The organism is Nocardia sp. CA-107356 (assembly GCF_050946365.1).
In the GTDB taxonomy this organism is placed as follows: domain Bacteria; phylum Actinomycetota; class Actinomycetes; order Mycobacteriales; family Mycobacteriaceae; genus Nocardia.
Genome location: NZ_CP191992.1, coordinates 8,832,551 through 8,890,221, shown reverse-complemented (window position 1 = coordinate 8,890,221; position 57,671 = coordinate 8,832,551). Strand labels below are relative to the sequence as shown.

At 64.4% G+C, this 57,671-nt stretch carries 48 protein-coding genes, 2 tRNA genes and 3 rRNA genes; 37 read left to right on the top strand and 16 right to left on the bottom strand.

The window, feature by feature from the left end; genetic code table 11:
• Positions 1 to 12 precede the first annotated feature (12 nt).
• The gene (locus ACQP1G_RS40190; RefSeq protein ID WP_433195026.1) at positions 13 to 414 is read left to right on the top strand and encodes a Dabb family protein; all 402 of its coding nucleotides are present in this window, start codon (positions 13 to 15) and stop codon (positions 412 to 414) included.
• 14 nt (positions 415 to 428) lie between these two features.
• On the opposite strand, the gene icmF is transcribed toward ACQP1G_RS40190, so the two are convergent.
• Positions 429 to 3,647, bottom strand: coding sequence for a fused isobutyryl-CoA mutase/GTPase IcmF (icmF, locus tag ACQP1G_RS40185; RefSeq protein WP_433195024.1), 3,219 nt, complete (start codon positions 3,645 to 3,647; stop codon positions 429 to 431).
• A gap of 108 nt (positions 3,648 to 3,755) precedes the next feature.
• On the opposite strand from icmF, the gene ACQP1G_RS40180 reads away from it, so the two are divergent.
• From ACQP1G_RS40180 to ACQP1G_RS40155, 6 genes are all read left to right on the top strand, one after another.
• Positions 3,756 to 4,034, top strand: a complete 279-nt coding sequence (locus ACQP1G_RS40180) for a hypothetical protein (protein WP_433195022.1) — start codon at positions 3,756 to 3,758, stop codon at positions 4,032 to 4,034.
• 229 nt (positions 4,035 to 4,263) lie between these two features.
• Complete coding sequence (locus tag ACQP1G_RS40175; protein ID WP_433195020.1) at positions 4,264 to 5,763, top strand: CoA-acylating methylmalonate-semialdehyde dehydrogenase; 1,500 nt, start codon at positions 4,264 to 4,266, stop codon at positions 5,761 to 5,763.
• Positions 5,764 to 5,792: 29 nt separating this feature from the next.
• Positions 5,793 to 6,932: an acyl-CoA dehydrogenase family protein gene (locus ACQP1G_RS40170; RefSeq protein ID WP_433195018.1), complete on the top strand. Its 1,140-nt coding sequence runs from the start codon at positions 5,793 to 5,795 to the stop codon at positions 6,930 to 6,932.
• On the top strand, positions 6,929 to 8,005 hold the full coding sequence (locus tag ACQP1G_RS40165) for an enoyl-CoA hydratase/isomerase family protein (protein WP_433195016.1): 1,077 nt from the start codon (positions 6,929 to 6,931) through the stop codon (positions 8,003 to 8,005). Before ACQP1G_RS40170 ends, ACQP1G_RS40165 begins: the two co-directional genes overlap by 4 nt.
• Positions 8,005 to 8,898 carry a 3-hydroxyisobutyrate dehydrogenase gene (gene mmsB, locus ACQP1G_RS40160; RefSeq protein ID WP_433195014.1) on the top strand — a complete coding sequence of 298 codons (894 nt, stop codon included), beginning with the start codon at positions 8,005 to 8,007 and terminating at the stop codon, positions 8,896 to 8,898. The genes ACQP1G_RS40165 and mmsB overlap by 1 nt, the downstream gene beginning before the upstream one ends.
• 3 nt (positions 8,899 to 8,901) lie before the next feature.
• Positions 8,902 to 9,729, top strand: a complete 828-nt coding sequence (locus ACQP1G_RS40155) for an enoyl-CoA hydratase (protein ID WP_433195012.1) — start codon at positions 8,902 to 8,904, stop codon at positions 9,727 to 9,729.
• Between the two features lie 77 nt (positions 9,730 to 9,806).
• Here ACQP1G_RS40155 and ACQP1G_RS40150 read toward each other — a convergent pair whose 3' ends face one another.
• The 3 genes from ACQP1G_RS40150 to ACQP1G_RS40140 all read right to left on the bottom strand — a co-directional run bounded on the left by ACQP1G_RS40150 (position 9,807) and on the right by ACQP1G_RS40140 (position 12,471).
• On the bottom strand, positions 9,807 to 10,631 hold the full coding sequence (locus tag ACQP1G_RS40150) for a DUF6159 family protein (RefSeq protein WP_433195011.1): 825 nt from the start codon (positions 10,629 to 10,631) through the stop codon (positions 9,807 to 9,809).
• Between the two features lie 104 nt (positions 10,632 to 10,735).
• Positions 10,736 to 11,794, bottom strand: coding sequence for an Hsp70 family protein (locus ACQP1G_RS40145; RefSeq protein ID WP_433195009.1), 1,059 nt, complete (start codon positions 11,792 to 11,794; stop codon positions 10,736 to 10,738).
• A gap of 128 nt (positions 11,795 to 11,922) precedes the next feature.
• Positions 11,923 to 12,471, bottom strand: a complete 549-nt coding sequence (locus ACQP1G_RS40140; protein WP_433195007.1) for a MarR family winged helix-turn-helix transcriptional regulator — start codon at positions 12,469 to 12,471, stop codon at positions 11,923 to 11,925.
• A 134-nt stretch (positions 12,472 to 12,605) separates the two neighbouring features.
• Here ACQP1G_RS40140 and ACQP1G_RS40135 point away from each other — a divergent pair.
• Positions 12,606 to 12,680: transfer RNA gene (locus ACQP1G_RS40135), tRNA-Cys, on the top strand.
• Between the two features lie 65 nt (positions 12,681 to 12,745).
• Here ACQP1G_RS40135 and ACQP1G_RS40130 read toward each other — a convergent pair.
• The 10 genes from ACQP1G_RS40130 to ACQP1G_RS40085 form a co-directional block, all read right to left on the bottom strand.
• Positions 12,746 to 13,798, bottom strand: coding sequence for an ABC transporter ATP-binding protein (locus tag ACQP1G_RS40130; RefSeq protein WP_433195005.1), 1,053 nt, complete (start codon positions 13,796 to 13,798; stop codon positions 12,746 to 12,748).
• Positions 13,795 to 15,348: an ABC transporter permease gene (locus tag ACQP1G_RS40125; RefSeq protein WP_433195003.1), complete on the bottom strand. Its 1,554-nt coding sequence runs from the start codon at positions 15,346 to 15,348 to the stop codon at positions 13,795 to 13,797. The genes ACQP1G_RS40130 and ACQP1G_RS40125 overlap by 4 nt, the downstream gene beginning before the upstream one ends.
• 2 nt (positions 15,349 to 15,350) lie before the next feature.
• Positions 15,351 to 16,370, bottom strand: a complete 1,020-nt coding sequence (locus ACQP1G_RS40120; RefSeq protein ID WP_433195001.1) for an iron ABC transporter substrate-binding protein — start codon at positions 16,368 to 16,370, stop codon at positions 15,351 to 15,353.
• Positions 16,371 to 16,498: 128 nt separating this feature from the next.
• On the bottom strand, positions 16,499 to 17,905 hold the full coding sequence (locus ACQP1G_RS40115; protein ID WP_433195000.1) for a metallophosphoesterase: 1,407 nt from the start codon (positions 17,903 to 17,905) through the stop codon (positions 16,499 to 16,501).
• 14 nt (positions 17,906 to 17,919) lie between these two features.
• Positions 17,920 to 18,624, bottom strand: a complete 705-nt coding sequence (locus ACQP1G_RS40110) for an Rv0361 family membrane protein (protein ID WP_433194998.1) — start codon at positions 18,622 to 18,624, stop codon at positions 17,920 to 17,922.
• 87 nt (positions 18,625 to 18,711) lie between these two features.
• Positions 18,712 to 19,497, bottom strand: a complete 786-nt coding sequence (locus tag ACQP1G_RS40105; protein ID WP_433194996.1) for a glycosyltransferase — start codon at positions 19,495 to 19,497, stop codon at positions 18,712 to 18,714.
• Positions 19,494 to 20,135 (bottom strand): UTRA domain-containing protein, encoded by a 642-nt coding sequence (locus ACQP1G_RS40100; protein ID WP_433194994.1) that lies wholly within the window; start codon positions 20,133 to 20,135, stop codon positions 19,494 to 19,496. Before ACQP1G_RS40100 ends, ACQP1G_RS40105 begins: the two co-directional genes overlap by 4 nt.
• A gap of 401 nt (positions 20,136 to 20,536) precedes the next feature.
• Positions 20,537 to 20,612 (bottom strand) — tRNA-Arg (locus tag ACQP1G_RS40095).
• 125 nt (positions 20,613 to 20,737) lie between these two features.
• Complete coding sequence (locus tag ACQP1G_RS40090) at positions 20,738 to 21,469, bottom strand: DUF305 domain-containing protein (protein ID WP_433194992.1); 732 nt, start codon at positions 21,467 to 21,469, stop codon at positions 20,738 to 20,740.
• Entirely contained in the window at positions 21,470 to 22,396 is a 927-nt protein-coding gene (locus ACQP1G_RS40085) for a DUF3105 domain-containing protein (RefSeq protein WP_433194990.1), read from the bottom strand.
• 112 nt (positions 22,397 to 22,508) lie between these two features.
• On the opposite strand from ACQP1G_RS40085, the gene argS reads away from it, so the two are divergent.
• From argS to ACQP1G_RS39940, 29 genes are all read left to right on the top strand, one after another.
• The gene (gene argS, locus ACQP1G_RS40080) at positions 22,509 to 24,167 is read left to right on the top strand and encodes an arginine--tRNA ligase (RefSeq protein ID WP_433194988.1); all 1,659 of its coding nucleotides are present in this window, start codon (positions 22,509 to 22,511) and stop codon (positions 24,165 to 24,167) included.
• Complete coding sequence (gene lysA / locus ACQP1G_RS40075; RefSeq protein WP_433194986.1) at positions 24,167 to 25,585, top strand: diaminopimelate decarboxylase; 1,419 nt, start codon at positions 24,167 to 24,169, stop codon at positions 25,583 to 25,585. The genes argS and lysA overlap by 1 nt, the downstream gene beginning before the upstream one ends.
• The gene (locus tag ACQP1G_RS40070) at positions 25,582 to 26,991 is read left to right on the top strand and encodes a homoserine dehydrogenase (RefSeq protein WP_433194984.1); all 1,410 of its coding nucleotides are present in this window, start codon (positions 25,582 to 25,584) and stop codon (positions 26,989 to 26,991) included. The genes lysA and ACQP1G_RS40070 overlap by 4 nt, the downstream gene beginning before the upstream one ends.
• Before the next feature lie 80 nt (positions 26,992 to 27,071).
• Positions 27,072 to 28,133, top strand: a complete 1,062-nt coding sequence (gene thrC, locus ACQP1G_RS40065) for a threonine synthase (RefSeq protein ID WP_433209225.1) — start codon at positions 27,072 to 27,074, stop codon at positions 28,131 to 28,133.
• A gap of 25 nt (positions 28,134 to 28,158) precedes the next feature.
• The gene (gene thrB / locus ACQP1G_RS40060) at positions 28,159 to 29,115 is read left to right on the top strand and encodes a homoserine kinase (RefSeq protein WP_433194982.1); all 957 of its coding nucleotides are present in this window, start codon (positions 28,159 to 28,161) and stop codon (positions 29,113 to 29,115) included.
• Between the two features lie 344 nt (positions 29,116 to 29,459).
• Positions 29,460 to 31,541: a transcription termination factor Rho gene (rho, locus tag ACQP1G_RS40055; RefSeq protein ID WP_433194980.1), complete on the top strand. Its 2,082-nt coding sequence runs from the start codon at positions 29,460 to 29,462 to the stop codon at positions 31,539 to 31,541.
• Between the two features lie 1,249 nt (positions 31,542 to 32,790).
• Positions 32,791 to 33,027, top strand: coding sequence for a 50S ribosomal protein L31 (rpmE, locus tag ACQP1G_RS40050; protein WP_354953468.1), 237 nt, complete (start codon positions 32,791 to 32,793; stop codon positions 33,025 to 33,027).
• An 83-nt stretch (positions 33,028 to 33,110) separates the two neighbouring features.
• Positions 33,111 to 34,181 carry a peptide chain release factor 1 gene (prfA, locus tag ACQP1G_RS40045; RefSeq protein ID WP_433194978.1) on the top strand — a complete coding sequence of 357 codons (1,071 nt, stop codon included), beginning with the start codon at positions 33,111 to 33,113 and terminating at the stop codon, positions 34,179 to 34,181.
• A 96-nt stretch (positions 34,182 to 34,277) separates the two neighbouring features.
• Entirely contained in the window at positions 34,278 to 35,156 is an 879-nt protein-coding gene (gene prmC, locus ACQP1G_RS40040; protein WP_433194976.1) for a peptide chain release factor N(5)-glutamine methyltransferase, read from the top strand.
• Between the two features lie 71 nt (positions 35,157 to 35,227).
• A complete protein-coding gene (locus tag ACQP1G_RS40035; RefSeq protein ID WP_433194974.1) occupies positions 35,228 to 35,893 on the top strand; it encodes an L-threonylcarbamoyladenylate synthase in 666 nt (221 codons plus the stop codon).
• Between the two features lie 40 nt (positions 35,894 to 35,933).
• The gene (locus tag ACQP1G_RS40030; protein WP_433194972.1) at positions 35,934 to 37,076 is read left to right on the top strand and encodes a glycosyltransferase family 4 protein; all 1,143 of its coding nucleotides are present in this window, start codon (positions 35,934 to 35,936) and stop codon (positions 37,074 to 37,076) included.
• A gap of 180 nt (positions 37,077 to 37,256) precedes the next feature.
• Entirely contained in the window at positions 37,257 to 37,712 is a 456-nt protein-coding gene (locus ACQP1G_RS40025) for a hypothetical protein (RefSeq protein ID WP_433194970.1), read from the top strand.
• Positions 37,713 to 37,955: 243 nt separating this feature from the next.
• The gene (gene atpB / locus ACQP1G_RS40020) at positions 37,956 to 38,804 is read left to right on the top strand and encodes a F0F1 ATP synthase subunit A (protein ID WP_433194968.1); all 849 of its coding nucleotides are present in this window, start codon (positions 37,956 to 37,958) and stop codon (positions 38,802 to 38,804) included.
• Between the two features lie 71 nt (positions 38,805 to 38,875).
• On the top strand, positions 38,876 to 39,124 hold the full coding sequence (locus tag ACQP1G_RS40015; protein ID WP_433194966.1) for an ATP synthase F0 subunit C: 249 nt from the start codon (positions 38,876 to 38,878) through the stop codon (positions 39,122 to 39,124).
• Between the two features lie 7 nt (positions 39,125 to 39,131).
• Entirely contained in the window at positions 39,132 to 39,692 is a 561-nt protein-coding gene (locus ACQP1G_RS40010) for a F0F1 ATP synthase subunit B (protein WP_433209222.1), read from the top strand.
• Positions 39,693 to 39,711: 19 nt separating this feature from the next.
• On the top strand, positions 39,712 to 40,521 hold the full coding sequence (locus tag ACQP1G_RS40005; protein ID WP_433194964.1) for a F0F1 ATP synthase subunit delta: 810 nt from the start codon (positions 39,712 to 39,714) through the stop codon (positions 40,519 to 40,521).
• A 49-nt stretch (positions 40,522 to 40,570) separates the two neighbouring features.
• Positions 40,571 to 42,211, top strand: coding sequence for a F0F1 ATP synthase subunit alpha (gene atpA, locus ACQP1G_RS40000; RefSeq protein ID WP_433194962.1), 1,641 nt, complete (start codon positions 40,571 to 40,573; stop codon positions 42,209 to 42,211).
• Positions 42,212 to 42,266: 55 nt separating this feature from the next.
• Positions 42,267 to 43,238: a F0F1 ATP synthase subunit gamma gene (locus ACQP1G_RS39995; RefSeq protein WP_433194960.1), complete on the top strand. Its 972-nt coding sequence runs from the start codon at positions 42,267 to 42,269 to the stop codon at positions 43,236 to 43,238.
• 21 nt (positions 43,239 to 43,259) lie between these two features.
• Positions 43,260 to 44,702: a F0F1 ATP synthase subunit beta gene (atpD, locus tag ACQP1G_RS39990; protein ID WP_433194958.1), complete on the top strand. Its 1,443-nt coding sequence runs from the start codon at positions 43,260 to 43,262 to the stop codon at positions 44,700 to 44,702.
• Positions 44,703 to 44,708: 6 nt separating this feature from the next.
• Positions 44,709 to 45,086, top strand: coding sequence for a F0F1 ATP synthase subunit epsilon (locus ACQP1G_RS39985; protein WP_433194956.1), 378 nt, complete (start codon positions 44,709 to 44,711; stop codon positions 45,084 to 45,086).
• Between the two features lie 311 nt (positions 45,087 to 45,397).
• On the top strand, positions 45,398 to 45,820 hold the full coding sequence (locus ACQP1G_RS39980) for a DUF2550 domain-containing protein (RefSeq protein WP_433194954.1): 423 nt from the start codon (positions 45,398 to 45,400) through the stop codon (positions 45,818 to 45,820).
• A 39-nt stretch (positions 45,821 to 45,859) separates the two neighbouring features.
• Positions 45,860 to 46,441, top strand: coding sequence for a cob(I)yrinic acid a,c-diamide adenosyltransferase (locus tag ACQP1G_RS39975; protein WP_433194952.1), 582 nt, complete (start codon positions 45,860 to 45,862; stop codon positions 46,439 to 46,441).
• Between the two features lie 245 nt (positions 46,442 to 46,686).
• Positions 46,687 to 47,946, top strand: a complete 1,260-nt coding sequence (murA, locus tag ACQP1G_RS39970) for a UDP-N-acetylglucosamine 1-carboxyvinyltransferase (protein WP_433194950.1) — start codon at positions 46,687 to 46,689, stop codon at positions 47,944 to 47,946.
• A gap of 499 nt (positions 47,947 to 48,445) precedes the next feature.
• Positions 48,446 to 49,962, top strand: a 16S ribosomal RNA gene (locus tag ACQP1G_RS39965).
• A gap of 338 nt (positions 49,963 to 50,300) precedes the next feature.
• Positions 50,301 to 53,431: ribosomal RNA gene (locus ACQP1G_RS39960) — 23S ribosomal RNA — on the top strand.
• 133 nt (positions 53,432 to 53,564) lie between these two features.
• A 5S ribosomal RNA gene (gene rrf / locus ACQP1G_RS39955) occupies positions 53,565 to 53,681 on the top strand.
• Together the 16S, 23S and 5S rRNA genes form the textbook arrangement of a ribosomal RNA operon.
• Before the next feature lie 198 nt (positions 53,682 to 53,879).
• Complete coding sequence (locus ACQP1G_RS39950) at positions 53,880 to 54,623, top strand: rhomboid-like protein (RefSeq protein ID WP_433194948.1); 744 nt, start codon at positions 53,880 to 53,882, stop codon at positions 54,621 to 54,623.
• 59 nt (positions 54,624 to 54,682) lie between these two features.
• Complete coding sequence (gene nucS, locus ACQP1G_RS39945; RefSeq protein ID WP_433194946.1) at positions 54,683 to 55,369, top strand: endonuclease NucS; 687 nt, start codon at positions 54,683 to 54,685, stop codon at positions 55,367 to 55,369.
• 144 nt (positions 55,370 to 55,513) lie between these two features.
• Positions 55,514 to 55,822: an ATP/GTP-binding protein gene (locus ACQP1G_RS39940; protein ID WP_433194944.1), complete on the top strand. Its 309-nt coding sequence runs from the start codon at positions 55,514 to 55,516 to the stop codon at positions 55,820 to 55,822.
• A 268-nt stretch (positions 55,823 to 56,090) separates the two neighbouring features.
• On the opposite strand, the gene ACQP1G_RS39935 is transcribed toward ACQP1G_RS39940, so the two are convergent.
• Both ACQP1G_RS39935 and mce read right to left on the bottom strand, forming a co-directional pair.
• The gene (locus ACQP1G_RS39935; protein ID WP_433194942.1) at positions 56,091 to 57,092 is read right to left on the bottom strand and encodes a hypothetical protein; all 1,002 of its coding nucleotides are present in this window, start codon (positions 57,090 to 57,092) and stop codon (positions 56,091 to 56,093) included.
• 86 nt (positions 57,093 to 57,178) lie between these two features.
• Positions 57,179 to 57,640 (bottom strand): methylmalonyl-CoA epimerase, encoded by a 462-nt coding sequence (gene mce, locus ACQP1G_RS39930; RefSeq protein WP_433209219.1) that lies wholly within the window; start codon positions 57,638 to 57,640, stop codon positions 57,179 to 57,181.
• Positions 57,641 to 57,671 lie beyond the last annotated feature (31 nt).

Sequence of the window (57,671 nt, the reverse complement as noted above, 5' to 3'; positions counted from 1 at the left end):
GAGGAGGCATCCATGATCGTCCATCTGCTGCGCTTCGGCTTCCGCGAAGAGACCACCGAGGAGCAGAAGGCCGAGGTGCTCGCGCTGATGAAACGCACGGCTGCGGTCGAATCGGTGTCGTTCGCGACGGTCGGCCAGAATCTGGGTGACGACAGCGAGGGGCTGACCCACGCCTACTGCGTCGGCATCGAGAATCTGGCGGCGCTGGAGCGCTATCTGCACGATCCGGTCCACCTGGCCGGTGATCCGCAGATCATCCCGCACTTCCAGAAGATCGCCATCGGACCCGACGTATCGGATGAGCCGGATCCCGAACTGCGCCAGAAGATCATGGCGTTGCACGAGGCGAAGTTGGCCGAGTATCCGGAGTGGGCGCGTCAGATGGACACGATTCCGGAGGTGCGAATCTTCTGACGGGCCAGCCTATTTCACACGTTGCGGCGGTATTGGCCGCCGACGGTGAAGAAGGTGTCGGTGATCTGTTGCAGCGTGCAGACCCGGGCGGCGTCCATCAGGACCTCGAAGATGTTGTCGTCGGTGCGGGCCACCGCGTCCAGGCGGGCGAGGGCGGCATGTGCGGCGTCGCGATGATCGTTCTGGAACTGGCCCACGCGCTTCAACTGTGACTGCTTCTCGGATTCGGTGCCGCGAGCCAATTCGATGACCCGATGCGGTTCGCCGTTCGGGTTGCGGAAGGTATTGACGCCGATGATCGGCAGCGAGCCATCGTGTTTGCGGTGCTCGTACCGCATGGATTCGTCCTGGATCTTGCCGCGCTGGTAGCCGGTCTCCATGGCGCCGAGCACCCCGCCGCGTTCGCTGATGCGATCGAATTCGGCGAGTACGGCCGCCTCGACGAGATCGGTGAGCTCATCGATGAGAAAACTGCCCTGGAGCGGGTTCTCGTTCATCGCAACGCCCCACTCGCGGTTGATGATGAGTTGGATGGCCAGGGCGCGGCGCACCGATTCCCCGGTGGGTGTGGTCACCGCCTCGTCGTAGGCGTTGGTGTGCAGGCTGTTGCAATTGTCGTAGATGGCGATGAGCGCCTGCAGGGTGGTGCGAATGTCGTTGAAGCTCATCTCCTGTGCGTGCAGCGAGCGGCCCGAGGTCTGGACGTGGTACTTCAATTTCTGCGAACGCTCGTTGGCGCCGTAGCGATCTCGCATGGCGATGGCCCAGATCCGCCGGGCGACCCGGCCGATCACCGAATACTCCGGATCCATGCCATTGGAGAAGAAGAACGACAGGTTCGGTGCGAAGTCGTCGATCTGCATTCCCCGCGCGAGATATGCCTCGACATAGGTGAATCCGTTGGCCAGGGTGAAGGCCAGCTGGCTGATCGGATTCGCACCGGCCTCGGCAATGTGATAGCCGGAGATCGAGACCGAATAGAAGTTGCGAACGCTATTGCGCACGAACCATTCCTGGATATCGGCCATCATGCGCAGGCTGAATTCGGTGGAGAAGATGCAGGTGTTCTGGCCTTGATCCTCCTTGAGGATGTCGGCCTGTACGGTGCCGCGCACCGTCGCGAGGGTCCGCGCGGTGATGTCGGCGGCCTCGTCGACGGTCGGCCCGCGGCCCTCGGCGGCCGAAAAGCGTTCCAGTGCTTGGTCGATGGCGGTATTGAGGAAGTAGGCCAGGATGGTGGGGGCTGGGCCGTTGATCGTCATCGATACCGAGGTGGTCGGCGCGGTCAGGTCGAAGCCGTCGTAGAGCGCCTTCATATCGTCGAGCGAAGCGATCGAGACACCCGAGGTGCCGACCTTGCCGTAGATGTCCGGGCGTTCGGCGGGGTCGTGGCCATAGAGCGTGACCGAATCGAAAGCAGTGGAAAGCCTGGTCGCCTCGGCATGTTCGCTGAGCACCTTGAACCGTCGATTGGTGCGGAACGGATCGCCCTCGCCCGCGAACATTCGCGCGGGATCCTCGTTATCGCGCTTGAACGGGAAGACGCCCGCGGTGAACGGGAACCGGCCGGGCAGATTCTCCGAACGCAGGAACCGCAGCAGCTCACCGTGATCGGTGAATCGGGGCAGCGCGACGCGTGGAATGGAATTGCCGGACAACGTCTCCCGACGCAGCGGAGTATGGATCTCGCGATCGCGGACCCGCACCACCTGCTCCTCGCCCCGATAAGATTCGGCAAGTTCGGGCCAGCCCGCGAGTAGCGCGGCACTATCGTCATGCAGTGCGGCGCGGGCCTTTCCGGCCAGCTCGGCCACCGCGGTGTCATCGGGTAACTCCGCGGCCACCTGGTCGAGGCGCTGCAAGCGTTGTGCGGCGACAATTTGTTCGGCCGTCTCGGCGTGGTAGTCGCGCACCGTTTCGGCGATCTCGGCGAGATAGCGCACCCGGGCGGGCGGGATGATCTGCGCGAACCTGGTGGAGGAGCGAGTATGCACCCGGGGAAGTACGCCGGGCTCCAATCGCAGACCATGTGCGCAGAGCAGGCCGGTGAGGTGCTGATACAGCGCCGTCACCCCGTCATCGTTGAAAGTGGCCGCGCTGGTGCCGAATACCGGCATGTCCTGCGGGGACTTCGTGAACTCCTCGCGATTGCGCACCAGCTGGCGCGATACGTCCCGCTGTGCGTCCTCGGCACCGCGGCGCTCGAACTTATTGATCGCCACCACGTCCGCGTAATCCAGCATGTCGATCTTCTCCAGCTGGGAGGCCGCGCCGAATTCCGGTGTCATCACATACATCGACACATCGACGTAGTCGGTGACCGCGGCGTCCCCCTGGCCGATGCCCGGGGTTTCCAGGATCACCAGGTCGTATCCCGATGCCTTGCAGGCGGTCACGATGGCATCGATATTCTGCGGCAATTCGCGTCCGCCTCGGGTGGCCAGCGAACGGAAGAAAATGTGATCGCCGTCGAGGGCGTTCATCCGAATGCGGTCGCCGAGCAGCGCGCCGCCGCCGCGGCGCCGGGTCGGGTCCACCGCGATAATCGCGACCCGCAGCTTGTCCTGCTGATCGGAACGCAGGCGACGCACCAATTCGTCGGTGAGCGAGGATTTTCCGGAGCCGCCGGTACCGGTTATGCCGAGGACCGGCACGGTGCGCCCGGCAGCGGCCGCCACCAGGGTCTGCCGGTCGGACTCGGGCAGCGTGTCCTGCTGCAGACAGGTGATCGCACGGGCCAGCGCGGCCCGCTCACCGGCGAGCACCGCGTCCAGCACCGGCGGCTCCGCGCCGAGATCGACATCGCAGGCGCGGATGAGCTGATTGATCATGCCGGGCAGGCCGAGTCGCTGGCCGTCCTCGGGGGAGAAGATGGTGACACCGGATGCGGCAAGTCGCGCGATCTCCTCGGCGACGATCACCCCGCCGCCGCCACCGAAGATCCGAACATGTTCGGCCCCGGCCTTTTTCAGTGCATCGGCCAGGTATTCGAAGTATTCGACGTGCCCGCCCTGATACGAGCTCACCGCAACGCCTTGGGCGTCCTCGGTCAGTACCGCGTCGACCACCTCACTGACCGCGCGATTGTGCCCTAGGTGGATGACCTCGGCTCCCTGTGCCTGCAGGATTCGCCGCATGATGTTGATCGCGGCATCATGCCCGTCGAACAGCGCGGCCGAGGTCACGAATCGGACGGGATGGATGGGCGTGTGGAGCGCGGTGCTATCGGCCACGGGGTCCTCCGGGGAGATCCTGTATGGCGCCCGATACTAGGACGTCAAACTAATCCTACGGTGACGACAGTCACAGCGCTAGGTGAACGCGCCTCGAGTGGATGCCAGGTGGCCGTGACCGTCGACAACGACCGCGATGAATGGGGAGTCCTGCTCACTGTCCTGGTTGGCCGTCGTGTGCTTTGTCTGCATGCGACGCGCTCGGCCGCGCTGGTAATCGGCGGTAGCGCGATGGTCGCACTGGCCGTGGGCATGGCGGTCGCGTTCTGGTTCAACGGTGAGCTGGGGGTCATGGTCGCGGTGCCGATCATCGGCGCAATCGTCCTTGTCGTCGGGCGCACTACTGCTCACCCGCTCGTCGAAGCCGATGCACGACGCCCGAAGTGATCGCTGGGGACTGGATCCGCAGACACGCCGCCGCCGCACGCCGAGTCCGAGCTCCGGAGTTTGCGCAGGGCCGAATCGTGCCGCCGGTAATGCACGCGTCATAGTTCGCCAGGCGGTTGCCGTGGGATGGATCACACTCTGCCCGCGCCTCTATATTTACTTGGACATCCAACTATAGGATGACCGCAGATCGCGTGATGCGCGGCGTCGACTACGGAACAGGACTGGCATGGTTCGCGAACTCACTCATTACATCGGCGGGCAGCATGTCGCCGGGGCCTCGGGCAATTTCGGCGATGTCTTCGATCCGAATACCGGCGAGGTGCAGGCGCGGGTACCGCTGGCGAGTAAGGCCGAGGTCGATGCCGTGATCGCGAATGCGGCCAAGGCGCAGCAGGTGTGGGCCGCATTCAACCCGCAGAAGCGGGCGCGGGTGCTGATGAAGTTCCTGACGCTGGTGCAGGACGAAATGGATTCCCTTGCGGCACTGCTGTCTTCCGAGCACGGCAAGACCATTGCCGATGCCAAGGGCGATATCCAGCGCGGCGTCGAGGTCATCGAATTCGCGGCGGGCATCCCGCATCTGCTCAAGGGTGAGTACACCGAGAGCGCGGGGACCGGAATCGATGTCTACTCCATGCGTCAGCCGCTGGGTGTCGTCGCGGGCATCACTCCGTTCAACTTCCCGGCCATGATCCCGCTGTGGAAGGCCGGTCCGGCGCTGGCATGTGGAAATGCCTTCGTGCTCAAACCATCCGAGCGCGACCCCTCGGTGCCGCTGCGGCTGGCCGAGCTATTCCTCGAGGCCGGTCTGCCCGCGGGTGTGTTCAACGTGGTCAACGGTGATAAGGAAGCGGTCGACGCGATCCTGCATTCGCCGACCGTCAAGGCCGTCGGCTTCGTCGGCTCCACCCCGATCGCCCAGTACATCTACGAGACCGCCACCGCGAACGGTAAACGCGCGCAATGCTTCGGCGGCGCCAAGAACCATGCGATCGTCATGCCCGATGCCGACCTCGACGATGTCGCCGACCAGCTCATCGGCGCGGGATACGGCTCGGCGGGCGAGCGCTGCATGGCCATCTCGGTCGCCGTCCCGGTCGGACAGGAGACCGCGGATCGTCTGCGCGAGAAGCTGATCGAGCGGATCGCCAAGCTGAACGTCGGACGCTCCGACGACGCGGGCGCCGACTTCGGCCCGCTGGTGACCAAGGACGCGCTCGGCCGAGTCGAGAACTACATCGAGATCGGTGTCGATGAGGGCGCCGAACTGATCATCGACGGCCGTGGCCTGTCGGTAGACGGCGGCGAGGGCGGTTACTTCACCGGTGCAACGCTTTTCGATCGGGTCACGCCGGAGATGCGTATCTACAAGGAGGAGATCTTCGGTCCGGTGCTGTCGATCGTGCGCGCCGAGGACTACGACGAAGCCCTCGCCCTGCCCAACGAGCACGAGTACGGCAACGGCGTCGCGATCTTCACCCGCGACGGTGACACCGCACGAGATTTCGCCGCTCGCGTGCAGGTCGGCATGGTCGGCATCAATGTGCCGATTCCGGTGCCGATCGCGTACCACACCTTCGGTGGCTGGAAGCGCTCCGGTTTCGGCGATCTGAACCAGCACGGCCCGGATTCGATTCGCTTCTACACCAAGACCAAGACGGTCACCCAGCGCTGGCCCTCCGGTCTGAAGGAAAGCAACCACTTCGTCATTCCGACGATGGACTGACCGAGCTCACCGACGGGAGGTTGACGATCGTGTTCGTACTCGATGACGACGAGCGCGCCATCGCCGAGATGGCGCGCGACTTCGCCGACGAATACCTCGCCCCGAACGCCCTGGAATGGGATGAGCAGAAGCACTTTCCGGTGGATGTGCTGCGCAAGGCGGGTTCGCTCGGTATGGGGGGCATCTATATCGGAGAGGATGTCGGCGGCTCCGGACTGCGCAGGCTCGACGCCGTGCGCATCTTCGAGCAACTGGCTACCGGCTGCCCGGCCATCGCGGCGTATATCTCCATCCACAACATGGTTTCGTGGATGATCGACAGCTACGGCAACGACGAGCAACGCAACCAGTGGCTGCCCCGGCTGACCTCGATGGAATGGCTCGGCAGCTATGCACTCACCGAGCCGGGTGTCGGATCCGACGCGGCGGCCCTGAGTACCAAGGCCGTTCGCGACGGTGACGACTATCTGCTCACCGGGGTAAAGCAATTCATCTCCGGCGCGGGCAGTACCGACGTGTACGTCATCATGGCGCGCACTGGCGACGCGGGTGCGCGCGGGATTTCGGCATTCATTGTTCCCGCCGACACCCCGGGAATTTCCTTCGGCGCCAACGAGAAGAAGATGGGCTGGAATGCGCAGCCCACGCGTCAGGTGATTCTGGAGAACGCCAGGGTGCCCGCCGCCAATATGCTCGGCGTCGAGGGCAATGGCTTCCGCATCGCGATGAACGGGCTCAACGGCGGCAGGCTCAATATTGCCGCCTGCTCGCTCGGCGGCGGCCAGTCGGCGCTGGACAAGTCGGTGGCATATCTGGCCGAGCGCAAGGCCTTCGGCGGCCGACTACTGGACAATCCGGCGCTGCAATTCCAGCTCGCGGATATGCGCACCTCGCTGGAGGCGGCACGGACCCTGCTGTGGCGGGCCGCGGCCGCACTGGATGCCGACGCCGACGACAAGGTCGAATTGTGTGCCATGGCAAAGCGATTCACGACCGACGCCGGATTCGAGGTCGCGAATAAGGCGCTGCAATTGCACGGCGGATACGGCTACCTGGCCGAATACGGTGTGGAGAAGATCGTTCGCGATCTACGGGTGCACCAGATTCTCGAGGGCACCAACGAAATCATGCGGGTGGTCGTCGCCCGCTCGGTGGTAGGAGCAGCATGAACGAGTCCGAAGTCATCATCGATAAGCGCGACGGACTCGGTCTGATCACGCTGAACCGGCCCAAGGCCATCAATGCGCTGAATCATCCGATGGCCTTGGCCATTACCGCAGCATTGCAGGCATGGGCCGATGACGACGAGGTTCGTACCATCGTCGTCACCGGTGCGGGTGAGCGCGGGCTGTGCGCGGGCGGCGATATCGTCGCTATTCACAACGATGCGAAAAGCGGTGCCACCAGTGCGGATTCGGCCACCGGAGTTTTCTGGCGTGACGAATATGTGCTCAATGCGTTGATCGGCCGCTATCCGAAGCCATATGTCGTGATCATGGACGGCATCGTCATGGGCGGCGGCGTCGGGCTTTCCGGTCACGGCAGCCACCGGATCGTCACCGAACGCTCCAAGATCGGCATGCCGGAGGTCGGAATCGGCTTCATTCCCGATGTCGGTGGCACCTACCTGCTCGCCCGCACCCCGGGTGAAATCGGCACGCATGTGGCACTGACCACTGCGCGGATGAATGCCGGTGATGCCATCGCCGCAGATTTTGCCGACTACTACGTCGCCTCGGAACATATCCCGGCACTGCTGGAAACGCTGCGAACCGAGACCGCCGAGATCGCCATTGCCAAATTCGCCACGGACGCACCGGAATCCGAGCTGGTCGCCCAGCAGGACTGGATAGACGCGTGCTACAGCGCGGATACCGTCGAGGAGATCGTCGATCGGTTGCGGTCGCACGGATCGCCGCAGGCGGCCAAGGCCGCCACCGAAGTCCTCGCCAAATCGCCTGTGGCACTGAAGGTGACGCTGCGTTCGCTGCGTGCGGCCCGTGCCGCGACAAGCCTCGAAGCGGTGCTGAACGAGGAGTACCGGGTGTCCATCGCCTCGCTGGCCTCGCACGATCTGGTCGAAGGCATTCGCGCGCAGGTGATCGATAAGGACCGCAACCCGCAGTGGTCGCCCGCGACGCTCGCCGATGTCACCGCCGCGCAGGTCGACGCGTACTTCGCCGAATTGGGCGATAAGGAATTGAGTTTGCGGGAGCAGACAACACCGGAGGAAAGCAAGTGATGAAGAAGATCGGTTTCCTCGGCCTCGGCCATATGGGCGGGCCGATGGCCGCGAACCTGGTCAAGGCCGGCTACGACGTACTCGCCTTCGACCCGGTCCCCGCCGCACAGGAGCAGGCGCGCGAAGACGGCGCCACCGTGGTTGATTCGGCCGCCGCGGCCGCCGCGGGCCGCGATGTCGTGATCACCATGCTGCCCAACGGCAAGCTGGTTCTCGACGTCTACGCCGACCTGCTGCCCGCCGCCGACCCCGGCACCCTGTTCATCGACTGCTCCACCATCGACGTCGCCGACGCCAAGGCGGCCGCTGCCCTCGCCGTCGGCGCGGGCCATCGCGCACTGGACGCCCCGGTCTCCGGCGGTGTCGCCGGTGCCGCCGCTGGCACGCTGACCTTCATGGTCGGCGGCAGCGAAGCCGCCTTCGCCGATGCGCTCGACGTGCTCCAGGTAATGGGTGGCAAGGTCGTGCACTGTGGCGACTCCGGCGTCGGCCAGGCCGCGAAGATCTGCAACAACATGCTGCTCGGCATCTCGATGATCGGGCTGTCCGAGGCCCTGGTACTCGGTGAGAAGCTGGGCCTGAGCCATCAGTCCTTCTTCGATGTGGTCTCCACCGCCTCCGGCCAGAGCTGGGCGCTGACCAGCTACTGTCCGGTCCCGGGCCCCGTGCCGACCAGCCCGGCCAACAATGACTACCAGCCCGGATTCGCCACCGCGCTGATGGCCAAGGACCTGGGCCTGGCCGCGAATGCCCTGCGCGATAACGGCATCGACGGCCAACTCGGCCTGCTCGCCTCGGAGATCTACACCCGGTTCAACCAGGCGCAGGCGGGTAAGGACTTCTCCGCTATCGTCACCGATATCCGTATCCGTTCCGACCAAGAGGGTGCTTAAAAGATGGATGCATCGCGAAGCGATTCCGTGGGAGGTGGCGGCCGGGCGACGGAAGGACCCGACTTCGAGACGATTCTGCTGGAGCGCAAGGGCCGGGTCGGCTGGATCACGCTGAACCGCCCGAAGGCGCTGAACGCGCTGAACGCGCAGGTCCTCGACGATGTCATCGCCGCGCTCGACGAACTCGAGCACGATGACGCGATCGGCGCCATCGTCATCACCGGTTCGGAGCGGGCCTTCGCGGCGGGCGCCGATATCAAGGAGATGCAGCCCAAGTCGTACATGGATATGTTCATGAACGACTACTTCGCGCGGTGGGACCGGCTGGCACAGTTCCGCAAGCCGACCATCGCCGCCGTCGCCGGATACGCCCTCGGCGGTGGCTGCGAGCTGGCCATGATCTGCGACATCCTGCTCGCCGCCGATAACGCCACATTCGGCCAGCCGGAAATCAAGCTCGGTGTCATCCCCGGCATCGGCGGCTCGCAGCGCCTGACCCGCGCGATCGGCAAGGCCAAGGCCATGGATCTGGTGCTCACCGGCCGCAATATGGACGCCGAAGAAGCCGAGCGCGCCGGACTCGTCTCCCGCATCGTCCCCGCCGCCGAACTGCTCGACACCGCACTCGAGGTCGCCGAGACCATTGCGGCGATGTCGCTCCCGGTCACCATGATCGCGAAGGAAGCGGTGAACCGCTCCTTCGAAACCACCCTGACCGAGGGTCTGCGCTTCGAACGACGAGTCTTCCACTCGCTGTTCGCGATCGAGGATCAGAAGGAAGGCATGACCGCCTTCGTGGAGAAGCGCCCGGCGAAGTTCACCAACCGCTGACGCCCTCCAGCGCTGAGATATTCGAGCAAGCACTGTGCCCGGCCGAGTGAATCTCGGCCGGGCACAGGTGTATTCGATCAGCGGCGGCCACGTCGCCGGAACGATTGCGACAGATCCGCCGTAGCGAAGGCAACCGGCGAACTGCCATCAACGGTGTACCGGTACAGCGCGGTCTGGTAGATGCCCGACAGCGCGGATACCACGATCACGGTCACAATCAGCCACGCGATGCCGAGCGCGGCCACTACCAGCCCGACTCCCGCGCTACTGACGAGCAGTGCGATTCCGAGGGCCATCGTCAGCATGCCCGGCAGCGCGAGCAGCACACCGAACAACCCGAGCCCGGCATTGCCGACCAGATTCTCCCCCCAGGTCCGCTTCAACGCTGCCGCCGAATCCTTCACCGCCGCAACAACATTACGATCCTCCAGCACGATCTTCGGCAACACCAGGTATGTGACCACTTGCCACGCCGTCCCAGCGACAGCGGCCAGAATCACTCCGAGAAACGGCACCCGATCCTGCAACCACCGCAATGCCTGCGACACCGTCGCCGAAATCGCCGCCCAGACCAGAATCTGCGGCGACCGCGCCCCCGCCGCGCGCAGCCCTTCGGCCACACTGGGATCCCCACCCTGCAACGCAACATTTGCCTGCGAGATCAACGCCGCATTGAAGAAGATCGTGATGAATGCCGAGGCCAAATACATCAGCCCGAACAGCACATAGGTCGTCGTCGACGACTTGTCCCAGGCATCAGTGGCAATGATCGGCACCACGAACGTGACGGCCACCAGAACACTCGCCACCGCCGACAACACCGGAAAAACCGCCAACTGCTTACGTGATTTCAGCACCGCAGCCGATGTCTTGAACATCTGCCACGAGGTTGCGAACGCCATCCGTACCTCCAGGATCATTTGATCGAATGCGTCCACAGTTCATCAAGCGCCCTAAGAACGGCTTGCCGAGTTCTTAAAGCGGCACCGCAATGTAGCGGGAAGGCTCAGTTGAACGGTTTTGCCGGGATTCCGGCGATTTCGACGGGGGTGGGGGCGTTGCCGCCTTCCGGGGGTTGAGCGGCGGTGTGGTCCACGGCGAGCAGACCGGCGATTGTCGCGCCCAATGCGATCGTAACCGCTACAGCGGCAATGAGTTTGCGGCGGCCGGTGGTGGTCGGCAGCAATGAGCCTGTCAGTGCTCCGCTGCGCAGTCGTGCCATTCGCACGTCGCCGGTGCGGCGTTCCGCGGCGAGCAGAACGGCGCCGCGGGCCGAGACGTACTCCGGCTCCGAGTCGTAGATGACCGGGAGTTCGATCATCTCGGCCAACTCTTCGCGGATGCTGGGGTTGCGGGTGCAGCCGCCGAGCAGGACCAGCGCCTCCGGCTGGATCCCGGTTTCCTCGATCAGTTGGCGAACGAACGAGGCCGAATGGTGGATGCCAGCGGCACACAATTCGGCGAGGTCGCTGCGGGTGACCACGGCGCGTCCGCCGGAACTGCTGTCCATGGCGGTGATCACGCGGGCGCTGCTGAGTTCTTCCCGGTGCCTGCGGCTGGTGAGCTTGTCGGTCAGCACCCCGCCGCGGGCGAGTTGCCAGCGCAGCAGCGCGTCATAGCCGTCGCCGCCGAGCACGGTGCTGCGTTTGCTGGACAGGATGGTGTCGGTGCGGCAGTCGGCGTGGGTGATGGTCAGGCCGGAACTGCCGAGGTCGTAGAGGAGCACCGAGCCGCTGGTGGGCAGGCGGCCGGTGAAACGCAGGTATCGCAGCTGGGCCAGCGGTTCGTCGACGATGGTGAGCCGGGTGCGGCCCACGGTGGTCCGGATGGCGTCGGCGTGCAGTGGGCAGCGACAGGTTACGGCGGTTCCGGTGATCAGTTCATCGCGCCGGTCCGCGGCCGTGCGCATCTGACGGATCGCCTCGACGACCGGTTCCTCGACCCCACCACCCGCCCGACGCGGCACGTCGCATCGATCAATCGGGGGGAGATGCGGCTGATCGGAATGCGTGAGCATCGCGCGAGCGCCACCAGCGCCCGCCGACACCCCCAAGACCAGCACCATGGATTCTATGGTGGACCCTTTCGGGTCCGCTGCCAAGACGACAGGGCGGGGAATTCGCTAGTTGGATGCCAGACCGTTACCGGTCGGTCGTCCGAACAGTGTAAAGACCGACCGGTCTGCGCGTTTCGTTACTCCTCGTGCGCCGACCAGCGGGCCGGTTCGCCACCGGTGTCGAAATCGCCCGCAGCATGGCGGAACTCCGCGAGCAACTGCAGCAGGGTGTGCAGCCGATCCGGCGGAAGTCCGGGCAAAGCGAAGACCTTCGCGTTGAGTTCCTCCGTCGCCTGGGCAACCAATTCTCGTCCAGCAGAAGTGATTTCGATAAGCGTTGCGCGTCGATCGCTGGGATGCGGCACCCGCTCGACGAGCTTCGCGGCCTCTAGCCGATCGACGGTATTCGTCACGCTGGTCGGGTGCACCTGCAGGCGCGCGCTGGCCTTCGCCATCGGAAGTGCACCCGTCTTACTGAAAGACAGCAACATGAGAAGTTCGTATCGCGAGAAGGTTAGACCGGTCGGTTTTAGAGCCTCGTCCACCCGAGCCATCACAATTTGCTGGGCCCGCACCAGTGAGGTCACCGCGGCCATTCCGTCGGCGACATCGCCCCAGCCGTGGTCCACCCACTGACGGTGGGCCTCCTCGATCGGATCCTGCGGGAGTGGGCGTGGCCGTGACATGGCTCCGATCATCGCATGTGTCGAGCCGGCGGGGCGCCGCCGTGACACGGTTTCGCCCATTGCTTGCCGATTCGGATCACAGTGAGTGCAACCGTGGGCAATTCGATGCGGACGACGGCATTATTCATGGCGAGGCGGGCGTGGCTGAGTGGTTGAGGCAACGGTCTGCAAAGCCGTTTACGCGGGTTCAATTCCCGCCGCTCGCTCCAATGGGGTGCGCCACCATGGGTGCCCGGCTCGGTGATACGCCACCGCCGAGCCGGGTGTCCGTGGTTCAGGCCGCCGCTTCGAAGGCCACGGCGGTGCCGAGCACATCCAATCGCACCCGCTGACCCGCGGTCGGCGCGGCGACGCTGGCACGGCGGACCCGCACCGGATCGGTGTCCCCGTCCAGTGCGATGGTGAGCATGACATCCGCGCCGCGGAACTCCACGTCGCGCACGATCCCACTGCTCGGTTCGTCATCCGAAACCACGTGCGCCACAAGCTGTTCCGGCCGGATCATGATGGTTGCCCGGCCGGACGGCGCTGATTTCTGCACCGGAATCCGGCCCAGTGCGCATTTGGCGACATCGCCGTCGACCACCGCGTCGAGCAGCACACAATCGCCGAGGAATTTGGCGGTGAACAGGTTGCAGGGCGTCGCATAGACCTCTTCCGGAGCGCCGACCTGCGTGAAGACACCCTCGCGCATGACGGCGACCTGCTCGGCGAAGCAGAGCGCTTCCTCCTGGTCGTGGGTGACCAGAATGCTGGTCATACCCGCCGCGCGCAGCGTCTCGGCCACGGCCTGCCTGGTGGTGGCGCGCAACCCGGCATCGAGTGCGCTGAACGGCTCGTCGAGCAGCATGACGTCGGGTTTGCGGGCGAGGGCGCGAGCGAGGGCGACGCGCTGCTGCTGGCCGCCGGAGAGCTGATGGGGACGCCGTTCGGCGTAGGACGGATCGAGCGAGACCATCTCCAGCAGCTCGCGCACCCGATTCTTGCCACGCCGCAGACCGCAGAATCCGCTGCGCAGGCCATACGCGATGTTCTGGCCGACGGTCAGATGCGGGAACAGCGCGCCGTCCTGCGCGACATAACCGACATTGCGCCGTTGCGGCGGCACCGAAAAGCGGTCGCGGGTCACGGTTTCCGCGCCGATGGCGACCGAACCCGCATCCGGGGCCTCGAATCCGGCGATCACCCGCAGCAGCGTGGTCTTACCGCAGCCCGACGAGCCGACCACCGCGGTCGAACTCCCATCGGGCACTTCCAGACTGATTCCGCCCAGTACTTGGTGCAGGCCGAACGTCTTCGAAACGTCGTCCACGACAAGCCGACTCATAACCCAGCCGCCTTCCTGGATTGGGTGAACAGCAGATATGTCACCGGAACCGCGGCGACGATCATGATGAGTGCGTAGGGTGCGGCCGCGGCGTAATCCAATTCGCCCGACAGCGACCAGAATCGCATCGCGAGTGTGCGAGTTCCGCTGGGTGCCAAGAGCAATGTCGCGGTCAACTCGGTCGCGACGGCCACGAAGACCAGCGCACCCGCGGCGGCCGCGGCAGGCGCGGTCAGCCGCAGCGTGACGCGCAGGAAGGTCACCGGAGCGGACTGTCCGAGCGAGCGCGACACCTCCTCGAGCCCGACCGGCACCTGCGCGAGTCCCGCGCGCACACTGACCAGCGCCCGCGGCAGGAACATCAGCACATACGCGGTGACGACCATGGTCATCGTCTGATAGAGCGGCGGCGCCCACCTAATGGTGACGGTCACCATGGCCAGCGCGATCACGATGCCGGGTAGTGAACTCGTAATGTAGTTGGCGCCCTCCACCATTCGGGCGAATGCCGAGGTGGAGCGCACCGCGATCCAGGCCACCGGAAATGCGCACAGTGTGGTGATCAGTGCGGCCAGCGCCGCCAGCGCGATGGTCTGGCCCAGCGCCGTGCCGATCTCGGTGATATCCCAGACCTGCGCACCGCCGATGCGCAGCCAGCGCACGATGGTCCACAGCGGCACGCCGATCGAGCATGCGACAACCGCTGCCAAAGCCAGGAGAACCGGAATCGTGGTCGGCCCCAACGCGACTCGGACCCCCGCACGCGGCGCACCGCTGCCGATTCTGGCGTAGCGCGCCTTACCGCGCGCCCCCGCCTCGACCGTGAGCAGCACCAGGCAGCACAGCACCAGCACGCCCGCCAGCATGCTGCCCGCCGGACCGGCGAAGCTGGATTGATACTGCTCGAAGATCGCGGTGGTGAACGTGTCGAAGCGGATCATGACGAACGCGCCGTATTCGGCGAGCAGGTGCAGCGAGATGAGCAGCCCGCCGCCGAGAATGGCCAATCGCAACTGCGGCAACACGATTCGGAGGAAGACCGCGACCGGGCCGGAACCGAGCGCGCGCGCCGATTCCTCCACCGCCGGGTCCAGGCGGCGCAGCGTCGCCGCCGCGGGCAGATACGCCAGCGGGAAGTACGACATCGTTGAGATCACCACGCCCGCCCACAGCCCGTGCATGGTCGGGAAGACACTGACCCAGCCGTAGCTGTTCACGAATGCGGGCACGGCCAGCGGCGCCGCGAAGACCGGCCCCCACCACGCCGCGCCCGGCACATTCGTCCGCTCGACCACCCAGGCCAGCCCGACGCCGAGTACCACACAGATGGGCACGGTGAGGACCACCAGCCCGACCGTATTGCGCAGCAGGTCACCGACTCTCGGGCGGAACACCAGCTGTGCGGCTTCATGCAGACCGGTGGAGAAGACGGTGGACACGATGTAGCCGAGCGGCACGAACGTCGCCGCCACCAGCAGCAGGGCGACGGTCGTGACCAGAGCCCCGGGTCTCCCGACCCGGGGTGCGGCGACAGCGGTCCGAACGGCCATGGCTAGAGCAGACCCGCGTCGGTCATCAGTGCCGTCACCTTCTTGGCGTCGAGCTTGCTCGGGTCGACGGCCGGTGCCTGCAGCGAGGCCAGCGGCGGCAGCGCCGGGTTGGCCGCGATATCACTGGCGACCGGGTACTCCATCGAGTCGCCATCGCGCAGGATCTCCTGTCCGGCCTTGCCGGTGATGAACGCCAGGAACTTCTGTGCCGACTCCTGCTTCTTGCTCGACTTCAGCACGCCACCACCGGAAACCGAGACGAAGGCGCCCGGATCCTGGTTCTTGAAGTAGTGCAGCGCGGTGTGGTTGCTGCTCTCCTTGGTGTTGGCCTGGTCGCGGTACCAGTAGTAGTGGTAGATCACACCACCGTCGGGCTGGCCGGAGTTGACCGCCTTCATGGTGGCGACATTGTTCGGGAATGCGGTGGCGTTGTCCTTCAGACCCTTGAGCCAGGCCTTGGTGGCATCCTCGCCCTTCAGGGCGAGCAGACCCGCGACGATGGCCTGGAAGTCGGCGCCCGAAACGCCGGCACCCCAGCGGCCCTTCCACTGCGGCTGCGCCAGATCCAGCAGCGAGGCGGGCAGCTGGTCGGCCGTGACCTTATCCTTGTTGTACACGAAAACCGTTGATCGGGCGGCGATTCCGGTCCACTTGCCGGTGGACGGGCGGAACTGCGCCGGCACCTTGTCCAGGGTCTGCTTGTCCACATCGGCGAAGAGTCCGGCGTTCTCCACCAGCGCCATGGCGGGGGAGTTCTCGGTGAGGAAGACATCGGCCGGCGAGGCGGCGCCCTCGGCGACCAGTTGGTTGCCCAGGTCGGTGTCGCCGCCTTGCCGCAGCGTGACCTTGATGCCGGTCTCCTTGGTGAACGCGTCCACCCATTCCTTGGTCAGGGATTCGTGCTGGGCGTTGTAGACGGTGATCTCGTTCTTGTCGTCCGAGGAATTCGAGCAGGCCGTCAGGCCGAGCGCCGCGACGGTGACGGCCAGCGCTGCGGAAACCGATTTCCATCTGATCGACATGTTGGAGAGTCCTTCCGACCTGTGCAAGGTTTCACTTCATATGATGAGGCTTACCTAAGCAAGATACCGCGTCCGACGTGGGCGGATGGTATCGGTACGGCTGCGGCCGCGATGATTTTCCGCGCAGGTCAGGTCAGGCCCGAGAAGTCCCGCAGCACAACGTGATTGCGGTCGGCGAAGGTGCCGAGCGTGTAATCCGGCAGCAGGCCGAAGTATTCGCCTCGGGTGGTCGCACTCCATCGGCGCGCGTCCGCGGTGCGGGTCTTATAGAAGTTGATCATGTACCCGCCCTCGTACAGGCGCAGCAGGCTGTAGCCGCCCGGATACTCCTTGACCGCCGCCACTTCGAGGAATTCCACCGCGCAGCCGGTATCGGGACGGGTGCGACGGTTGCGGTGGGTATGGCCGCTGTGCTGCAGAAATACTCCAGGGGCGCGTTCGTAGCGGGTCTGGAGTTCGAGGCTGTCGGGACGGTTGAGGACGAAGCCCGGTCCGGCGGTGTTGGTCAGACCGGACTCGGCGGTCACCGGGTGGTGGCCGAACACCAGCGTCGGGCGATCCGGATCTGTGCGAAGCACTTCGCCGAGCCGGTCGAATTGCGGACGGTCGATACTGCCGCCCGAACCGTCGAGTTCACTGGTGTCCAGGCCGAGCAACCGCAGACCGCCGACCTCGTGCTCGATCAACTGCTGGCGCGCATTGAATTCCTCGGCCCAGCAGTCGTGATGATCCGCGGGTGCCGGGACGCAGCCTCGATATTCCGAGCCGACGTGCGGGCGGTCGTGGTTGCCGCGCACGACCAGATAATCGCGGCCCTGCACACCCCAGGTGTCGAGGTGCGTGCGGACCGCGCGCGATTCCTCCGGCCTTGCTTCGGCGGTGAGATCGCCTGCGATGAGCAGTGTGCCGGCACCGCGGTCGGGGCGGCGCAGATCATCGAGCAGTGCGGCCAGCATCACCTCCGGATAGGGCGGCAGGCCCGGCTCCTGTCGGAAGCCCGGCGGCAGACTGTCCACGACGAGCCCGCTGACCTGTTCGCCATAGTGCACGTCGTTGGCGAGGGCGATGGTGCGCAGCGGGCGGCCCGGCGGCGGTCTCAGGGTGGTGAATTCGCCGGTGGATTCCGGACTTCCGGGGTTGCGGGTGGTCAGTGAGAGTGCGGGCGCGGCCCGGGCGCCGTTCGACCAGGCCTCGAATCGGTAGGTGCGACCCGATTCCAGACCGTCGATCTCGGCGTAGTGGTACGGGGTGCGCTCGTCCTCGGCGTAGACCGTCGCCGGAGCCAGCGGTGAATCCGCCGGACCCAAGCGCACTTCGGCGTCGGTATCGACCGGCAGCAGTCGTCCGCTCGGATCCGGGGCCACCGTCGTCCAGGTGAGTATCACCGATCGATCGGTGACCGTGACGATCTCCAGGTCGGTTGCCAAGAGCGGATTCGGTTGGGCCCGAACCGAACCCGGGGCCGCGAGTGCGGTCAGCGCGGCCAGCCCGATGGTGCTGAGGAAGGTCCGGCGCGACGGTCCGCAGCAGCTCATTCGACGAGATTACGTCAGTTCTTCCCCGACTCCGCCGAGCAGACCTTCCACTTCCCGTCTTCCTTGCGCAGGTGTTCGTTGGTGCCGGTGTCGGTATCGGGGTTCTCGCCCGGAATGGTCAGCGTGAGTTTGCCGGTGATCCGGGCCGTCGCGCGGTCACCGGTGATGACGATATTGTCGATCTTGTCGATGCTGACATCGACCTTGGCGGTATCGAATTCCTTCTTCTGCTCGTCGGTCAGCGTGTCGAACTCCGCGCGATCGGCCGCGCATGCCTTGGCCGCCGCGGCGGCGAATCCGTCCGATCCGAGTGTGTCGTAGAAATCGTGGATCGCCACCTCGATCTTCTTCTCATCCGAGGCGAGCGGCGTCTTACCCTGCACGGTCAGCGTCACGCCCGCGCCAACCGCACCCGCGATCACGACCACCAATACCACCAGCCCGACGATCAGGCCTGTCCTGCGTTTCTTCGGTGGCTGATACCCCTGATAACCCGGCGGATATCCGACCGGGCCGCCCGGTGGCGGATATCCAGGCGCACCTTGCGGCGCATACCCTTGACCACCGGGCGGCGGATAGCCCTGACCGCCGGGCGGCGGATAACCGCCTTGCTGCGGATACCCTTGCCCACCCTGCGGCGGATACGGCTGCCCATAACCCGCCTGCCCCGGCTCCTGCGGCTGTCCGAACGGCGGCTGCCCACTCGGCGGATATGTCATCGTCGCGTCCTCCCACTCACCCCGGCTTGGGTGGAAGATTACGGCAATGCGCACCGCCGCAACCGGAACACCGACCAGGGACATGAGTTAGGACGTCTGTCCCAAGGGCCGTCGGTCCGGGATCGGGGTCAGCCGGAATTCGGTTGTCGAACGCAGGATGTCGGCGCGTTCCGCGATCAGGCCCATTCGCGCGGCGATCTCCCTGGCTTCGGTGTGGTCGGGATGGGCGGTGACCTGTCCGGCCCATTTTCGGTACAGGAGGCCAGGTTCCGCTGAGAACCACCCGTCGCTCAGCGCATCGGCCGCGAGGAGCAGTCCGGTGTCTTCCGAGGCGGGCAACGCCATCCAGCCGCCCACCGCCAACAGCAAGTCCCGTCGTATGCAGAGGCTCGCCGGATGGACTTGGGCGCGGTAGTCGTGCTTTCGCCAGTGTTGTAGGACAGTGCCGGAAGTGATCCGCCCCTGCGCCGGGTCATGGTCGAATCCCACGGTGGAACCATCCGGAAGCAGATCGAGGACACGCGACGTTGTCCAGCCGACACCGGTCTGCTGGAGCGCGGAAATATCGCGTGCGAGGGTGCCGGGCGTCAACTGGTCGTCGGCGTCGAGAACTTTCACCAGGGTTCCCGTGGACCTGCCGAGGGCAAGGGATCGGCAGACGCCGGGACCGCCACGTCGACCGAATCCCGGTTTGATGCGCGGATCCGTTGGGAGTAATGGCCCGACGTCGCCGGTCGTCCCGTCTTCTTGAACGATCCATTCCCATGCCCAACCGGGCGGAAGGTCCTGCAATACCAGGGAATCCCATGCCGCAATGAGGTATTCGCCGACAGGATGGTAGGCGGGCGTAATTACCGAGATGAGTTGCGTCATGGCCTATCCCATCGACTGAGCTGAGTTTCGAATACGAGTTCGGTGCGGTCACCTGGTAGCACGATGTCGGAGAACTCGACGGTACGTCCTGTCGTATCGATCATCTGCTTGCGCACGACCAAGACCGCGACATCGATGGGTATATCGAGTTCCGCCATCTCGGTCGCGCTCGGCCGGTGCGCGGTTATCGATTCCACAACGCGATCTATCTCGATATTCAGCGTCCGCAACTGGTGATGGGTGCCACCGGGCCAGGGTTCCTCAGCGGCGTCGAGCAACCTCGGATTCGCCGCCACCACGTCATAGACCAGATACGACGTGCTGAGGGTGACCGGAGAACCTTGGGCCTTGAGCTGCGTTCGATAGTCGCGGCGCAAGATCGGCGTCCCGATCGGCACCTCGAAGACGGCCGCGATATCGGCGTCCGCTTCGATCGTTTGGTAGTAGGCGAAGAATTCCAGATCATCGATGGTCAGCCCGGTGTCGTGTTCGGTTGCGCCGGTGGACCTTCGGACCGCTTCCGACAGGAGCGCACGGTCCTTCTCCCACTGATGACGTTCGGCGGTACGCCGAACTCGCCCACCCATCCCGATCTTGTGGCGAATTCTGTCGGCGATTCGCTCATACTTCGCAGCCATCAGGGCTCCTCGAAGGTCGTCGTTGACGCCCACCACCACGATGCACCCCAAAAGGTGCCACCGCCGGTGATTCTCCAAGAGCAGCGTCACGGAGCGTGCGACATCCCACCCAACCCAGCCACACAGCACAGAGCATCGGCCATGCTCAGCCCGCCAACCCAGCCATAATGAGCCCGGCATCGGCTTCTGCTTTCCCCGCCCAACCCAGCCACAATGAGCCGAGCATCGAGTCATGCTCTCCATGCCACCGAGCCACAAGGGCTGGGGGTCCGGGGCGAAGCCCTGGAGGCCGCAGCGAAGACATTGGGTGAGGTTGTGACAACTCGTGACGCTGAGGCTGGACGAGTCCTCGGATGAGAAAGGCCCTGACCACATGTGCGCTGGTCAGGGCCTTCTTCGTGTGGTGCCCTCGGCAGGATTCGAACCTGCGGCCTTCTGCTCCGGAGGCAGACGCTCTATCCCCTGAGCTACGAGGGCGGGATAGTTCTCGAAGGGCGCCGGGTGCGGCGGCCGATCGGGCGGGGCAAGCGTATCGCATTGATCGGCGTCCGCCAAAAAGCGTGTCGGGCCGGGGGGTTTCGCTTCCGGCCCGATACACGCGGTCAGTTCAGCGGCAGTGGTGTTGCGTTGCGTGCGGTGAGCATGGTGGTGATCAGTTGGGCTTCGCCCTGTTGGGTGGTCGCCATGGTGGCTGCCAGGGTGCGCACGGCGGTGGTTTCGGCGTGCTGGGCGGCGAACTGGATCATCGTGAGTCCGCCCTGGTGGTGGCGCAGCATCAGTTGCAGGAACATCGTGTCCAGGGCGGGGCCGGTGGCCTGGCGCAACGCGGTCAGTTCCGCTGTGGTCGCCATGCCCGGCATGGAAGACGAAGGGCCGGACATGGTGTGGCCGGAGGTGGCGCTCGCGCCGGAATGCGCGTGGCCCGGCTGTTCGGTCATCCAGCCCATATAGCCGTCGACATTCTGATTCGGCTTACCCCACATCTGCAGCCAACCCTGCAGCCGGCCGATCTGGCCCTGCTGGGTGGTCAGAATGTCGTAGGCCAGTCTGCGCACGTCGTTATCGGTGGAACCGATGAGCGCGACACCGGCCATTTCGACCGCCTGCGCATGATGGGCCGACATGTCCTGACTGAATCCGATATCGACCGCGCCGGGGTCGGGTTCGGTATTGCCATCCAGCGGCAGCCGAGCGAGCACGCCGACGGCAAATCCGATCAGTAGTATGCCGATCGCGCCGAGTACCAGCAGCGGGGTGCGCTGCCGCTGCGCCTGTGCGCCGAAACCCGCGGAATCAGTGGCAACGTCCGGCTCGATATCGGTATCGGTGGGCATCTACTGCCCCTCCGTGGGTTGGGTCGGAATTCCGGTCGGCAGACCCGGGATATTCGGCAGACCCGGGATATTCGGCACACCGGGGATATTGGGCATGCCGGGCAGGCCACCGGACGCGCCGCCGAGTTCGGTCTGGTCCTGAGAAAGGCCCTTGCCGTCCATCGGGACTGCGTCGGGTCCGGGCGGCGTCGGGTCGTAGGGCGTCGGATTGTTCGCATCGAAGGCCGGGTTGGAGCAGCTCGCGCCGACTTCGGGGTAGGTGTACGGGTTCTCGCGCAGTGCGGTGATGAACTGGTTGACCCGCTTGTCGTCGGCGCCGTCCAGCTTCAGCTGGTGACCCCAGGATTGCAGCGTCACCGCCGACGCCAGGCCGGGCAACGGTGACATCAGCGTGAACGGCTTGCCTTCGACCTTCTGCTTCAGGGAGTCGACGCCCGCCGCGTCGACCTTGTCGGGGTTGTAGGCGATCCACACCGCGCCGTGCTCGAGCGAATGCACCGCGTTCTCCACGCGAATCGGCTTGCTGTACACCACGCCCATGCAGTTCGCCCAGACCTGGTCGTGCGGACCGCCGAACGGCGGCGCCTGGTCATAGGCGACGCGCTGCGCACCGCTGACATGCAGGCCAGCGGGATATTCCTTCTTGGCCACCCCGGGAATCTGATCCGAGGGATCCTTCTTCTGCGCGCTCGGCGTGAACTTCTCGAGTTCGGCCTTGTCCCGGTACTTCGGCACCAGGCTGTAGGCGAGTGCCCCGATCAGCGCGACGATCACCACGGCGGCCCCGATGACCAGCCATGGAATCTGGCGCTTCTTCAATGGGCCTTTGCCCGTCGTTACTTTGCCGCCACCTTTTTTGCGCGAAGGTGCGACCTTCCCCGCGGCCCGGACGGCCTTGGCCGATTTGGCGCTCGTGCTGCTCGGCATAGCTCGCTGTGCTCTTTCCATGTATTGATCCATGGTGCTGGGTGGTTGCGGAGTGCTCCGCCGAGGTGCCCACTCGAGGCGTACACCTGCCCAGACCATAGGATAGAGACTCGTGACTCCAGCTGACCTTGCAGATCTCCTTCGCGCAACCGCGGCGAAGGTGCTTGTCGAACATGGACTGGACCCTGCGGTCCTGCCCGACGAGGTCAATGTGGAGCGCCCCCGTAATCCGGAACATGGCGACTATGCCACGAATGTGGCCATGCAGGTAGGCAAGAAGGCCGGAACGAATCCGCGCGAGTTGGCGACCTGGCTCGCCGGGGCGCTCGCCACCGCCGACGCCATCGATACCGCTGAGGTCGCCGGACCCGGCTTCCTGAACATCCGGCTGGCCGCATCGGCGCAGGGCGCGATCCTGCGACAGGTGCTGACCGCGGGCGCGGGCTACGGCACCTCGGACGCCTTGAAGGGCACCCGGATCAATCTGGAATTCGTCTCGGCCAATCCGACCGGTCCGGTGCATCTGGGTGGTACCCGCTGGGCCTCCGTCGGTGACGCGCTGGGTCGCATCCTGGCCACGCAGGGTGCCGAGGTCACCCGCGAGTACTACTTCAACGACCACGGTGCACAGATCGACCGTTTCGCGAAGTCTCTGGTCGCCGCCGCTACCGGCGCGCCGACTCCGGCGAACGGCTACGCGGGCGAGTACATCGGTGAGATCGCCGCCCAGATCGTGGCCGCGCATCCCGAGGCACCGACCCTGCCGGAGAACGAGCAGCTGGAGCTGTTCCGCGCCGAGGGCGTCGAGCTGATGTTCGCGCACATCAGAGAGTCGCTGCACGAATTCGGCACCGACTTCGACGTGTATTTCAACGAGAGTTCGCTATTCGAGTCCGGTGCGGTCGAGCAGGCCGTCACCAAGCTCAAGGACTCCGGCGATCTCTACCAGAAGGACGGGGCCTGGTGGATCGCCAGCTCCGAATACGGCGACGATCAGGACCGGGTGGTCCTCAAGAGCGACGGGAATGCCGCCTACATCGCCGGTGATATCGCCTACTTCCAGAACAAGCGCTCGCGCGGGTTCGACCTGTGCATCTACATGCTCGGTGCGGACCATCACGGCTACATCGGCCGGTTGAAGGCCGCCGCAGCCGCGTTCGGCGATGATCCGGCCACCGTCGAGGTCCTCATCGGGCAGATGGTCAACCTGGTCAAAGACGGTGTGGCAGTGCGGATGAGCAAGCGCGCGGGCACCGTGGTCACCCTCGACGATCTCGTCGAGGCCATCGGCGTCGACGCCTCCCGGTACTCGCTGGTGCGCAGTTCGGTGAACTCGAGTATCGATATCGACCTGAACCTGTGGACCAGTCAGAGCAACGAAAACCCGGTCTACTATGTGCAATACGCACATGCCAGGACCGCGTCCATCGCGCGCAATGCGGCTGAATTCGAATATGACACGGTGACACCGGATTTCGGTCTGCTCACCGCCGACGAAGAGGGCGAACTCATCCGGACCATCGGTGAGTACCCACGCGCCGTCGCCAGCGCCGCCGGTCTGCGCGAACCGCACCGCGTGGCGCGCTACCTGGAGGAACTGGCCGGTGCCTACCACCGGTTCCAGACCAATAAGAACCTGCGCGTGCTGCCCCTCGGTGACGAACCCGTCACCCCGACCAATGCCGCCAGGCTCGCCCTGGCCAATGCCACCCGTCAGGTGCTGAGCAACGGCCTCGCGCTGCTCGGCGTTAGTGCACCGGAGCGTATGTAGTGAGCGCACATCCTGCCGGTCCCCGGCACGCAGAGATCCCGCACGCACCCAGTCTCGCGGAGCGTCCGAGCGATCCCGAGCAGATGATCGATCTGCCCACGAATGTCTGGCCGCGCAACGCTTCTCGCGATGCCGACGGCGTCGTGCAGTTGGCCGGTGTGTCGGTGCACGAGCTCGCCGCCCAGTTCGGCACCCCGCTATTCGTGGTCGACGAGGACGACTTCCGTTCTCGCTGTCGCGATATGGTCGCCGCCTTCGGCCCGGACGCACGAGTTCATTACGCCTCCAAGGCATTCCTGTGCGGTGAGATCGCCCGTTGGATCCGCGACGAGGGCCTCTGCCTCGATGTCTGTTCCGGCGGCGAACTGGCCGTCGCGTTGCACGCGGGCTTCCCGGCGAACCGAATCGCCTTGCACGGCAACAACAAATCGGCCGCCGAGCTGGCTGCCGCGGTCGAAGCGGGTGTCGGTCACGTGGTGGTCGACTCGCTGATCGAGATCGAGCGACTGGAGGCCGTCGCGGGCCGCGCCGGTGTGGTGCAGGACGTGCTCGTTCGCGTCACCGTCGGTGTGGAAGCCCATACCCACGAATACATTTCGACCGCCCACGAGGATCAGAAGTTCGGCTTCTCGATCGCGGGCGGCGATGCGATGGAGGCGCTGGCCCGCGTCTTCGAGGCCGATAATCTCCGACTTGTCGGTCTGCACAGCCACATCGGCTCGCAGATCTTCGACATCGATGGTTTCGAGATCGCCGCGCGCCGCATGCTCGGCCTACTGCGCGAGGCCATCGACAAGTTCGGCATCGAGCGCACCGCACAGATCGCCACGCTGGATCTCGGTGGTGGCCTTGGTATTTCGTATCTGCCCAGTGACGATCCGCCGCCGCTGGACGAATTCGCCGCGAGCCTGCGCAAGTTGGTCGCCACCGAGGCGAGCCGCGCCGGACTACCCGAGCCGAAGATCGCCGTCGAGCCGGGCCGCGCCATCGTGGGACCGGGCACCGTCACCCTCTATGAGGTCGGCACCATCAAGGACGTCTCGCTCGACGGCGGACTGCGTCGACGCTACGTCAGCGTCGACGGCGGCATGAGCGACAACATCCGTCCCGCGCTGTATCAGGCCGACTACGACTGCCGCCTGGTCTCGCGCTCCTCCGACGCCGCGCCCGTGGTCGCCCGGGTCGTCGGAAAGCATTGTGAGAGTGGAGATATCGTCATCCGCGACACGTGGATGCCCGCCGATGTCGGCCCCGGCGATCTGGTCGCCGTCGCCGCGACCGGCGCGTACTGCTATTCGATGTCCAGCCGGTACAACCAGCTGACTCGTCCAGCGGTCGTCGCGGTGCGTGATGGCGTACCGCGACTCATTCTGCGCCGGGAAACGGTGGCGGACCTGCTCAGCCTGGAGGTGCAATGAATTCTGTATCGCGTAGCGATTCGATCAGGGGTGGTGGCCGGGCGGCGGGTGGGCCTGAAGCTGCGAAGTTCGGAGTGTGGGGAACCGATCGACCGATCGGAGTCGCGGTCCTCGGGATGGGCAATGTCGGCACCGAGGTGGTGCGGATTCTGCGCGATCACGCCAACGATCTGCGGGCCCGTGTCGGTGCGCCGCTGGTGCTGCGCGGGGTCGCGGTGCGCAATCTGCAGGTCGACCGTGGCCTCCCGGCCGAACTGCTGACCACCGACGCCGACGCGCTGGTCGCCCGTGACGATGTCGACCTGGTGGTCGAGGTCATCGGTGGCATCGACCCGGCCCGCCGCCTCATCCTGGCCGCGCTGAACGCTGGCAAATCCGTGGTGACCGCCAACAAGGCCCTGTTGGCCGACTACACCGGCGAACTCGCCGCCGCCGCCGAGCGCAACCGCGCCGACCTCTACTTCGAGGCCGCCGTCGCTGGCGCGATCCCGGTGGTGCGCCCGCTGATCCAGTCGCTGTCCGGTGACCGGGTGAACAAGGTCGTCGGCATCGTCAACGGCACCACCAACTTCATCCTCTCCGCCATGGACGAGACCGGTGCCGACTACGAGGTCACCCTGAAAGAGGCCACCCGCCTCGGCTACGCGGAGGCCGATCCGACCGCCGACGTCGAGGGCTACGACGCCGCCGCGAAGGCCGCGATCCTGGCCTCGCTGGCCTTCCACACCCGCGTGACCGCGGCCGATGTCTACCGCGAGGGCATTTCGAAGATCACCTCGGAGGATCTGGAGACCGCCTCCGCGCTGGACTGCACGGTCAAACTGCTCGCCATCTGCGAGCGGGTCCCCGCCGGCCCTGGTGAACCCGGTCCGGAAGAGGGCGGCAAGGAGCGTGTCTCGGTACGCGTCTACCCGGCCCTCATCCCGCGCAAGCATCCGCTGGCCGCGGTGACCGGTGCGTTCAACGCGGTCGTCGTGGAGGCCGAGAACGCCGGCCGGCTGATGTTCTACGGTCAGGGCGCTGGCGGTGCCCCGACGGCCTCGGCGGTGCTCGGCGATCTGGTGATGGCCGCGCGCAACAAGTTCTACGGTGGCCGTGCTCCGGGCGAGTCGGTTTATGCTGAGCTACCGATCGCGCCGATCGGCGATACGCCCACGCGTTACCACGTGAACCTGCAGGTAGCAGACCGACCCGGGGTGCTGGCCAAGGTGGCGGGCGAATTCGCCAAGCATGAGGTGAGCATCTCCACCGTCCGTCAGGAAGGGCACGGCGAGGGTGCGCGACTGGTCGTCGTCACCCATCATGCTTCGGAGTCGGCGCTCGCGGACACCGTCGCCGCCCTGGCGGAGATGGCGTCCGTCACATCCGTGACCAGCGTTCTGAGATTGGAAGGCACCAAAGAATGACAGCATCGCGTCGCGATTCCGTAGGGGGTGGCGGTCGGGCGACGGGTGGGCGTACGACGGGCGTCGCGCCACAGGCCGGAGTGCACTCCCGGTGGCCCGGCCTGATCGCCGCCTACCGCGATCGGCTGGCGGGCGCCGCCGACTGGGACCCGGTCACCCTGTACGAGGGCGGCACCCCGCTGGTGCCGGCACCGCACCTCTCCCAGCTGACCGACTGTGATGTGTATCTCAAGGTCGAGGGCCTGAATCCGACCGGCTCCTTCAAGGACCGCGGTATGACGATGGCCATCACCGATGCGAAATACCGCGGTCAGAAGGCCGTGCTGTGCGCGTCCACCGGCAACACCTCGGCATCGGCCGCCGCCTACGCGACCCGTGCCGGCATGAGCTGTGCCGTGCTCATCCCGCAGGGCAAGATCGCCATGGGCAAGCTGGCCCAGGCCGTCATGCTCGGCGCGAAGATCATCCAGGTCGACGGCAACTTCGACGACTGTCTCGAGCTCGCGCGCAAGGTCACCGCGGAATTCCCGACCGTCGGTCTGGTGAATTCGGTGAATCCGGCCCGCATCGAGGGCCAGAAGACCGCGTCGTTCGAGATCTGCGATGTGCTCGGCAAGGCGCCCGACGTGCACGCCCTTCCGGTCGGCAACGCGGGCAACATCACCGCCTACTGGCGCGGCTACCGCGAGTACTACGCCGACGGCATCACCACCGGGCTGCCGCGCATGCTCGGTGTGCAGGCCGCCGGTGCCGCGCCGCTGGTCAACGGTGCCCCGGTCAAGGACCCGGAGACCATCGCGACCGCCATCCGGATCGGCGCGCCCGCATCCTGGAACGGCGCCATGGAGGCCAAGGAGCAGTCCGGCGGCGCCTTCCGCGCCGCCACCGACGACGAGATCCTGGCGGCGTACCGACTGGTCGCCGCGACGGAGGGCGTCTTCGTCGAGCCCGCGTCGGCGGCCAGCATCGCGGGCCTGCTCGCCGCGCGCAAGGAGGGTTGGCTGGATTCCGGCCTGACTGTCGTGTGCACGGTGACCGGCAACGGTCTCAAGGATCCGGATAACGCGCTCGCGGGAATGCCACAGGTGCAGGCGATTCCGGTCGACCCGATCGCGGTCGCCCACGAACTCGAGCTGGCCTGAGTTGAATTCGCGCGAAAGCCAGCTGATGACGAGGACGCTGCCCGTCGGTCTGTCCGTGACCGCGCGGGTGCCCGCGTCCAGTGCCAACCTCGGCCCCGGATTCGATTCGCTCGGTATGGCTTTGGGCATCTACGACGAGATCGAGGTGCGCACTACCGATTCCGGCCTTGCCATCCGAGTGGAGGGTGAGGGCGCCGACGATGTGCCTTGGGGCCCTTCGCATCTCGTGGTGCGCGCGATCGAGCGCGGCCTGGAGGCCGCGGGCGTCTGGGCCGATGGTCTCGATGTGGTGTGCCGCAACGTGATTCCGCATTCGCGCGGTCTCGGTTCGTCGGCATCGGCCGTGGTCGGCGGTCTCGCAGCCGGATGTGGTCTCGCCGCGAAGCTGGACCCCGCATTGGCCATCGGCAGCGACCAATTGGTGCAGCTGGCCTCGGAATTCGAAGGCCACCCGGACAACGCCGCGGCCAGTGTGCTCGGCGGAATCGTAGTGTCCTGGACCGAAACCGCCGCGGACGCGGCCAATGACGGTGCCGCGGCGCCTGATCACGGCCGCGTCTACCGTGCGGTGCGCCTGGATCCGCATCCGAGGCTGCGTCCGGTGGTGCTGATTCCGGACGAGCGCTCATCGACCGCGCATACCCGTGGCCTGTTGCCCGAGGTCGTGCCGCATGGCGACGCCGCGTTCAACGTCAGCCGCGCCGCACTCGCGGTCGTCGCCCTGACGCAACGTCCCGACTTACTACTGCCCGCAACGGCAGATCGACTGCATCAGACGCAGCGTGCGCCCGCGCTGCCGCTGACCACCACCTGGATCGCTCGCTTGCGGGCGGCCGGTATCGCCGCGACGGTATCCGGTGCCGGGCCCACCGTACTGGCCTTGGGGACCAGCGAATTCCCCGCCGAGCTCCGCGAAATCGCGGCCATCGACGGGCTGCGAGTAGTCGAGCCGGGACTCGCGGAAGGCGTCCGAATCCACTGACGGCGCGTCTGCCTTGCCGAGGTTCCAGGTTGCCAGCTATCCTGAGCACGTCCGTACATCGTGCGCATCAGACGCCGGTGCTTCATCAGGGCAATCGCTCCAGCAGGCTCCAGGCTCGAGCCTCCAGGCCATGGGGGTGCTGCGTAGCTGCGCAACTGGAATGATCTCTCCCACCTTTCAGGAACTGGTGGCGAAGCCGCCGGTCCGGCGGGGCAGGTGATACGGCAACAGCGCCGGTCCGAGCTTTATGTTCGGCCCTCGCATCCGAGTCCGGCACAACGCCCGGACTGCGGGACGAAACCCTCGAAAAGGCACACGGCAATCGAGGGAAGGAAAGGATTTCCGTGACAGATACGGACCTGCTCGCGACACCCGGGGTGGATTCCAACCCGACAGGGGACCGCGAAAGTGACTCCGGACAGATTTCGAAGATGAGCGAACAAACCGACGTCGCACGATCGGGGCTGACTGGAATGTTGTTGCCGCAGTTGCGCGCGCTCGCGGGGGAACTCGGTATCCGAGGCACCTCTGGAATGCGCAAAGGCGATTTGATCGCCGCCATCAAGGAAAACCAAGCCGGAAAGTCGGCGAAGGCGGAAAAGTCCGCGCGTGGCGAGGTGAAGTCCGATGCGGACGCCGCCAAGGCGGCGCCGGTAAAGGCCGAGCAGGGCACCCTCGATGTGGCGCCCGCTGCTTCCGCCCCGGTGAAGGAGGCCCCCGCCCCGGCGAAGGAAGCCCCGGCGAAGGAGACCATCGCCGAATCCGCCGCGCCGAAAGCCGCCGAGAAGTCGGCGGAGCCCAAGGCCGAGCCGGCGCAGGCCGAGGCCGGGCCGTCGGAGACCACCGAGGATTCCGGTCGCGAGGCAGGCCAGCGTGGTCGCGGCAGGCAGCGTCGCGGTCGTGACCAGGCGCGCGCCGGCGGCGAGGCCGCCGCAGGCGAGGCCCGTGCCGACGAGCCGAAGTCGGACCAGGAGCAGGGCGAACGCCGCCGCGAGCGCAGCCAGGGCGGCGAGCGTGGCCAGGGCGGCGAGCGTGGCCAGGGCGGCGAGCGTGGCCAGGGCGGCGAGCGCGGCCAGGGTGGCGAACGCAGCCAGAACGGCAGTGCCAATGGCGGCCGTGGCGGCGAGGGCGGTGGCCGTAGCGACGCCAACCGTGGCGGTGACGAGGACGAGGGCGGTCGCGGACGGCGGGGACGTCGTTTCCGGGAACGTCGTCGTGGTCGCGACCGCGAGGGCGGCACCGGTGGCGGTGAGGCACGCGAGCTCGAGATCCGCGAGGACGATGTCTTGCAGCCGGTCGCGGGCATCCTCGACGTGCTGGACAACTACGCCTTCGTGCGCACCTCGGGCTATCTGGCCGGACCGAACGACGTCTACGTCTCGATGAACCTGGTCCGCAAGAACGGCCTGCGCCGCGGTGACGCGATCACCGGTGCGGTGCGCGCTCCACGCGACGGTGAGCAGAGCAACCAGCGCCAGAAGTTCGATCCGCTGGTGCGGCTGGACACGGTCAACGGTGGCGAGGTCGACGCGGCCAAGCGGCGCCCCGAGTTCAGCAAGCTCACCCCGCTGTACCCGAACCAGCGCCTGCGGCTGGAGACCCAGCCGAACAAGCTGACCACCCGCGTCATCGACCTGATCATGCCGATCGGTAAGGGCCAGCGCGCCCTGATCGTCTCCCCGCCCAAGGCAGGTAAGACGACGATCATGCAGGACATCGCGAACGCCATCGCCATCAACAACCCCGAGGTCTACCTCATGGTCGTGCTGGTCGACGAGCGTCCGGAAGAGGTCACCGATATGCAGCGTTCGGTGAAGGGTGAGGTCATCGCCTCCACCTTCGACCGTCCGCCGTCAGATCACACGTCGGTCGCCGAACTCGCCATCGAGCGCGCCAAGCGCCTGGTGGAAATGGGCAAAGACGTTGTGGTTCTGCTCGACTCGATCACCCGATTGGGTCGTGCGTACAACAACTCCTCGCCCGCCTCGGGCCGCATCCTCTCCGGTGGTGTCGACTCGACCGCGCTGTACCCGCCCAAGCGGTTCCTCGGCGCGGCGCGCAATATCGAGAACGGTGGCTCGCTGACCATCATCGCGACCGCCATGGTCGAGACCGGTTCCACCGGTGACACGGTGATCTTCGAGGAGTTCAAGGGCACCGGTAACGCCGAGCTCAAGCTGGACCGCAAGATCGCGGAACGGCGCGTGTTCCCGGCCGTTGACGTCAACCCGTCCGGCACTCGTAAGGACGAGCTACTGCTCAGCCCCGACGAGGCCGCGGTGCTGCACAAGCTGCGCCGCGTACTGTCCGGCCTGGACTCGCACCAGGCGATCGATCTGCTGATCGACCGTCTGAAGAAGTCCAAGAACAACCTCGAGTTCCTGATGCAGGTCAGCAAGACCGCACCTGGCGCGCTCGACGAGTAGGTCGACCAGCAGTTTCAGTGTCGAAGGGGCTCCGCTTACGCGGGGCCCTTTCGGCGTATGTGGGCTGAAGAAGGCCAGGCCGATACCCGCGGCACCCACGATCATGAATGCCAGGATGATCGCCGTCGCGCCCGCGCCACTACCTGTGCTCGCGGTGGCGGTAGCCGGATCGAGCTGTGCGGCAGCGGGTTTCGCGTACGAGTAGGTCGTCGAGGGGCTATCGGGGGCGGCAAACCAGCCGACCGCGACAGCGAGAATCAACGAAACGAAGACCGCCAACGCAACGCGGCTGTTCACAGGGTTCTCCTTTCTGTCTCGGCACGGCGATGTGCATCAGGCCTCAAACTCTATGAACAGGTGTGTTCGTATTCATGAGTAGCGAGCTACTTGAATTTCGAGCTACTTGAATTACGAGCTACTCGGTTTAAGAGTTCACTAAGAACTGCTCGCACGCGTGCCCGAACTTCTTGGGGCTGTGTTTGATTTGCCGCGCCTTCGGCGCGGCGTGTTCGCGGCCCCCTTGGTCTCGCGTCCGAGCCGTCGAGACTCGCGCCTTCGGCGCATCGCTTCGACGACTCGGACGCGAGACGGGCCGCGAACGGGTCGCTCGTAAGACTCGCTCTGTGGTGGTCGCCGAGGTGCGGATCGTCAATACCCGGCGTACACCAGCCCAGCCGTCGGGACTCGAGACCTCGTCGTGTGCGCTTCGACGACTCGGGCGCGAGACGGGCCGCGAACGGTCGCTCGTAAGACTCGCTCCGTGGTGATTGCTGGTGTGTGGATCATTCGGCACTGGGTGTGTGCTGGCCCAGTGGTCGAGATTCGTGCCTGTGTCGCTGTGCGCTTCGACGACTCGGGCGCGAGACGGTCGGCGAACTCCTCGCACGTAGGGGTTCGCTCCGTGGTGGTTGTTGAGGTGCGGATTGTTGGTACCCGGTGTACGGCGGGCCAGTTGTCGAGACTCGCGATTTCGTTGCATCCGCTTCGGCGGCTGGGGCGTGAGATGGGCCGCGAACTCCTCGCTCGTGGGACTCGCTCCGGCGTGGTCGGGCGGCTCGGCTTCTGCCCACTGAGTGGTGGTGGGAACAAACGGGGGGTCGGGGGTGTTTTGGGAGCGTAACCGCCGTTCTGGCATACTGAGCAGCTGTTGCGTCTGCTCCTGGTGAGCAGACCTCCCGCCTAGTCGGCTCCGGTTCACGTCCTCGCGATCTGCGTGGGCGACCCGGCGGCCAATATCGAGAGGACATCCATGAAGGCAGGAATTCATCCGGCGTATGTCGAGACCACGGTCGTCTGTGGTTGCGGCAATACCTTCCAGACTCGCAGCACCAAGGAGTCGGGACACATCACCGTCGAGGTTTGCTCGCAGTGCCATCCGTTCTACACCGGCAAGCAGAAGATCCTCGACACCGGTGGTCGCGTGGCCCGCTTCGAGGCTCGCTACGGCAAGCGCGCTGGCAAGAAGGCCGACGCAGACAGCAAGTAGCTTCCTCGCCGACGCCCGGTCCTGCTCAGCAGGCCGGGCGTCGGCGCTTTTGTGTGGCCAGTACGGGTAAGAGAGGAAGCAGCATGACGCAACCGTCCGCGATCGATGACATTCTGGCCGAGCATGCGGGCCTGGAGATGCAGCTGGCCGATCCGGCGCTGCACAACGATCCGGGCGCCGCGCGCCGGGTCGGCAAGCGGTTCGCCGAACTGGCCCCGATCATGGCCACTTACACCAAACTCACGACAGCGCGCGATGATCTCGCCGCCGCACAGGAGCTCGCGGCCGATGACGCGGCCTTCGCGGCCGAGGTCCCCGACCTGCAGACGCAGGTCGTCGAGTTGGAGCAGCAGCTGGCCGACCTGCTCGCCCCGCGCGATCCGCACGACGGCGACGACGTGGTGCTCGAGGTGAAATCCGGCGAGGGTGGCGAGGAATCCGCGCTGTTCGCCTCGGACCTGGCCCGTATGTATGTGCGTTATGCCGAGCGGCACGGCTGGAAGGTCGAAATCCTCGGTGCTACCGTCTCCGACCTGGGCGGCTACAAGGACGCGACGCTCTCGATCAAGAGCCGCGACGCCACCAGGGACGGTGTCTGGTCGCGACTGAAGTTCGAGGGCGGTGTGCATCGCGTTCAGCGCGTGCCGGTCACCGAATCCCAGGGTCGAATCCACACCTCGGCCGCGGGCGTGCTCATCTACCCGGAGCCCGACGAGGTGGAGGAAGTGCAGATCGATGAATCCGATCTGCGCATCGATGTCTACCGCTCCTCCGGTAAGGGCGGTCAGGGCGTCAACACCACCGACTCCGCGGTCCGCATCACCCATCTACCCTCCAACATCGTGGTGACCTGCCAGAACGAGCGTTCCCAGCTGCAGAACAAGGCCCGCGCCATGCAGGTGCTCGCGGCCCGGCTGCAGGCATTGGCCGAGGAACAGGCCGATCAGGAGGCCGCGGCCGGCCGGGCCAGCCAGATCCGCACGGTCGACCGGTCCGAACGCATCCGCACCTACAACTTCCCGGAGAACCGGATCGCCGATCACCGCATCGGTTTCAAGGCGCACAACCTCGATACCGTGCTGGACGGCGATATGGACGCGCTCCTGGATGCGCTGGGCAAGGCGGATCGCGAAGCGCGCATGGCGGCGGAATAGTCGACGGCGCAGGCCCTGTGTTCGGGACAGATCATCTGACTTGGTGACAACATGGGTAGCTCACCGGGTACGCCAAGAACGGGGAGTATCGACATCATGTCCGGAACTCGCGTGGCATTGCGCCCAGCGATCAACCAAGCCGTCGAGGCATTGCGCGCCGCAGGCGTGCACAGTCCGCAAGCCGATGCCGAACATCTGGCTGCCCACCTGCTCGGCGTCGAGCGGACCCGGTTGGCGCTGACACCGCTGGTCGCCCCCGAGGTGATCGAGCAGTACCGGGCTCTGGTTACCCGGCGCGCGGAACGAATTCCATTGCAGCACTTGACCGGTACCGCCTCGATCGGCGAGATCGACCTCGAGGTCGGTCCCGGCGTTTTCGTACCGCGGCCGGAGACGGAATTGCTGTTCGCCTGGGCATTGGCGCAATTGGAGGCGCTGCCGCACGATCACACACCAGTCGTCGTCGACCTGTGCACCGGCTCCGGCGCACTGGCGCTGGCCATCGCCCAGGCTCGCCCGGACGCTGACGTGCACGCGATCGAGATCGATCCCGCGGCCCTGCAATGGGCCCGCCGCAATGCCGACCTGCGCATTGCCGAGGGCGACACCCCGATCACCCTCTACGCCGACGATGTCACCGACCCGAATCTGCTCACCGAGTTCAACGGCAAGGTCGATCTCGTCGTCGCCAATCCGCCCTACATCCCCGAAGACGCAGAACTCGATCCCGAAGTCGCCGACCACGACCCGCATCTCGCCCTGTTCGGCGGTCCGGATGGACTGGATGTCATCCGGCAAATGCTGCCGACCGTCACCCGCCTGCTGCGTTCCGGCGGCTCCTGCGCCATCGAACACGACGACACCAACGGCTCCGACCTCGCCGCTCTGCTGGCAAAACAGAGTGACTTCACCGACATCATCGAGCACCCTGACCTCGCGGGTAAGCCCCGCTTCGTCGCCGCGACCCGCACCTGATCGGCGGTTACCGGCTGGAACCAGCCCCCGGGATGGTGGCATCGAGTGGCACGCGTGACAGGATGGGGGCCGTGAGTACCGTCTACGACTGCGCGGATGCCGACTCGCGCGCCGCCGGACTGACCGCGGCCACCAGCGCCCTGAAGTCCGGACGTCTGGTCGTGCTGCCTACCGACACGCTGTACGGCCTGGCGGCCGACGCGTTCGATTCGACCGCGGTAAGCGAACTGCTCGCCGCCAAGCGGCGCGGTCGGGATATGCCGGTACCGGTGCTGGTCGGTTCCTGGCACACGATCGACGGCCTGGTGTTCTCGGTGCGCCCACAGGCTCGCGAACTGATCCGGGCGTTCTGGCCCGGCGGGCTGAGTCTTGTTGTGCAGCAAGCACCTTCGCTCGCATGGGACCTCGGTGATACGCGCGGCACTGTGATGCTGCGGATGCCGCTGCATCCGGTCGCACTGGAACTGTTGCGCGAAGTCGGCCCGCTGGCGGTCTCCAGCGCCAATGTCTCCGGACAACCGCCCGCCAAGACCGCCGCCGAGGCGCGCGATCAGCTCGGCGATCTGGTCGGGGTCTACCTCGACGGTGGTCCGGCCGAACATGCGGTCGCCTCCACCATCGTCGATCTCACCGCGGATCAGCCGCGGATCCTGCGCGAGGGCGCGGTATCCGTCGGCGATATCGCCGATGTGCTCGGGATGTCCCCGGAGGCGCTGACCAGCGTCGCGACGCGGTGACCTCGGGACGCAGTGATCGTATGGCGGATCAGATAATCGGATGATCGGTTCGGGTGCTGTAGTTCCTTTGCGCGAGCTGTTGCTCGTGATTCTCATCTCAGCCACGGTGACCTTCCTCGCGACCGGCGGGATTCGGGTGCTGGCCATCGCTTTCGGTGCCGTCGCGGTGCCGCGTGAGCGAGATGTGCACGTTAAACCGATTCCGCGGATGGGCGGGGTCGGCATGTACGTCGGGGTCGTCGGGGCCGTGCTCTTCGCGCACCAATTGCCTGCGCTGCGACGGGGTTTCGACTACGCGCCGGATATTCCGGCGGTGCTGGTCGCGGCCACGATCATCGTGCTCGTCGGCATTGTCGACGACCGGTGGGGCCTGGATGCGCTGACCAAATTCGCGGGTCAGGTCACCGCCGCCGGTGTGATGGCGGTGATGGGCCTGAGCTGGTACGTCATCTACAACCCGTTCAACGACACGACCGTGGTGCTGGACGCACTGCAGGGCGGCCTCGTCACCGTCGGCATCACCGTCACCATCGTCAATGCGATGAATTTCGTCGACGGACTCGACGGACTGGCCGCTGGACTCGGTCTGATCTGCGCGGGCGCGGTCTTCGTATTCACCGTCGGCCTGCTCTACAACCAGGGCGGTTCGGTCGACACATATCCGCCAGCCCTGCTCGCCGCCGCGCTCGCGGGCGCCTGTCTGGGATTTCTGCCACACAACTTTTCGCCCGCACGGATATTCATGGGCGATTCCGGTTCGATGTTGATCGGGCTCATGCTGGCGGCGGTGTCGACGGGTGCCTCGGGCCGAATCAATTTGGCGGGCTACGGACCTCGCGACATCGTCGGTCTGCTTTCGCCGCTGCTGCTGGTCGGTGCGGTGATGTTCATTCCGGTACTGGATCTGCTGTTGGCGATCGTGCGCCGGGTCCGCGCCGGTGTGAGTTTCTCGACACCGGACAAAATGCACTTGCATCACCGGCTGTTGCAGATCGGACATTCACACCGCCGCGTTGTACTGGTGATCTATTTATGGGTTGGTGTGCTCGCGTTCGGGGCCGTCGGCACTTCGCTGATCCACGATCGGCGGATCGTCGTGCTGATGATGGCAGGCGGGCTGGTTTTCGCGCTGGTGGTGACCGCCATACCGGGCCTGCGCCGCAAGGAGCCCGCGGATACGTAAGGCAAGGTCCAGGTAAAGTTTGGGCCGTGAGTGAGCGAAGCGAGCGAACCGTAAGCCCAGCGTCCGGAGGAACGACGGAGCCGAGCGTCAGCGAGGCGCAGTCGTGAGTGAGCGAAGCGAGCGAACCATGAGCCCAGCGTCCGGAGGAACGACGGAGCCGAGCGTCAGCGAGGCGCAGTCGTGAGTCTCACCAACCCCGTCCCTGGTCCCGATGCCCCATTGAAGGCGGCGCTGCGCTACGGCGTGATCGGATTGGCGGTGTTGGTGGTGCTGTCGGTGGCCATCGCCTCGGCGGTGGCCGGCCTGTCCGGACTCTGGGGCGCGCTGCTCGGCGCGGCCATCGGCGGCGGTTTCATTCTCACCACCGCGGCCGTCGTCCTGTTCGGCGCGAAGCTGCCGCCCAGCACCGCTGGCCTGGTCATGTTGGTGAGCTGGGTGGGCAAGCTGCTGGTCGCGATGATCGTGATCGCGGTGCTGCAGCGGTTCGATTTCTACGACCGGATGGCGCTGTTCCTGACGGTGGTCGGGTCCTTGCTCGTCGTTCTGGGCGCGGAGACGTATGGCGTTCTGCGGCAGAAGGTTCCGTACGTAAACGTACCGACCGGTGAGTCTGATCTGCCCTCTACGCAGCAATAATCGCCCCCACCTACACACTGTCGTAGATAACTTGGTAAAGTGTTGGTAAGCAAGCGACCAAGAGAGGGGGGATCACCGAGATCCCGCCAAATGGCAGCTATGCTTACTGCCGTGCCGGACTCCGAAGAGTTCCGGTTCTGCATGTCGACGATGTCGCCGACACTACGTACAGACGCCCATGCGGGTTGCCGCACAGCTGCTGACGAATTTCGAGCCGACCTGAGTCGACCCAATTGATCGTCAATGTCCGATCGAACCGCGGGAATGACCGTACCCGCGGCCCGAACACGGGAGAGAACGCTGAGCGTCACCACTTTGGCGGGCGAGTTCCACGCGCCATCGCTGTCCGACTTCTTCCCTCCAGCTGTGCTGTTCGAGGGTACGCCGTTCGAACTCGACCGTTTGATGCTGATCCGGCTGGTGATGACCGCCGCGCTGGTGCTCGTCATGGTGCTGGCATTCCGCAATCCTCGCATCGTCCCGCGCGGCCTGCAGAACATCGCCGAAACCGGTCTGGTGTTCGTCAAGGATCAGATTTGCGACGAGGTGCTCGGTAAGGAATCCGGTCGCAAGTACTTCCCGTTGATCGCGACGATCTTCTTCGCGGTTCTCTTTCTCAACTTCTCCGGCATCATTCCGGGGCTGAACATCTCGTCGAACGCCCGAATCGGCATGCCGCTGGTGCTGGCCCTCATCGCGTACCTCACGTTCAACTTCGTGGGTATCAAGAAGTACGGGTTCGTCACCTATATGCGCAGCAGCATCGTGGTTCCGAATGTTCCGCCGGCTTTGCACGTGTTGCTGATTCCGATCGAGTTCGTCTCGACGTTCATCCTGCGCCCGTTCACGCTGACCGTCCGACTCATGGCCAACATGCTGGCCGGTCACATCATGCTGGTGCTGTTCTTCAGCGCCACTTGGTTCTTCCTGTTCGACGCCGCGGCCTGGATGAAGGTGTTCTCGCCGTTCTCGCTGCTCGCCGGACTCGGGTTCACGCTGTTCGAAATGCTGGTCATCTTCCTGCAGGCCTACGTTTTCGCCCTGCTGACCGCCGTTTACATCGGACTCGCGCAACACGCTGATTCGCACTGACCGAACACCTACCGGAAACCTGCTACACCGCGCCGACCGGCGGGTGAGCAACAGAAAGGGAAAGTAGACTCATGAGCCTCGCGTACCTGGCCCAGGAAGCGGCAACCTCCACCGAGAAGTTCAAGGGCTTCGGCGCCATCGGCTACGGTCTGGCCGCTATCGGCCCCGGCATCGGTGTGGGCATCGTGGTCGGTAAGGCCATCGAGGGCATCGCTCGTCAGCCCGAGCTGCAGGGCACCATCCGCACCAACATGTTCCTCGGTATCGCGTTCACCGAGGCCCTGGCGCTGATCGGCCTTGTTGCCGGCTTCATCTTCTGAGATAGCCATGAACACGCTTTCTACGCTCGCCGCGGAGACAGGGGATGACATCAATCCCCTCATCCCCGAGACCTACGACATCGTGTGGTCGGTGGTCTGCATCGCGATCATCGGCGTCATCTTCTACAAGTACGTCATCCCGCGCCTGATCAAGGTGTTGGATGAGCGTGCAGACAAGATCGAGGGCGGTATCCAGCGGGCCGAGGTCGCGCAGGAAGAAGCCCAGCTGACGCTGCAGCAGTACCAGCAGCAGTTGGCCGACGCCCGGCTCGAGGCCGCGCGCATCCGTGAGGACGCACGCACCCAGGGCCAGCAGATCCTCGCGCAGATGCGCGCGGAAGCACAGGCCGAAAGCGACCGCATCGTCGCCGCCGGTCACAATCAGCTGGAAGCTCAACGCCAGCACATCCTGACCGAGTTGCGTGCCGAAGTCGGCAAAACTGCCGTCGATTTGGCCGAAAAGATTATCGGACAGTCGGTTTCGGACGAAGCTAAGCAGGCGGCATCGATCGACCGATTCCTCTCCGAACTCGATCAGTCGAATGCCAGCATCGGGGTCGGAAGGTAGCGACGCGAAAGTGAGAAGCATGTACGCAGCGAGCCGCGAGGCAAGCTCCCGGGCACGGGAGGCGCTTCGGGCCGCTCTGACCGGAAGCGACAGTGTTGCGGCCACGACGGGGTCGGAACTGTTCGCCGTTGTCGCCGTGCTGGATGACCAGCGTTCGCTGCGTGTTGCGCTCGCGGACGTGTCGGTTCCCGGCTCGGTGCGCGCCGAACTCAGCGAACGGGTCTTCAGCGGCAAGGTCAGCCCCGCCACCCTGGCGGTGCTGACCACCGCGGTGGCCCAGAACTGGTCGCGCACCGCCGATTTGGTCGACACCCTGGTGTTGCTCGGCCAGGAGGCGTTGCTGGAGTCGGCCGCCGACAGCGGACGGCTCGGGGCCGTCGAGGACGAATTGTTCCGGCTCGCCCGGATCGTCGGCGACAACCCCGATCTGGAGCAGGCACTTTCGGATCGCGCGAAGCCCGCAGAGGCCAAGCGCGCGCTGATCGAACGGCTGCTCGCAGGTAAGGCCGAGTCCATCACCCAGACCCTGGCGGACCAGGTGGTCACCCGGTCCAAGACGAGCATCGGCGAAGCGTTCGACGAGTTGTCCGGCCTCGCCGCCGCTCGGCGCGACCAGATCGTCGCGCATGTGCGCGCCGCGGTCGCACTGAGCGACCAGCAGCGGGACCATCTCGCGGCATCGTTGCAGCGCATCTACGGCAAGCCGGTCACGGTGCACGTGCAGGTCGATTCGAGTTTGCTGACCGGCGTCGTTGTGACCGTCGGCGACGACCTGATCGACGGCAGCGCCACCGGCCGACTGGAACGGCTGCGTCGGGCTCTGGCCTGACACCCACCACCCCCGACATTCAGCACCAGACAGCGAGAGCAGGAAGACTATGGCGGAGCTGACGATCTCCACCGATGAGATCCGTAGCGCGATCGAGAGCTACACCCAGAGCTACACCCCGGAAACCTCCATCGAAGAAGTCGGTGTTGTCACCGACTGCAGCGACGGCATCGCGCACGTCAGTGGCCTGCCCTCGGCGATGGCCAATGAATTGCTCGAGTTCCCGGGTGGTGTGCTCGGCGTCGCGCTGAACCTCGAGGACCGCGAGATCGGTGCGGTTATCCTCGGCGAGTTCGCGGAAATCGAAGAGGGCCAGCAGGTTCGCCGCACCGGCGACGTGCTCTCGGTCCCCGTCGGTGACAAGTTCCTCGGCCGCGTGGTCAACCCCCTCGGCCAGCCGATCGACGGCCTCGGCGAGATCGAGGCCGAAGAGCAGCGCGTGCTGGAGCTGCAGGCCGCGAGCGTGCTGCAGCGTCAGCCGGTCGAGGAGCCGATGGCCACCGGCATCACCGCCATCGACGCTCTGACCGCCATCGGTCGTGGTCAGCGTCAGCTGATCATCGGCGACCGCAAGACCGGCAAGACCGCGGTCTGCATCGACGCCATCCTGAACCAGAAGGCCAACTGGGAGTCGGGCGACCCGAAGAAGCAGATGCGCTGCATCTACGTCGCCATTGGCCAAAAGGGCTCCACTATCGCCGGTGTGAAGTCCGCGCTCGAGGCGCACGGCGCGATGGAGTACACCACCATCGTCGCGGCCCCGGCCTCGGACTCCGCTGGCTTCAAATGGCTTGCGCCCTACACCGGTTCGGCCCTCGGCCAGCACTGGATGTACCAGGGCAAGCACGTCCTCATCGTGTTCGACGACCTGACCAAGCAGGCCGAGGCCTACCGCGCCATCTCGCTGCTGCTGCGTCGTCCGCCGGGCCGCGAGGCGTACCCGGGTGACGTCTTCTACCTGCACTCGCGTCTGCTGGAGCGTTGCGCGAAGCTGTCCGACGAGATGGGCGCCGGTTCGATGACGGGTCTGCCGATCATCGAGACCAAGGCCAACGACATCTCGGCGTTCATCCCGACCAACGTCATCTCCATCACCGACGGCCAGGTCTTCCTCGAGTCCGACCTGTTCAACAAGGGTGTCCGCCCGGCGATCAACGTCGGTACCTCGGTCTCCCGTGTCGGTGGCGCCGCCCAGACCAAGGCCATGAAGACGGTCGCCGGTTCGCTGCGTCTGGAAATGGCGCAGTACCGCGAGCTGGAGGCGTTCTCCGCCTTCGCCTCCGACCTCGATGCCGCGTCGCTGGCGCAGCTCGAGCGTGGCGCGCGCTGGGTCGAGCTGCTCAAGCAGGACCAGTACACACCGGTCGCGGTCGAAGATCAGATCGTCTCGATCTTCCTGGTCGACGGCGGCTTCTTCGACTCGGTTCCGGTCGCCGACATTCGCCGCTTCAACGCGGAACTGCTCGAGGACCTGCACCGCACCGCGCAGAGTGCGTTCGACGCCCTGGAGGGTGGCAGCAAGCGCCTCGAGGGTGACGCCGCCGACGCGATCAAGGCGGCGACCGACAAGTTCAAGCAGGGCTTCCTCGCTTCCGACGGTTCGCGCGTCGTGAACGAGGCCGCCGCCGGTGAGCTCGACCACGAAGAGGTCGAGTCGCTGTCGGTGACGCGCAAGCACGTCGAGAAGTAATCGAGCCTGCGATGCGCTATTCGATTCTGGCGAATGAAGGGAGTGTGAACCGCTGATGGCAAGCTTGCGTGAATTGCGCTCCCGCATTCGTGGTGTGAGTTCGATCAAGAAGATCACCAAGGCCCAGGAGCTGATCGCGACCTCGCGAATCTCCAAGGCCCAGGCCAGGGTTGCGGCCGCGAAGCCCTACGCCGAGGAGATCACCAAGGTCCTCAGCGAGCTGGCGAGTGCGTCGACGAGTCTGGCGCACCCGCTGCTGACCGAGCGGGCCAACGCCCGCCGTGCCGCCGTGCTGGTCATCACCAGTGACAGCGGCATGTGTGGTGGCTACAACTCCAACGTGCTCAAGCGCGCTGAGGAGCTCATGGTCACCCTGCGCGGCGAGGGCAAGGAGCCGGTGCTGTACGTGATGGGCAATAAGGGCCTCACGTACTACACCTTCCGTAGTCGGCCGGTGGTCAACGCGTGGACCGGGTTCTCCCAGCAGCCGAAGTACAACGACGCCTCGGCCGCGTGCCATCACCTCGTTGACGCCTTCATGGCGGGCTCCGACGGTGAGGTGCCCGCCCCGAACGGGACCGGCAATATCGAGGGCATCGACGAGTTGCACATTGTGTACACCCGTTTCGTCTCGATGCTGACCCAGACCCCGGAGGTGCGCCGGTTGGCGCCGATTCAGGTCAGCTTCGTCGACGAAGACTTCGACATGGGCGAGGACAGCTTCACCGACTCGCCTACCGCGGAACTCACCGCGCAGTACGAGTTCGAGCCCGATGCCGATGTGCTGCTGGCGGCGTTGCTGCCCAAGTACATCAACACCCGCATCTACTCATCGTTGCTCGAGGCAGCGGCATCCGAGTCCGCGGCTCGGCGCACCGCAATGAAGGCAGCCACCGACAACGCCAACGAACTGGCCAATGTGCTCACCCGGCAGGCGAATTCGGTGCGGCAGGCCCAGATCACGCAGGAAATCAGCGAAATCGTCGGCGGCGTGAACGCGCTGGCTTCGAGCTCCGACCGCGACTAAGCGCAGGAAGAGAACCAACTAATGACCGCAGCTGTCACTCAAGAGAGCCGGACGGGCGCGAAAACAGGCCGCGTCGTCCGCGTCATCGGCCCCGTCGTGGACGTCGAGTTCCCGCGGGGTTCGATCCCTGAGCTGTTCAACGCTCTGCACGCCGAGATCGCCTTGACCTCGGTGGCCAAGACCCTGACCCTCGAGGTCGCCCAGCACCTCGGTGACAACATCGTGCGCACCATCTCGATGCAGCCCACCGACGGTCTGGTCCGTGGCGCCGCCGTCACCGACACCGGCAAGCCGATCTCGGTGCCGGTTGGTGACATCACCAAGGGCCACGTGTTCAACGCCCTCGGCGATTGCCTCGACACCCCCGGCCTCGGCCGCGACGGCGAGCAGTGGGGCATCCACCGCAAGCCCCCGTCATTCGACCAGCTCGAGGGTAAGACCGAGATCCTGGAGACGGGCATCAAGGTCATCGACCTGCTGACCCCGTACGTGAAGGGCGGCAAGATCGGTCTGTTCGGTGGTGCCGGTGTCGGCAAGACCGTTCTGATCCAGGAGATGATCACCCGTATCGCGCGCGAGTTCTCCGGCACCTCGGTGTTCGCGGGCGTCGGTGAGCGCACCCGTGAGGGCACCGACCTGCACCTGGAAATGGAAGAGATGGGCGTCCTCCAGGACACCGCCCTGGTCTTCGGCCAGATGGACGAGCCGCCGGGCACCCGTATGCGCGTCGCCCTCTCGGCCCTGACCATGGCCGAGTACTTCCGCGACGTGCAGCACCAGGACGTGCTGCTGTTCATCGACAACATCTTCCGGTTCACCCAGGCCGGTTCTGAGGTGTCGACCCTGCTCGGCCGCATGCCTTCGGCCGTCGGTTACCAGCCGACGCTGGCCGACGAGATGGGTGAGCTGCAGGAGCGCATCACCTCGACCCGTGGTCGGTCCATCACCTCGCTGCAGGCCATTTACGTGCCCGCCGACGACTACACCGACCCGGCCCCGGCGACCACCTTCGCCCACCTCGATGCGACGACCGAGCTCTCCCGCCCGATCTCGCAGAAGGGCATCTACCCGGCCGTCGACCCGCTGACTTCGACCTCCCGCATCCTGGAGGCCTCGATCGTCGGTGCGGAGCACTTCCGGGTCGCCAACGAGGTGAAGCGGATCCTGCAGAAGTACAAGGAACTGCAGGACATCATCGCCATCCTCGGCATGGACGAGCTCTCCGAAGAGGACAAGGTCCTTGTCGGCCGGGCCCGTCGTCTGGAGAAGTTCCTCGGCCAGAACTTCATCGTGGCCGAGAAGTTCACCGGCCAGCCGGGCTCCGTGGTGCCGCTGACCGACACCATCGAGGCGTTCGACCGCGTCTGCAAGGGTGAGTTCGACCACTTCCCGGAGCAGGCGTTCAACTCCTGCGGTGGTCTCGACGACGTCGAGGCGGCCGCGAAGAAGATCGCCGGAAAGTAGTCACCCATGTCGGAGATGTCAGTTGATCTCGTCGCCGTCGAGCGTCTGCTCTGGTCCGGCCAGGCGACGTTCGTCAGCGCGCAGACCACCGAGGGCCAGATCGGCATCTTGGCGGGCCATGAGCCGCTGCTCGGCCAGCTGGTCGAGGGCGGCATCGTGAGCATCGTGCCCACCGAGGGTGAGCGGATCACCGCGGCGGTGCACGGCGGGTTCTTCTCGGTCACCGCGACCTCGGTCCGGGTGCTGGCCGAGTCCGCGGAGTTCGCCGACGAGATCGACGTCGAGGCGGCCCGTCGGGTGCTGGCCGACGCCGACGCCACCGAGGAACAGAAGGTGGCGGCCGAGGGCCAGGTGCGCGCGGTCGAGGCAAACGCGAACGCGTAAGCACCGCATCGAGATTGCGTACGCCACTGTCGGCGGTGAAGGTTGTCTTCGCCGCCGACAGTGGTGTTTTCGGGCCCGATCTTTCAAAGACAAGGCCCGGCCATTTGTAAACTCGGGGCCGTGGTTGAATGACCGAACGCGGTGTGAGCATCAGGCCCGGAGGCGGAAGCCACGGGTACACCACTTCGGGGGCCGTCGACGCGGCACTCGGCAAGGTGTACCCGCACGGAGGGCTTGCGAATACCGCCAATCGAATACCGTGTCGTCGACACGGCGGCGGAACGAAGGGACGAACGGCATTGCAGACCGGGATGGTTCTCCTGATCATTCTGGTGCTCACGCTCGTTCTCTTGGCGCTGGCCTCGACCTATCGGCTGATCATGTTGCGCCGCGGCGGAACCGCCGCGATCCTGCGCGTGTTGCCCGCGCGCGGCGGCCAGGGCTGGCGGCACGGCCTGATCCGCTACGACGAGGATCGCCTCGTCTTCTACAAACTCTCCAGCCTCAAACTGGGCCCCGACTCCACCATTCGACGCCAGGGCATCGAGATCGGTGATCGGCGCGGCCCCCGCGGCGACGAATACGACATCATGACCGACGAGATCGCGGTGACCGCGGTCTCGGATAATGACGGCAATTACGAACTGGCCCTGGACCGCGGCTCACTGGCGGCGTTCCTGTCCTGGGTCGAATCCCGGCCATCGGATCGCACCCGTCGCATGCCCGGCCTCTAGCTGGGAACGCGAGCGTGCTCGCAACGCTAGGGTGGGCATGTGAGTGTGCACCTGACGCGGATCTACACGCGGACCGGCGACGATGGGACGACGGGTCTCAGCGACTTTTCCCGGGTGGCCAAGACGGATCCGCGGTTGGTCGCCTATGCGGACTGTGACGAGACGAACGCCGCCATCGGCGTGGTGGTCGCGCTCGGTGAACCCGCAACCGAGTTGCTGAAGGTGCTGCGTCAGGTGCAGAACGATCTGTTCGACGCGGGTGCGGATCTGTCGACCCCGGTGGTCGCGGAGCCCCAGTATCCGCCGCTTCGCATCACCCAGCCCTATATCGACCGCCTCGAAGCCTGGTGTGATGAGTTCAATGCCGAACTGCCAGTACTGAATTCGTTCATTCTGCCCGGCGGCACACCATTGGCCGCCCTGCTGCACACCGCACGTACGGTGGCACGACGTGCGGAGCGTTCTGCCTGGGCCGCGATCGATGCGCATCCGGACGATACGAATATCCTTCCGGCGAAGTACTTGAACCGCCTCTCCGACTTGCTGTTCATCCTCAGTCGAGTCGCCAACCCGGGCGGCGATGTGCTGTGGAAGCCTGGTGGGGAACAGTCGTCGGACTGAACGACTGACGAGAATTCATCATCCGAATCCCGCACGACTGATCTGGTATGGACGTGGGTAACTTCTTCGGTAGGCCAGGGACATGGCCCGCGACCGATCGTCCGGCGCCAACACGCTGACAAAAAGTTGCTGGACACTCGGGAAGTTCGACCAGCTACCTGGAGATAACCCCGGCACCGCCACCAGCGGCCCGCAACGCAACTATCCTTTGCACCAACAGTGCGCCGAATACGCGGAGAGGCGGCATGGAACGGTTTTTGGTTACTGGCGGGAATCGACTCGTCGGTGAGGTTGCGGTCGGGGGTGCGAAGAACAGCGTCCTCAAGTTGATGGCGGCTGCCTTGCTGGCCGAGGGCACGACCACCATTACGAACTGCCCGGACATCCTCGATGTGCCGTTGATGGGTGATGTGCTGCGCGGCCTCGGCTGCGATGTCGCGATCGATGGTTCGGTCGTCACGATCAACACGCCCGCAGAGCCGAAGTACCACGCGGACTTTCCCGCGGTGACGCAGTTCCGCGCGTCGGTCTGTGTACTCGGTCCGCTGATGGCCCGGTGCAAGCGGGCGGTTGTCGCGCTGCCCGGCGGTGACGCGATCGGTTCGCGTCCGTTGGATATGCATCAGGCCGGTCTGCGGCTGCTCGGCGCGACCAGCGAAATCGAACACGGTTGTGTGGTCGCGCGCGCGGACGAACTGCAGGGCGCGCGGATCCGGCTGGACTTCCCTTCGGTGGGGGCGACCGAGAACATCCTCATGGCGGCCGTGCTCGCCGAGGGGGAGACGGTTATCGATAACGCCGCCCGCGAACCCGACATCGTCGATCTCTGCAACATGCTCGTGCGGATGGGTGCGCGGATCAGTGGAGCGGGTACATCGGTGCTCACCATCCAGGGTGTCGAGCGTCTCGAGCCAACGACGCACCGGGTGATCGGTGATCGGATCGTGGCGGCGACGTGGGGAATCGCCGCGGCGATGACCATGGGCGATGTCCGCGTTACCGGGGTGAATCCCAAGCATCTGTCCCTCGTGCTGGACAAGCTGCGCTCGGCCGGTGCGCGTATCTCGTTTGAACCGGACGGTTTCCGGGTGATCCAGGCCGATCGGCCGCGCGCGGTCAACTTCTCGACGCTGCCCTTTCCCGGATTCCCGACCGATCTGCAGCCGATGGCCATCGGTCTCGCGGCGATTGCCGACGGCACCTCGATGATTACCGAGAACGTCTTCGAGGCGCGCTTCCGTTTCGTGGAGGAGATGATCCGGCTGGGCGCCGACGCGCGAACCGATGGACATCACGCGGTGGTACGCGGAATTCCGCGACTGTCGAGTGCGCCGGTGTGGTCGTCGGATATTCGGGCGGGCGCCGGATTGGTACTGGCTGGTCTGGTTGCCGACGGCACCACCGAGGTGCACGACGTCTTCCACATCGATCGCGGTTACCCGAATTTCGTCGAGCAGCTGCAGGCGTTGGGTGGTCAAGTCGAGCGGGTCGGCGCCGCGGATTGATCATGTGAACGACAGACGACGATTACGTTTCGTTGGAAACCGTTTCTGACCAGGCGATTTGACATCGTGCACGTCGACACGTAACTTTATTCGAGTCAGAGCGACACGGACACCGACCCGGGGCCGACGCGCTGAGCCGAAAGGCTGAGCCAAGGACCAGGGAAACGAGGTAGGACGTAGAGCGCCTGACGATCACACTAGCTCGAACGAGACCCCGATTTTGATTCGGGTTCCCGACTGAGCTAAGCTTGATAAGTTGCCTCACCGATCGACCGGGGTGAAACCCGCGAGATGGTTTGTGCGTGTGTTCTTTGAGAACTCAATAGTGTGTCGATGAATGTCAGTGCCAATTTTTTATTGGTTCCGGCTCCTCAAACCCCCGTTTGGGTGGGTCGGACATTTAGTCAGCAAATACTTTTGTTGGCGTTTTGTTTTGCCAAGGTTTTCGGACTCTGGTTAATTCTTCTGATTCGCCCTTTTGGGGTTGTTTCAAGAGTCTTCAACGGAGAGTTTGATCCTGGCTCAGGACGAACGCTGGCGGCGTGCTTAACACATGCAAGTCGAGCGGTAAGGCCCTTCGGGGTACACGAGCGGCGAACGGGTGAGTAACACGTGGGTGATCTGCCCTGCACTTCGGGATAAGCCTGGGAAACTGGGTCTAATACCGGATATGACCATGGGATGCATGTCTTGTGGTGGAAAGATTTATCGGTGCAGGATGGGCCCGCGGCCTATCAGCTTGTTGGTGGGGTAATGGCCTACCAAGGCGACGACGGGTAGCCGACCTGAGAGGGTGACCGGCCACACTGGGACTGAGACACGGCCCAGACTCCTACGGGAGGCAGCAGTGGGGAATATTGCACAATGGGCGGAAGCCTGATGCAGCGACGCCGCGTGAGGGATGACGGCCTTCGGGTTGTAAACCTCTTTCGACAGGGACGAAGCGTGAGTGACGGTACCTGTAGAAGAAGCACCGGCCAACTACGTGCCAGCAGCCGCGGTAATACGTAGGGTGCGAGCGTTGTCCGGAATTACTGGGCGTAAAGAGCTTGTAGGCGGTTCGTCGCGTCGATCGTGAAAACTTGCAGCTCAACTGCGAGCTTGCGGTCGATACGGGCGGACTAGAGTACTTCAGGGGAGACTGGAATTCCTGGTGTAGCGGTGAAATGCGCAGATATCAGGAGGAACACCGGTGGCGAAGGCGGGTCTCTGGGAAGTAACTGACGCTGAGAAGCGAAAGCGTGGGTAGCGAACAGGATTAGATACCCTGGTAGTCCACGCCGTAAACGGTGGGTACTAGGTGTGGGTTTCCTTCCACGGGATCCGTGCCGTAGCTAACGCATTAAGTACCCCGCCTGGGGAGTACGGCCGCAAGGCTAAAACTCAAAGGAATTGACGGGGGCCCGCACAAGCGGCGGAGCATGTGGATTAATTCGATGCAACGCGAAGAACCTTACCTGGGTTTGACATACACCGGAAACCTGCAGAGATGTAGGCCCCCTTGTGGTCGGTGTACAGGTGGTGCATGGCTGTCGTCAGCTCGTGTCGTGAGATGTTGGGTTAAGTCCCGCAACGAGCGCAACCCTTATCTTATGTTGCCAGCGCGTAATGGCGGGGACTCGTGAGAGACTGCCGGGGTCAACTCGGAGGAAGGTGGGGACGACGTCAAGTCATCATGCCCCTTATGTCCAGGGCTTCACACATGCTACAATGGCCGGTACAGAGGGCTGCGATACCGTGAGGTGGAGCGAATCCCTTAAAGCCGGTCTCAGTTCGGATCGGGGTCTGCAACTCGACCCCGTGAAGTTGGAGTCGCTAGTAATCGCAGATCAGCAACGCTGCGGTGAATACGTTCCCGGGCCTTGTACACACCGCCCGTCACGTCATGAAAGTCGGTAACACCCGAAGCCGGTGGCCTAACCCTTGTGGAGGGAGCCGTCGAAGGTGGGATTGGCGATTGGGACGAAGTCGTAACAAGGTAGCCGTACCGGAAGGTGCGGCTGGATCACCTCCTTTCTAAGGAGCACTTCTGCATCGCACCCCGAAGAGTCGGGGATGGTAAACGTTGATGCCAGAGACCGTTTAGTTCCCGTATGTGGGACTGCGGACGCTCATGGGTGGAACGCTGACAAGCTTTTCTCGCGTAACGATCCGTTTCATGGCGGGTTGGCGGGTGAATATATCGACACACTGTTGGGTCCTGAAAGAACAGGCGTTCTTTCCAGGCAAGATAACGATCCGATCGGGTTCTCGATCATACCGACTTCAGTTTTTGTGCTGGGGTGCTGGTGTCGGAATTGGATTCTTTCGGGTGTGTTGTTTGAGAACTGCACAGTGGACGCGAGCATCTTTGTTAGTAAGTGTTTAAGAGCGTACGGTGGATGCCTTGGCACCAGGAGCCGATGAAGGACGTAGGAGGCTGCGATAAGCCTCGGGGAGCTGTCAACCGAGCTGAGATCCGAGGATTTCCGAATGGGGAAACCCAGCACGAGTGATGTCGTGTTACCCGCATCTGAATATATAGGGTGTGTGGAGGGAACGTGGGGAAGTGAAACATCTCAGTACCCACAGGAAGAGAAAACAATAGTGATTCCGTGAGTAGTGGCGAGCGAAAGCGGATGAGGCTAAACCAGTTAGATGTGATAGACGGCAGTTGTTGTCTAGCTGGGGTAGTGGGGCTCACTTTCTCGATTCTGCCGAGTCGAGCAACAGTCAGAAAAGTTCGTGTTAGTCGAAGTGGTCTGGAACGGCCCGCCGTAGACGGTGATAGCCCGGTAGGTGAAAACATGTTCTCTGTTGTAGTGGGTGCCCGAGTAGCAGCGGGCCCGTGAAATCTGCTGTGAATCTGCCGGGACCACCCGGTAAGCCTGAATACTCCCTGGTGACCGATAGCGGACTAGTACCGTGAGGGAAAGGTGAAAAGTACCCCGGGAGGGGAGTGAAATAGTACCTGAAACCGTGCGCTTACAATCCGTCAGGGCCTGCGCAGTCTTTGGACTGGTGGGTGATGGCGTGCCTTTTGAAGAATGAGCCTGCGAGTTAGTGGCATGTGGCGAGGTTAACCCGTGTGGGGTAGCCGTAGCGAAAGCGAGTCCGAATAGGGCGTTTGAGTCGCATGTTCTAGACCCGAAGCGGAGTGATCTACCCATGGCCAGGGTGAAGCGACGGTAAGACGTCGTGGAGGCCCGAACCCACTTAGGTTGAAAACTGAGGGGATGAGCTGTGGGTAGGGGTGAAAGGCCAATCAAACTCCGTGATAGCTGGTTCTCCCCGAAATGCATTTAGGTGCAGCGTCACGTGTTTCACACCGGAGGTAGAGCTACTGGATGGTCTAGGGGGCCTACAAGCTTACCGAAATCAGCCAAACTCCGAATGCCGGTGTGTGAGAGCGTGGCAGTGAGACTGCGGGGGATAAGCTTCGTAGTCGAGAGGGAAACAGCCCAGATCGCCGGCTAAGGCCCCTAAGCGTGTACTAAGTGGAAAAGGATGTGGAGTCGCGAAGACAACCAGGAGGTTGGCTTAGAAGCAGCCACCCTTGAAAGAGTGCGTAATAGCTCACTGGTCAAGTGATTCTGCGCCGACAATGTAGCGGGGCTCAAGTACACCGCCGAAGCCGCGGCACTCGAACAATACATCCGCCTTGATCTACGGGTCGGGGTGCAGTGGTTCGGGTGGGTAGGGGAGCGTCCTACAGCCATGGAAGCAGCGGAGTGATCCAGTTGTGGAGGCTGTGGGAGTGAGAATGCAGGCATGAGTAGCGAAAGACGAGTGAGAAACTCGTCCGCCGAATGACCAAGGGTTCCTGGGCCAGGTTAATCCGCCCAGGGTGAGTCGGGACCTAAGGCGAGGCCGACAGGCGTAGTCGATGGACAACGGGTTGATATTCCCGTACCCGTGTATCCGCGCCCAATGGCGAATCAGTGGTGCTAAGTATCCAAAAGCGGACCTATCACCTTCGGGTGAAGAGAAGTGGCTGCATACGACCCTTGCTGTAGTAGTCAAGCGATGGGGTGACGCAGGAAGGTAGCTGGGCCAGTCAGTGGTTGTACTGGTGTAAGCCTGTAGGGCGTTGTGTAGGTAAATCCGCACAACATTAAGCCTGAGAGGTGATGCGTAGCCGATTGAGGTGAATTCAGTGATCCTATGCTGCCGAGAAAAGCCTCTAGTGAGTTGGTACACGGCCCGTACCCCAAACCGACACAGGTGGTCAGGTAGAGAATACTAAGGCGATCGAGAGAACTGTGGTTAAGGAACTCGGCAAAATGCCCCCGTAACTTCGGGAGAAGGGGGACCCGGTCTGGTGATGAGATTTACTCTCGGAGCTGGGTTGGGTCGCAGAGACCAGAGAGAAGCGACTGTTTACTAAAAACACAGGTCCGTGCGAAGTCGTAAGACGATGTATACGGACTGACGCCTGCCCGGTGCCGGAAGGTTAAGAGGACCGGTTAGCGCTTCGGCGCGAAGCTGAGAATTTAAGCCCCGGTAAACGGCGGTGGTAACTATAACCATCCTAAGGTAGCGAAATTCCTTGTCGGGTAAGTTCCGACCTGCACGAATGGCGTAACGACTTCTCTGCTGTCTCAACCACAGACTCGGCGAAATTGCATTACGAGTAAAGATGCTCGTTACGCGCGGCAGGACGAAAAGACCCCGGGACCTTCACTATAGCTTGGTATTGGTGTTCGGTACGGTTTGTGTAGGATAGGTGGGAGACTGTGAAGCATGCACGCCAGTGTGTGTGGAGTCATCGTTGAAATACCACTCTGATCGTATTGGACTTCTAACCTCGGACCATGATCTGGTTCAGGGACAGTGCCTGGTGGGTAGTTTAACTGGGGCGGTTGCCTCCTAAAATGTAACGGAGGCGCCCAAAGGTTCCCTCAGCCTGGTTGGCAATCAGGTGTCGAGTGCAAGTGCACAAGGGAGCTTGACTGTGAGAGTGACAGCTCGAGCAGGGACGAAAGTCGGGACTAGTGATCCGGCACCGGCAAGTGGAAGCGGTGTCGCTCAACGGATAAAAGGTACCCCGGGGATAACAGGCTGATCTTCCCCAAGAGTCCATATCGACGGGATGGTTTGGCACCTCGATGTCGGCTCGTCGCATCCTGGGGCTGGAGTAGGTCCCAAGGGTTGGGCTGTTCGCCCATTAAAGCGGCACGCGAGCTGGGTTTAGAACGTCGTGAGACAGTTCGGTCTCTATCCGCCGCGCGCGTCAGAAACTTGAGGAAGGCTGTCCCTAGTACGAGAGGACCGGGACGGACGAACCTCTGGTGTGCCAGTTGTCCTGCCAAGGGCACTGCTGGTTAGCTACGTTCGGAAGGGATAACCGCTGAAAGCATCTAAGCGGGAAGCCTGTTCCAAGATGAGGTTTCTCACCACTTCGAGTGGTTAAGGCCCCCCACAGACCATGGGGTTGATAGGCCAGAACTGGAAGCCCGGTAACGGGTGTAGGTGACTGGTACTAATCGGCCGAGGACTTACCAACAAAGAAGCTACGCGTCCACTGTGCGGTATCTGAAACAACACACAGACACTGCGGCACACAATCCGGGAGAAGGGGATTCCAGAATCTCTTGTTTCGGGTTGTTGCGCTGTCGGTGTGGATAGTTTCATAGAGTTACGGCGGCTATAGCGGTGGGGAAACGCCCGGTCCCATTCCGAACCCGGAAGCTAAGGCCACCAGCGCCGATGGTACTGCACTCGACAGGGTGTGGGAGAGTAGGACACCGCCGGAACATCCTTGCGAAAGGCCCCCAACAACAGTTGGGGGCCTTTTTGCGTAAACATTGCCTGTTCTCGTTGTGCGGCACGATGTTTCGTAGCAATCTCACAGGGAATAGTCAGACTGTGCGGGGCTCGATCGCGCATCATGGAGAATGACAGAAGTTAGTAGTCGACGTGGGCATCCTCTGGGCAGGAGAGCGTCGACGCAGATGGAGGTGTTGATGGTCGCAGCGACGACAACCGCTGACCGCGCGCCGGTTGATCCGCTCAGACCGCTCGGCTCACGCTGGTGGCAGCTGAGAGTCCCGGCGACGTTCGGATATCTGGCGGCCCTTGTCGCTGTCACTGTGGCCTTCTCGGCAATGAGCGATTCCGCTCAAACGCGGATGGTGCTGCATGCGAGCACGAACCTGCACAATCTGCTGAACGGCCGGGTCGGCACCATTTTCTCGAGCGCCCTGGTAATCGGTGATGTCAGTGCCGCCTGGGTGCTGATTCCGTTGCTCGGTTGTCTGCTGGCCCTTGCGGAGCTGCGGTTCGGCGCGGTGCATATGGTGCGTGTCTTCCTGGCCGGACATATCGGAGCCACGCTCTTGGTCGCCTTCGGCCTATGGATCGCCATCGAGGCCGACTGGCTGCCCGCGAGTATCCGCTGGGCCCAGGATGTCGGCGTCAGCTACGGCGCTATGGCCTTGATCGGCGCGATCGTCGTCGCCATCCCGCATCGCTGGCGAATCGCCTGGTCCACTGTGTGGTTCATCGTTGCCGCCGAGGGCGTGCTGATCGAACAGACCTTCACCAATGTCGGTCACCTGGTCGCCTTCTGCATCGGTACCGCCGTCGGTTTCGGCATGATCCGGGCCAAGGCGGCGTCGACCCGCAGGCTCACCAGGGTTGAATCCGGCCTGCTCGCCGTGAGCGCGATCCTCGCGGCCATCTTGCTCATGGGCTGACAGTCCGATGCGACAGGGCTGACGCCGGGCGGGACCGGGCACTCGCCTACAGTGCTTGGGTGCGCCTAGTGATTGCTCGCTGTCAGGTCGACTACGTAGGGCGACTCACCGCCCATCTCGCGATGGCCCGCCGATTGCTGCTGATCAAAGCGGACGGTTCGGTTCTCGTGCATTCCGACGGTGGCTCGTATAAGCCGCTCAACTGGATGAGCCCACCGTGCTGGTTGGCGGAGCGCGATGGTGACGCGGTACCGGAGGGTGCGAAGGCCTTCTGGGTGGTCACCAATAAGGCGGGTGAGGAACTGCGCATCACCATCGAGGACATCGAGCACGACTCCTCACATGAGCTGGGGGTCGACCCGGGTTTGGTGAAAGATGGTGTGGAGGCCCATCTTCAAGAACTTCTCGCCGAGCATGTGCAGACCCTCGGCCCCGGCTATACGCTGGTCCGTCGCGAATACATGACCGCCATCGGCCCGGTGGACCTGCTCTGCCGCGATGCCGACGGCGCTACCGTGGCCGTCGAGATCAAGCGTCGCGGCGAGATCGACGGCGTCGAACAACTCACCCGCTACCTCGAACTGCTGAACCGCGATCCGCTGCTCGCGCCAGTGGCGGGCGTCTTCGCCGCCCAACAGATCAAGCCGCAGGCCCGCACTCTCGCCGAGGACCGCGGCATCCGCTGCCTGACCCTCGATTACGACGCGCTACGCGGCACGGAGAGCAACGAATTCCGCCTCTTCTAGCCCCCTTTTCCACCTCGCGCTCAACGAGACCGCCGAGGCGAGTCGAATGGTCGCTGCTCGGGCCCCACTGGGCGAACCATTTGACTCGCCTAGATGGCTGGGCCTCGGGGCGGCGGGGGGTGCGTCGCCACCTAGGCTGATGGCATGCCCCGACGGAAACCGCGGATGGACCGCCAGGCGGGCCGCTCGCAGCAGGGCGGCTCGCCGATCGGCGATGTATTCGGTCAGCGGGAGGCCGGGCCGGATAGTGACGAGATGTACGTCGTGCGGGCCATCCCGGGGAGTCGGGCGATCAAAACCTATCGCTGCCCGGGCTGCGATCACGAAATTCCGCCCGGCGTTGCACATATCGTCGCTTGGGCGGTCGAGGATGGCGAGGACGACCGCAGGCACTGGCATCGCGGCTGCTGGAACGGTCGTCGGACACGACGGATTACGCGCCGCTGGTCGTGAATAGCCTCGGGGTGCTCAGGAAGAAGTGCGGGTTTCGCGGATACCGTTGGCGCTGAGGATCTCCGGGGCAGGTATGGGTGGCGTGGACCGAATGCTGCGAGGGCATTGGATGTCTCGGTTGGGCTGAATGTCGCTGGGCCGCTCTATGTTCCGCCGATTGCCAATGTCCGGGCTACCCGCACATCAGGAAGGCCGCCCCGGTTCCGGGACGGCCTTCGGTGTGGATTCGGTTGGGGTGTTGCGTTTGTCGCCGCTCAGCCCGCCGGTCTCAGTTGGTGATTTCGGCGTTCTCGCGCTCGTCGGCGTCGATGTCGTCTTGGTCGGCCGAAACCTCGGGGATCGCCTTGCGCGGACCGCCGGTGACCGACTTGGCGCCGCCGCCGATCGACTTGCGCTGGTCCGGAACACCGTCCAGCAGTTCGCTTTCCCGGTTGACCGCGGCGAGCATGGCGGGCACCGAGTCGAGCTGGCCGCGGATTCCGAGCAGCTGGGCGAGTACCCGGCCGCGCAGCACGCGCATCTCCTCGGCGAGTTCCTTCGCGTGCGCGATCTTGCGCTCGGAGGTCTGAGTGGCGGAGGTGATAAGGCGGTTGGACTCGTCGGTCGCGTCCTTGATCCGCTGAGCGGCCTCGGCACGGCTGGTGGCCTCGAGCTCCTCCATGGCGCGGGTGAGCTTGGTGCGACGCTCTGCCATGGTGGCCTCGAAGTCCTGCTGGGTCGCCTTGCGCTTGGCGTCGGCTTCCTTGCCAAGACGGTCGGCCTCGGCCTGGGCGGCCTCGATGATCTTTGCGGACTCGGTACGCGCATTCGCCAGGGTCTGCTCGAATTCGATTTCGAGCGCCTCGCGCTTCTCCTTGGTCTCGGCGAGCAGCGATTCGTACTTACCACGCATTTCGGTGGCCTGCTGCTCGGCGATCGACACCATTTCCGCCGCCTCGGCCTGCGCCAGGGCGCGCACCTCGGAAGCCTCGTCGGAGGCCAGCCGCAGCATCCGAGAGATGCGGTCGGACATGCCCTCCGCAGTTGTTGGCGGAACCGAAAGGCGATCGACTTCCTTACGGAGTTCGTCGATCTCGTCCCGCGCATCCTCCAGCTGGCTGGCGAGGTTACGGGCTTGCGCCGCAGCGGCATCCCGATCTGTGGCGGTGACTCTCAACTCGGCATCGAAACGGTCGAAGTAGTTGCGTACCTCGTCTTGCGCATAACCCTTGCGCACAACGGTGAAGGGCAGTGCAACGAAGCGATTGCGATCGGACTCAGGTGACGACATGGCACACAAACTACAGCCTACTTGCACCTCATGGTGACTCGACCGCGAATGTGATTCGGAAGAGTTTTTCAGGCCCGATCTTGATACTAGTGCGTAACATTCGCATTCGGCTCGACCAACTCGATCAGCACACCGCCAGCATCCTTCGGGTGAATGAAATTGATGCGGGAATCGGCGGTTCCGTGCCGCGGGCCGTCATACAGCAAACGCAGACCTCGATCACGAAGATACTTGGAGACTGCCTCGATATCGGTGACCCGATAGGCGAGTTGCTGCAGTCCCGGCCCGCTGCGGTCGATGAACTTGGCGATAGTCGAGTCCGCGTTCAGGGGTGCCAGCAACTGCAGAGCAGTCGCGCCGTCCGGTGCGCCGGGCAACGACAGCATCGCCTCGTGCACGCCCTGCGCCTCGTTGACCTCGCGATGGGTCTCGATCATGCCGAGATTCTCGGCATACCAGGCGATTGCGGCATCCAGGTCCGGCACGGCGATGCCGACGTGATCGACGGCGATGACGTAGTCGCCGGGGATGAAGTTCGACGGGTCCATAACGTTGCTCACCACTCGAAGGTAGCGCGGA

Coding starts and splice junctions, on each gene's coding strand:
- ACQP1G_RS40190 (WP_433195026.1), top strand. CDS start 13: ATGATCGTCCATCTGCTGCGCTTCGGCTTCCGCGAAGAGACCACCGAG.
- ACQP1G_RS40175 (WP_433195020.1), top strand. CDS start 4,264: ATGGTTCGCGAACTCACTCATTACATCGGCGGGCAGCATGTCGCCGGG.
- ACQP1G_RS40165 (WP_433195016.1), top strand. CDS start 6,929: ATGAACGAGTCCGAAGTCATCATCGATAAGCGCGACGGACTCGGTCTG.
- mmsB (WP_433195014.1), top strand. CDS start 8,005: ATGAAGAAGATCGGTTTCCTCGGCCTCGGCCATATGGGCGGGCCGATG.
- ACQP1G_RS40155 (WP_433195012.1), top strand. CDS start 8,902: ATGGATGCATCGCGAAGCGATTCCGTGGGAGGTGGCGGCCGGGCGACG.
- ACQP1G_RS40150 (WP_433195011.1), bottom strand. CDS start 10,631: ATGGCGTTCGCAACCTCGTGGCAGATGTTCAAGACATCGGCTGCGGTG.
- ACQP1G_RS40145 (WP_433195009.1), bottom strand. CDS start 11,794: ATGGTGCTGGTCTTGGGGGTGTCGGCGGGCGCTGGTGGCGCTCGCGCG.
- ACQP1G_RS40140 (WP_433195007.1), bottom strand. CDS start 12,471: ATGTCACGGCCACGCCCACTCCCGCAGGATCCGATCGAGGAGGCCCAC.
- ACQP1G_RS40130 (WP_433195005.1), bottom strand. CDS start 13,798: ATGAGTCGGCTTGTCGTGGACGACGTTTCGAAGACGTTCGGCCTGCAC.
- ACQP1G_RS40125 (WP_433195003.1), bottom strand. CDS start 15,348: ATGGCCGTTCGGACCGCTGTCGCCGCACCCCGGGTCGGGAGACCCGGG.
- ACQP1G_RS40120 (WP_433195001.1), bottom strand. CDS start 16,370: ATGTCGATCAGATGGAAATCGGTTTCCGCAGCGCTGGCCGTCACCGTC.
- ACQP1G_RS40115 (WP_433195000.1), bottom strand. CDS start 17,905: ATGAGCTGCTGCGGACCGTCGCGCCGGACCTTCCTCAGCACCATCGGG.
- ACQP1G_RS40110 (WP_433194998.1), bottom strand. CDS start 18,624: ATGACATATCCGCCGAGTGGGCAGCCGCCGTTCGGACAGCCGCAGGAG.
- ACQP1G_RS40105 (WP_433194996.1), bottom strand. CDS start 19,497: ATGACGCAACTCATCTCGGTAATTACGCCCGCCTACCATCCTGTCGGC.
- ACQP1G_RS40100 (WP_433194994.1), bottom strand. CDS start 20,135: ATGGCTGCGAAGTATGAGCGAATCGCCGACAGAATTCGCCACAAGATC.
- ACQP1G_RS40090 (WP_433194992.1), bottom strand. CDS start 21,469: ATGCCCACCGATACCGATATCGAGCCGGACGTTGCCACTGATTCCGCG.
- ACQP1G_RS40085 (WP_433194990.1), bottom strand. CDS start 22,396: ATGCCGAGCAGCACGAGCGCCAAATCGGCCAAGGCCGTCCGGGCCGCG.
- ACQP1G_RS40070 (WP_433194984.1), top strand. CDS start 25,582: ATGAATTCTGTATCGCGTAGCGATTCGATCAGGGGTGGTGGCCGGGCG.
- thrB (WP_433194982.1), top strand. CDS start 28,159: ATGACGAGGACGCTGCCCGTCGGTCTGTCCGTGACCGCGCGGGTGCCC.
- rpmE (WP_354953468.1), top strand. CDS start 32,791: ATGAAGGCAGGAATTCATCCGGCGTATGTCGAGACCACGGTCGTCTGT.
- prfA (WP_433194978.1), top strand. CDS start 33,111: ATGACGCAACCGTCCGCGATCGATGACATTCTGGCCGAGCATGCGGGC.
- prmC (WP_433194976.1), top strand. CDS start 34,278: ATGTCCGGAACTCGCGTGGCATTGCGCCCAGCGATCAACCAAGCCGTC.
- ACQP1G_RS40030 (WP_433194972.1), top strand. CDS start 35,934: ATGATCGGTTCGGGTGCTGTAGTTCCTTTGCGCGAGCTGTTGCTCGTG.
- atpB (WP_433194968.1), top strand. CDS start 37,956: ATGTCCGATCGAACCGCGGGAATGACCGTACCCGCGGCCCGAACACGG.
- ACQP1G_RS40015 (WP_433194966.1), top strand. CDS start 38,876: ATGAGCCTCGCGTACCTGGCCCAGGAAGCGGCAACCTCCACCGAGAAG.
- ACQP1G_RS40010 (WP_433209222.1), top strand. CDS start 39,132: ATGAACACGCTTTCTACGCTCGCCGCGGAGACAGGGGATGACATCAAT.
- ACQP1G_RS40005 (WP_433194964.1), top strand. CDS start 39,712: ATGTACGCAGCGAGCCGCGAGGCAAGCTCCCGGGCACGGGAGGCGCTT.
- atpA (WP_433194962.1), top strand. CDS start 40,571: ATGGCGGAGCTGACGATCTCCACCGATGAGATCCGTAGCGCGATCGAG.
- ACQP1G_RS39995 (WP_433194960.1), top strand. CDS start 42,267: ATGGCAAGCTTGCGTGAATTGCGCTCCCGCATTCGTGGTGTGAGTTCG.
- atpD (WP_433194958.1), top strand. CDS start 43,260: ATGACCGCAGCTGTCACTCAAGAGAGCCGGACGGGCGCGAAAACAGGC.
- ACQP1G_RS39985 (WP_433194956.1), top strand. CDS start 44,709: ATGTCGGAGATGTCAGTTGATCTCGTCGCCGTCGAGCGTCTGCTCTGG.
- ACQP1G_RS39980 (WP_433194954.1), top strand. CDS start 45,398: ATGGTTCTCCTGATCATTCTGGTGCTCACGCTCGTTCTCTTGGCGCTG.
- murA (WP_433194950.1), top strand. CDS start 46,687: ATGGAACGGTTTTTGGTTACTGGCGGGAATCGACTCGTCGGTGAGGTT.
- ACQP1G_RS39950 (WP_433194948.1), top strand. CDS start 53,880: ATGGAGGTGTTGATGGTCGCAGCGACGACAACCGCTGACCGCGCGCCG.
- ACQP1G_RS39940 (WP_433194944.1), top strand. CDS start 55,514: ATGCCCCGACGGAAACCGCGGATGGACCGCCAGGCGGGCCGCTCGCAG.
- ACQP1G_RS39935 (WP_433194942.1), bottom strand. CDS start 57,092: ATGTCGTCACCTGAGTCCGATCGCAATCGCTTCGTTGCACTGCCCTTC.
- mce (WP_433209219.1), bottom strand. CDS start 57,640: ATGGACCCGTCGAACTTCATCCCCGGCGACTACGTCATCGCCGTCGAT.